Source organism: Telluria aromaticivorans (genome assembly GCF_013003915.1).
GTDB classification, from domain to species: domain Bacteria; phylum Pseudomonadota; class Gammaproteobacteria; order Burkholderiales; family Burkholderiaceae_D; genus Telluria; species Telluria aromaticivorans.
On record NZ_JABAIV010000009.1, the window covers coordinates 1 to 57,671 of the forward strand.

Genomic DNA, 57,671 nt, shown 5'->3' on the forward strand with positions numbered 1-57,671 from the left:
CATCACGCAGGGCACCACGGCAGCGAAGAAAGCATCCGCTCAAAAGCGAGTGTGACTTTTGGAAAACGGACATTTTAACTTTGCTAAAAGCGGACATTTCTACTTTGCTGTTACAGGGTGGGCGGGTCCCCCGCCCACGCGGTGATCGTTCGGGCCTGATGAGCCGCACGGGCAGCAGCACCGTGATTTAAACGCGTGGGCAGGAAACCTGCCCACCCTACGATTGACCAGCGACTCTTGCGTGGCCGGCATCAGGCCGGCTCAGGCCGGCACGAACACCTTGCGCATCTTCTCCGCCACCTTGGCCTCGATGGCCGAGGCGAACGCTCCCATGAAGAAACCCAGGCGGATCCGCATGGCGGCGCGCCCGCCGTCCAGGGTCAGGGCGCCTTCCACCCCGCTGCGCTCGAAGCGCAGTACGTCACCTTCCCACTTGCACTCCAGGCCATATTCCGTGGAGATGCGCTGCGCCACCTGCTGGGCCGCCGCGCGCGCCTGTTCCGGGCTCAGGCTGTGTTCCTGCACGATGCTAATTTCCGACATGCTGGGCTTTCCTTCTTGATCCATTGCGAGACAGTCCGTCATGATGCCAGTTCGAGGCGAACTCGGCCAGTCCGCCACACCGAACCCATCCGTTCCAGATCAATTGATAGTGGTCAATGTCGGCATTACTCAGCGCGCGAACATGCTCAAGCCGCCCGACATTTCGCAAGGAGCCCGTCATGGAACCAGGTGCCCTCTTGCCGGACGCGTTGGCCACGCCCGAACGTGACCAGCCGCCGGCCCGCTACATTCCCACGCCCAGCGCCCCCTACCAGCGCCAGCACCGCGCCGCCAGGCTGCTCGAACAGCCGGCGGCGCCCGAATCCACGCCGGGCGCCACGCCTGAAGCCGGCTACGAAGACGAGGTATCGGCCGAAGCACCGCCCCTGCCCCATGCCTTCGGTGCGCGCGTGCTGATGTGGAAGCAGGACCCGTCGGTCGGCGAGATCGGGACCCGCCGCGCCTACCTGCCCGGCCCGGTCCTGGCCGGCCCGCGCGACGCCCGCATCGCGCCCGGGGCCCCGGGCATCGACGCGGTCGAACCGAACACCTTCGGCGACTTCGTCACCCAGCCCGACACGCCGCAGTTCGACGCGGTGCACACCTTCGCGGTGGTGCGCCAGACCCTGACCATGTACCAGCGCGCCCTGCTCGGCGCCGGCCTCGAGATGCCACTGCCGTGGCAGTGGAACACCAGCATGGACACGCGCCCGCTGACGGTCTTTCCCTACGGCCTGCCCAACGTGATGAATGCCTTCTACAGCCGCAGCCAGGCATGCCTGAAGTTCGGCGATTTCATTCCCAATGGCGTCACTGGCGAGGAGGCACGCGTGTATTCCTGCCGTTCGTTCGACATCGTCGCCCACGAGACCGCGCATGCGGTGCTCGACGGCCTCAAGCCGCAGTGGCTGCTGGCCGACGCCCCGCCCCAGACCGGCGGCCTGCACGAAGCCTTCGGCGACCTGACCGCGATCTTCCTGGCCCTGTCGCAGCTCGACCAGTGCGAGGCCGTGATCGCCCAGACCAAGGCCCACCTGCACGACAAGACCTACCTGGCCGATATTGCCGAGCAGTTCGGGCTGGCGCTGGGCGGCGCCACCGGCCTGCGCAATGCCGACAACGACCTGACCCTTGGCCAGGCCGGCACCCAGGTGCATGCCATCTCGCAGGTCTTCACCGGCGCCATGTACGACGTGCTGGCCGACATGTTCGCCCACGAGCGCAACCCGACCCTGGACGACTGCGCCGCGGTGCTGCACCGGGTGGCCGCCTACCTGCGCGGCCTGCTGCTGCGCGCCCTGATCGCGGCGCCCGACCGCGCCGCCACCTATGTGGACGTGGTCAACGAAATGCTGCGCATCGTCGCCGAGGACGGCAAGCCGGACATCTACGCCGCCTTCATCCGCAACCAGTTCGCGCGCCGCGACGTGGTGGAGCAGCCGGCCCAAGGATCGGCGGCGGACATCGGCGGCGAGAAGCTGGCGCCCAAGGTCTGCGATGCGCCAGGTGCGCGGCAGGACCGGCGCGCCTGCTGCGGCACCATGAACCTGCCCGAATACCACAAGGTCGACAAGATGCTGGACGGCGAAGCCCGGGCGCTGGCGCGCTGGTGCGCGGCCAATGGCCGCATGGGCGAGTGCCCCGTCCCGACTACCGCAGTCGTGCCGGTGGCGGCGGTGGCGGAGCAGCCATGAAGATCAGCGCGCGCTCCTGCGGCGGCTTTGCCGGACTGGCCGCGGCCTACGACCTCGACACCGCCGCTCACCCCGCCGGCAACGAGCTGGAAGACCTGCTGCACCAGCTCGACTTCTTCAGCGCCGCCCCGGTCTGCCCGGTCGGCGCCGACATGCCGCGCTGGGAGATCACGGTCGAGGACGGGCCGCGCTGCCATACGGTGTTCGTGCGCGAGGACGGCAGCGGCGGCGACTGGCAGGCCCTGCTGGACCGCCTGCGCAGCACCGCCTGAGGCAGATTCAGCCTTCCCGCGCCCTGCGGGGCGCCCTACGGGACGCCCTGCTGTGCGCCGCCATTGCCAACATTTGCTTATATATATTGTGTATAAGGCTAATTTGTAGGAAAGCGTGAATTGCCCTAAAATACAGTGCTTTGCCATGTCCGGCCGGCCACCAGCGCTCGGCAGCGCGACGCCTTACTAATAAAATAGGACTGTTATGACCCACGTTGTCACCGAATCGTGCATCCGCTGTCGTTATACCGATTGCGTCGATGTATGCCCGGTAGATTGTTTCCGGGAAGGCCCGAATTTCCTCACGATCGACCCTGACGAGTGCATCGACTGCGCCGTCTGCGTCGCCGAGTGCCCGGTGAATGCCATCTACGCGGAAGAAGACGTGCCGTCGGACCAGCAGCAATTCATCAAGATCAACGCCGACCTGTCGCGCTTCTGGCCGTCGATCACCAAGACCAAGCCGGCCCTGCCCGACGCGGAAGAGTGGAAAGACGTCAAGGAAAAGCTGGACCAGCTGGCCCGCTGACGCATGAAGCCGGCCCCCGGGGCCGGCGGCCCGCCCGGGCCTGCTCTCCAGCCCGCTCCCAGCGCAGGTTCGGCAATCGTGGCACACTATCGGCCACCGTCACACCCATACCCAAAAAACCACAGGATTTAAGCGCATGACTATCAGTGCCTCCCACGAAGCGGGCAGCATCGCTCCCAACAGCTCGTTCGCCGGCGCCATCGACGCCGACGCCGTCATCATCGGCGCGGGTCCGGTCGGCCTGTTCCAGGTCTTCGAACTCGGCCTCCTTGAAATCAAGGCCCACGTCATCGATTCGCTGCCGGCCGTCGGCGGCCAGTGCGTGGAACTGTACCCGGACAAGCCGATCTACGACATCCCGGCCGTGCCGGTATGCACCGGCCAGGAACTGACCGACAACCTGCTCAAGCAGATCGAGCCGTTCGAGCCGACCTTCCACCTGAACCAGGAAGTCACGACCGTGCAGCGCCGCGAAGACGGCCGCTTCAACGTCGAGACCTCGGCGGGCACCCAGTTCATCACCAAGACCATCTTCATCGCCGCCGGCGTCGGTTCGTTCCAGGCGCGCACGATGAAGGTCGACGGCATCGAGAAATTCGAAGGCAGCCAGCTGCACTACCGCGTCAAGGATCCATCGATCTTCGAAGGCAAGAACCTGGTCATCTGCGGCGGCGGCGACTCCGCGCTGGACTGGGCGCTGAACTTCGTCGGCAAGGCCGAATCGGTCGTGCTGCTGCACCGCCGCGAGGACTTCCGCGCGGCCCCGGCCTCGGTGGCCAAGATGAAGGCCCTATGCGACGAATACGAGATGCAGCTGATCACCGGCCAGGTCGTCGGCTTCGATGAAACCGACGGCAAGCTGAGCGAAGTGAAGGTCACCGGCGCCGACGGCGTCACCCGCCGCGTGCCGCTGGACATGCTGATGGTCTTCTTCGGCCTGTCGCCGAAGCTCGGCCCGATCGCCGAATGGGGCCTGGACATCGAGCGCAAGCAGCTCAAGGTCGTGGATACCGAAAAGTTCGAGACCAACGTGCCGGGCATTTTCGCCGTGGGCGACATCAATACCTACCCGGGCAAGAAGAAGCTGATCCTGTCGGGCTTCCACGAAGCCGCGCTGGCCGCCTTCGGCGCCGCGCCCTACATCTTCCCGGACAAGAAGATCCACATGCAGTACACGACGACCTCGCCGAAGCTGCACAAGATCCTCGGCGTCGAAAGCCCGGTCTTCGACTGATCAAGGCTTTATGCGTAAAACATGCCGCCCGGTGCAAGCCTGGCGGCATTTTTTATTTTGTCTTATCTGGTTGGCAGCTAGTGGCACATACTGCATCGTTCCGTAACCCTGGAGCGACGAAGAAGTGCTCGACATCCACGCATTTCCGGTTATGTGGGGAGCCTCACCGAACACCCGTGCACAAATATGCTACAAGGGAGTTGTGAGCGCAGGGAAGTGAAAACGACTGTTTCCACAAGTAAATCACTATCCCCTATAATCAACCGCAGTCACGCGCAACCGATTGCGACGCGCTTAGCCTACCGAAGGAAAACTTTATGCTTTACCAACTACACGAGATGCAGCGCTCTTTCCTCACCCCACTGATGCAGTGGGCGGATGCGTCCTCGAAAATGTTCTCGAACCCGGTGTCGCCGTTTGCGCACACCCCGTTCTCGCAACGTATCGCCGCCGGCTACGAGCTGATGTACCGCCTCGGCAAGGATTACGAGAAGCCAGCTTTCGGCATCAAGACCGTGCCGGTCAATGGCACCGACGTCGGCATCATCGAGCACACCGTGGTGGAAAAGCCGTTCTGCAGGCTCGTCCATTTCAAGAAAGACCTGGGCGACGGGGCATTTGCCGCACTCAAGCAGCCGACCGTGCTGCTGGTCGCGCCCCTGTCGGGCCACCACGCTACCCTGCTGCGCGACACCGTCCGCGCCCTGTTGTCCGAGCACGACGTGTTCATCACCGACTGGACCGATGCCCGCATGGTGCCGCTGTCGGATGGACCGTTCCACCTCGACGACTACATCTTCTACGTGCAGGACTTCATCCGCCACCTCGGCCCGGACCTGCACGTGATCTCGGTCTGCCAGCCGACCGTGCCGGTGCTGGCCGCGATCTCGCTGATGGCAACCAATAAAGACCCGAAGCTGCCGAAGACCATGACCATGATGGGCGGCCCGATCGACCCGAGCAAGTCGCCGACCGCGGTCAACGACCTGGCCGTCGAAAAGCCGTTCTCGTGGTTCGAGAACACCGTGATCTACTCGGTGCCGGGCAACTACCCAGGCTTTGGCCGCAAGGTGTATCCGGGCTTCCTGCAGCATGCCGGCTTCATCGCGATGAACCCGGGCCGCCACGCCCAGAGCCACCGCGAGTTCTACTCGCACCTGCTGCAGGGCGACGACGATTCGGCCGAGGCGCACCGCCAGTTTTACGACGAATACAACGCCGTGCTCGACATGCCGGCCGAGTACTACCTCGACACCATCAAGACCGTGTTCCAGGAACACCGCCTGCCGAAGGGCACCTGGGAAGTCGGCGGCCAGCTGGTGCGTCCGCAAGACATCACCACGGTGGCCCTGTTCACCGTCGAGGGCGAGCTGGACGACATCTCGGGCGCCGGCCAGACCCGCGCCGCGCACGACCTGTGCACCGGCATCCCGCCGGAGATGCACCTCGACTTCGAGGCGCCGAAGTGCGGCCACTACGGCATCTTCTCGGGCCGCCGCTGGCGCGAGATCATCTGCCCGAAGATTGGCGAGTTCATTCGGGCGCATGCCTGATCCAACATCGGGGCGCGAGCTCTGGATGTAAAAAATGCCGAAGCTTTGCTTCGGCATTGTTGTTTGGGGCGGCGGATTCTGGTGTACGTAGGGTGGGCGGCTTCGCCGCCCGCGCGTTCAACTCACGGACGCACTGCGGCGACGCATGTCATGATTGGACGCGTGGGCAGGAGACCTGCCCACCCTACGAATTGTCGGCAGCTATCACTTCCCGATCAGCACCTCGGTCACGACCCCAGTCGCAATCGACACCAGCGCATAATCGCTCCCCGCCTGCACCCACTGGTGCCCGCGCGGTGGTTCAGTCAGGCGATGGGTCTTCCAGTTCTCCACCACATAATGATGCGTGCGGTACCGCGCCGGCAACTGCTCACCGCGCTTGAGCTGGCCGCTGGTTTCCACGCTGCGGTAGCGTCCTGTCTTGCCGGCCTGCTTGACCTGCTGTGCCCGTGCTTCCTGTTCGCCACGCTGTTGTACCTGGGCCGCGGCGCCACCGGCCAGCACCGCGGCGACCAGGGCCGGTACGATCAATTTGTTCATGTGACCTCCTGAATGGCGTCGATGGCCCCAGTACATCACGCACGCGCCGCACAGTCTGTTCGCTCATGCACGCAGATTGCGTGCGCCCCGTCGTCCTGCCCTTAACTTCGCACCGCCTCCGGTTTTGGCGGATAATGTCGGCTTTCCCCGCACCCGCGCGCCGTGACCAAGACCCTCGCCGACCAGATCGAAGACCTGCTGCCGCAGACGCAATGCACGAAATGCGGCTATCCCGCATGCCGTCCGTACGCCGAGGCGATCGCAAGCGGCGAAGCGGACATCAACCAGTGCCCACCCGGCGGCATCGAGGGCGTGCGCCGCCTCTCCAGCGTGACGGGCCGCCCGGTGATCCCGATCAATCCGGCCAACGGCATCGAACGTCCGCGCCCGGTCGCCTTCATCGACGAATCGCTCTGCATCGGCTGCACCCTGTGCATCCAGGCTTGCCCGGTCGACGCCATCCTGGGCGCGGCCAAGCAGATGCATACCATCCTGCCGAGCCTGTGCACCGGCTGCGACCTGTGCGTCGCGCCCTGCCCGGTCGACTGCATCTCGATGCTGCCGGTCACGAACACGACCGGCTGGGATGCCTGGTCGCAGGAAGCGGCCGATGCGGCGCGGGCCCGCCACGACTTCCGCAGCGAACGCCTGCAGCGCGAGAAAGCGGAAAACGATGCGCGGCTGGCCGCCAAGGCACTGGAGAAGATGCGCGCGGTGACGGCGGAAGCCACCAACACGCCGGAAGAATTGGCGGAAAAAGAACGCAAGCGCGCCATCATCGCCGCCGCGATCGAACGCGCGCGCCAGAAGGCGGCGGGCAATCCGCCCGACCAGAAGTAAGCCCACGCTCACCATGAACGCTGCCAAACGTCTTGAGATCTTCACGCGCTTCCGCGCCGCCAACCCGAAGCCGACCACCGAGCTCGAATTCACCACGCCTTTCGAGCTCCTGATCGCGGTGCTGCTGTCGGCGCAATCGACCGATGTCGGCGTCAACAAGGCCACGCGCCGGCTCTACCCGGTGGCGAACACACCGCAGGCCATCCTCGACCTGGGGCTGGAAGAACTCAAGTCCTATATCGCGACCATCGGCCTGTACAACACCAAGGCGAAGAACGTCATCGCCACCTGCCAGATCCTGGTCGACCAGTACCGCGGCGAAGTGCCGCCCGTGCGCGAAGCGCTGGAGTCGCTCCCGGGCGTCGGCCGCAAGACCGCCAACGTGGTGCTGAACACGGCGTTCGGGGAGCCGACCATGGCGGTCGACACCCACATCTTCCGGGTCTCGAACCGCACGGGTATCGCGCCGGGCAAGAACGTCGACATCGTCGAGCAGAAGCTGCTCAAGTTCGTGCCCAAGGATTTTCTGCATGACGCCCACCACTGGCTGATCCTGCACGGCCGCTACACCTGCGTGGCACGCAAACCCAAGTGCTGGAACTGCCTGATCGTGGACCTGTGCGAATTCCGCGCCAAGACGCCGGCGCCTGCCGGCGTGCTCGATCCTGCAGCGGAGCAGGCCGTGCTGGCCGCGGAACCGGCCCAGTAAAACGCTCAGGACATCCGCTTTTCGCCAGTCGCGAACGAGGCGCGCACGATGTGCCCGTCGACCACTTCGTACACGCACAGCATCTCCACCGTCCCCAGCCCTTCCGGGAAGTTGCGGGTCACGATTTCGAGGTCGGTCACGAAGTTGCCAATTACCGAGCGCGTGAGCAGGCGCGCGTGCAGGTCGGGCTCGCCGAAGCGCTCCTGGTAGCGCGGGCGGATGGCATCAATGCCTTGCGCGAGCAGGCCGCCATGCAGCGCGAACTGCTGCGCATCCGGCGCATAGGTGCGCATCAGCGCGTCGAGGTCCTTGGCGTTGTAGGCGTCGAGCTGCGCCTGGACGACAGCGAGGGGAGAAGTCGGGTTCATGGGTTTCACGGATAGATAAAAAACGCGCCAGGGTCGGCGCGTCTTCCATCTTATCGTAGGGTGGCCGGCTCCGCCGGCCGCGCGTTCAATTCACTGTCGCGGACCGCGAGCGCCTGCCGAGCTGCGAACGCATGTTGACCGCGTGGGCAGAATCTGCCCACGCTACGCGATCAGGCGTGGACGCGACGCGGGCGCGATCTTGCGAGCCTCGCGCGCGTCTTCCAGCTTGAACACCGACACGACCTGGTTCAGCGCCAGGGTCTGCTCGCGCAGCGACTCCGCCGCCGCGGCGGCTTCTTCCACCAGCGCCGCGTTCTGCTGGGTGGCGGTGTCCATCTCGCTCACCGCCATGTTGACCTGGGCGATACCCGCGCCCTGCTCCGCACTGGCGGTGCTGATCTCGCCGATGATGTCCATCACGCGGCGCACGCTGGTAACGATCTCTCCCATCGTCGCGCCGGTCTCGCCGACCAGGCGGTTGCCGGCATCGACACGGGCCACCGAATCGTTGATCAGGCCCTTGATTTCCCTGGCCGCGGTTGCCGAGCGCTGCGCCAGGTTGCGCACTTCGCCCGCCACCACCGCGAAGCCGCGACCCTGCTCGCCGGCACGCGCCGCTTCGACTGCGGCGTTCAGCGCCAGGATATTCGTCTGGAAAGCGATACCGTCGATGACGCTGATGATGTCGACGATCTTGCGCGACGATTCACTGATCGAGGCCATGGTGCCGACCACCTGCTCGACCATGTGGCCGCCCCTGGCCGCCACGTCGCAGGCCGAGATGGCCAGCTGGTTCGCCTGCAGGGCATTTGCGGCATTCTGCTGGACGGTCGCGGTGATCTCTTCCATCGACGACGCGGTTTCTTCGATGGCGCCCGCCTGGTGTTCGGTACGGGTCGACAGGTCCAGGTTGCCGCGTGCGATTTCATCCGATGCCACTGCGATGGTTTCAGCGCCGCCGCGTACCTGCGCCACGATGTTCTGCAGGCTGCCGGTCATGTCCTTGAGCGCCTGCAGCAGCTGGCCGGTTTCGTCGTCCGTACGAACCTCGATGACCGTGCGCAAGTCACCGGAAGCCACGCTCTGCGCCGCCTCGACGGCTTCGCCGAGCGGACGCGTGATCGAACGCGACACCAGCACACCTGCGACGACGGCCGCGATTGCGCCCAGCAGCATCAACATGTAACTGAGCAGCGTGGCGCGCTTGCCGACCGCCTCGGCCGCCACGACGGTCTCTGCGGTCTGCTTCGCCATGGCTTCATGGGCCTTCACCAGCAGCTCGGCCGGCGCGCGATCCATGCCCTTGACGGCCTTGTCGCCGGCGCCGGCATCGAATTCGGCAGCCGTGAAGTCGGCGAAACCGCGACGATAGCCTTCGCCCATCTTCTGGTGCGCCTGCCCGAACCTGGCCAGCAGCTCGCGCACCTCGCCCGCCGGCATGGCCGCAGCCAGGTCCTTGACGTCCTTGGCCAGCTCGCCTTCGTTTTTCTGGAAGGCGCTCCAGTACTTGGTACGCTGCTCCTCGTCCTTGCCGCGCAACAGGGTGTTCTTCCATTCCTGCGTCTGCAGCCGGAAGTGCGACAGCAGGCCTTCGACCCGCTGGGCGTGGGTGGACTGGACCACTGCAGCGTTGTAGGTATCGACAGCGTGGTTCATTTGGCTCATGCCGAAGAAGCCGGCAGAGGCGACCACCAGGGTAACGGCGGCAAATCCGAGAGGTAGTTTACGGCTGAGTTTCATGACTGGTCTCATAAATCGGGCAAGGAACGCATGGCGGAATGCTCCACACTATGCGAGGCGCATGACCAGTCTACGAGATTTGTGTCTTTACGGCAAAATTTATGCACATGAGAAAGTTTCTGACACATTCTTTGTCGCTCTGCAGCAACGCGCTCACCACGTTGGTGCACAAACTCTTAGAGAAGCACCATATTGTCCCGGTGAACCAGCTCCGGCCCCTCGACATAACCGAGGATGCGTTCGATCTCGGCCGACGAATGGCGCATGATGCGTCGCACTTCGCTGCTGGCGTAGTTGGTCAGGCCGCGTGCCAGCGGCTGGCCCGCTTCGTCGATGCAGGTGATCACCTGCCCGCGCCCGAACTCGCCGCGCACGGCGATGACCCCGATCGGCAGCAGCGACTTGCCTTCACGCACCAGCTTCTGCGCGGCCCCGGCATCGATGACGACCTCGCCGGTGGTGTGAAGGTGGTCGATCATCCACTGGCGGCGCGCGGTCAGGCGGCCGGTCGGCGCGGTGAGCTGGGTGCCGATCGCCTCGCCGCCGGCCAGGCGGGTGAGCACGTCTTCTTCGCGGCCCCAGGCAATGATGGTGTGCGCGCCCGAACGTGCGGCGCGGCGCGCGGCCAGCACCTTGGTCAGCATGCCGCCGCGGCCCAGGCTGGAGCCGGCGCCGCCGGCCATCGCCTCGAGTACCGGGTCGCCGGCCTGGCCCTCGGCGATCAGGTGCGCCGCGGGATCCTTGCGCGGGTCGCTCGAGAACAGGCCGCGCTGGTCGGTCAGGATCACCAGCACGTCGGCTTCGATCAGGTTGGCCACCAGGGCGCCGAGGGTATCGTTGTCGCCGAACTTGATCTCGTCGGTGACGACGGTGTCGTTCTCGTTGATGATCGGGACCACGCCCAGGCGCAGCAGGGTGGTCAATGTCGAGCGCGCGTTCAGGTAGCGTTCGCGGTCGGCCAGGTCGGCATGGGTCAGCAGCACTTGCGCCGTCTTGACGCCGTGACTGCGGAAACTGTGCTCGTAAATCTGTGCCAGTCCCATCTGGCCGACGGCGGCGCAGGCTTGCAGTTCGTGGATATCGGTCGGGCGCCTGGCGAAGCCGAGGCGCAGCATGCCTTCGGCGATGGCGCCCGAGGACACCAGCACGACTTCCTTGCCGAGGCCGCGCAGCGCGGCGATCTGGGAAGCCCAGCGGGCAATGGCGTTGTGGTCCAGGCCCCTCCCCTCGTCCGTGACGAGCGAGGAACCGACCTTGACGATGATGCGGGAGGCTTGCTGGAGGGCGGAGTGGGGAAATTGGGTCATGGCGACAGGATTTTTCCTCGCGGCCTCAAGGCCAGCAGGGAAAGTCCCGCCAACAACTCGACCGCGCAGACTGCTAATAATACCCCCTTCGGCAGCCCGATCGCGAATGCCGCGACAAGACGCCCGGCCGGCTGGGCCAGGAGGAACAATGCGGTGAGGTCGCCAAGGATGGGCTGGTCGCCCCGCCTGGCTGCCAAAAGTGCCAGCATCGCGGTAGCGAGCCGGACTCCGACGTAGATGGCGTAGAACTGGCTGTAGCCGTTCACGCCAACGAGAAACACGCCCATCGCCGACGCAATGCGGTCGGGATCGAGCAATGCCGCCAATGCCGCCAGCGAACTGGCGGTGGCGACGAGTTGCAGCAGCTGGCTGCGTAGCCAGCCGCGGCTGATGCTGCGGCTGGCTTGCTTGCCAGGTGGTGCGACGGCCAACTTAGTCTTCAAGGATCTTGAAGCGTGGGTCTTCCGGATCGATCGACGAGATGCCGCGCGCTTCCTCGGTCATCGAAGTTTCTTCGGCGCGCTGCGCGCTGTGGCGCTTCTCTTCCAGGTGCAGGTAGATCGCGTTGATCAGTTCCTGGCAGCCTTCGCGGTTCAGGGCCGAGATCTCGAAAATCGGGCCCTTCCAGGCCATGCGCTTGACGAAATCCTTGACGCGCTTCTTGCGCTCGGCCTCGTCCAGCACGTCGAGCTTGTTCAGCACGATCCAGCGCGGCTTGTTCAGCAGCTCTTCGTCGTACTTTTCGAGTTCCTTGACCAGCGCCTTGGCTTCCTTGACCGGATCGACATTCGCCTCGAACGAGGACAGGTCGACGATGTGCAGCAGCAGGCCGGTACGGGCCAGGTGGCGCAGGAACTGGTGGCCCAGGCCCAGGCCTTCGGACGCACCTTCGATCAGGCCCGGGATGTCGGCGATCACGAAGCTGCGCTCGTGCGACACGCGCACCACGCCCAGGTTCGGGTGCAGGGTCGTGAACGGGTAGTCGGCAATCTTCGGCTTAGCGTTCGACACGGCCGTGATGAAGGTCGACTTGCCGGCGTTCGGCATGCCCAGCAGGCCGACGTCGGCCAGCACTTTCAGTTCCAGGCGCAGGGTGCGGCGCTCGCCGTCCTTGCCCTCGGTCTTCTGGCGCGGCGCGCGGTTGGTCGAGGTCTTGAAATGGATGTTGCCCCAGCCGCCCTCGCCGCCCTTGGCCAGCAGTTCGCTCTGGCCGTGTTCGGTCAGGTCGGCGACGATCTCGCCGTTGACATCGTCGATGATCAGGGTGCCTACCGGCATGCGCAGGTAAACGTCTTCCGCGCCCTTGCCGTAGCAATCCGAACCACGGCCTGGTTCGCCGTCCTTGCCGTGGTGGGTCTTCGAATAGCGGAAGTCCACCAGGGTGTTGATGTTACGGTCGGCCACCACGTAGATCGAGCCGCCCTTACCGCCGTCACCGCCGTCCGGGCCGCCGAACGGGCGGAACTTCTCGCGCAGGAACGAGGCGCACCCGTTGCCGCCGTCGCCGGCGATGACTTCAATTCTTGCTTCGTCGATAAACTTCATGATGGTAACCGCTTAAAAACTAAAAAGGCCCTACCTTGGGCAGAGCCTTTCGATGGAAGGCTTGCGCCTTACAAAGAGCGCCGCTTGCGCGGCGCATGCATGCGTAATTTACGCTGCGACTGCTTCGCTAGCAACGACGGTCACGAACTGCTTCGAGCCCACGCCTTGCTTGACGAACTTGACATGACCATCGACCAGCGCGAACAGGGTGTGATCCTTGCCGGTGCCGACGTTGGTGCCAGCGCGCACTGGGGTGCCGCGCTGACGGATGATGATGCCGCCGGCGTTGATCGCCTGGCCGCCGTAGACTTTCACGCCGAGGCGCTTGCTTTCTGAGTCACGGCCGTTGCGGGTAGTACCGCCGCCTTTTTTGTGTGCCATTTACTTACTCCTTGATGACTGAACTGATGGACCGGTCGGCGATTAGCCGTTGATCGAAACCACTTGGATTTCGGTGTAGTTCTGGCGGTGGCCCTGACGCTTTTGGTAGTGCTTACGACGACGCATCTTGAAGATACGCACTTTGTCGTGGCGACCTTGGGAAATCACCTTCACCAGAACCGTTGCACCTTCGACCAGCGGAGCCCCAAACTTGAGGCTGTCGCCCGCGCCAATGGCGAGGACCTGATCGATCGTGAGTTCGGAACCAATGTCAGCCGGTATCTGTTCTATTTTAAGTTTTTCGCCAGCGACAACTTTATACTGCTTGCCACCGGTTTTTATGACCGCGTACATGATTAGAAACCTCATCAAATGTTAAAAGAATCCCACCGGCGTCAGAGACGCTGAGCTGTTCGGAGGCCGGGGAACAGAGGATTATACATAACTCGCTGCAGCGCGTCAAAACGGGGCCACTATTTCGGACGAGCCGGCTTGGGGGCGTAGCGTAGGGGCAACGCTACGTCCGCGGCACGCCCCTGGCGACCCACTAGTCATCAGTGGGGGCAGCCTTCCCTTGCATGTCGTATAATCACCACTTAACCAAATACTCACTGTTTATTGCAGGTTCGCCTTGTCAGCCGCTACCCAACACGCCCAGAACACCATCGCCCAATCGATCGCCACCGACATGGATGCCGTCAATGCGGTGATCCGACAGCGCCTGCACTCGGAAGTGAGCCTGGTGAACCAGATCGCCGAGTACATCATTAGTGCCGGCGGCAAGCGCATCCGGCCGGTGCTGGTGCTGCTGCTGGCAAACGCCTACGGCTACCGCGGCACCGCCCACCACGAGCTGGCGGCGGTCGTCGAGTTCATCCATACCGCCACCCTGCTGCACGACGACGTGGTCGACGAATCGTCGATGCGGCGCGGCCGCCAGACCGCCAACGCCCTGTTCGGCAATGCCGCCTCGGTGCTGGTCGGCGACTTCCTGTACTCGCGTTCGTTCCAGATGATGGTCGCCCTGGACGACATGCGCATCATGCGCATCCTGTCCGACGCCACCAACGTGATCGCCGAAGGCGAAGTGCTGCAGCTGCTGAACATGCACGACCCGGACGTGACGCACGAGAGCTACCTCAAGGTGATCCGCTCCAAGACCGCCAAGCTGTTCGAAGCCGCGGCCGAGCTGGGCGCCCTGATCGCCGGCGCCGACGACGCGCAAATCGAAGCGGCCGGTGAATATGGCCGCTCGCTGGGCACCGCCTTCCAGCTGATCGACGACGTGCTCGACTACGCCGGCGACGCCGCCGAGATCGGCAAGAACCTGGGCGACGACCTGCGCGAAGGCAAACCTACCCTGCCGCTGATCTGGCTGATGGACCACGGCACCCCCGAGCAGCGCGAGCTGGTGCGCAACTGCATCGAGCACGGCGACGAAGCCCAGTTCGAAGCGGTGCTCGCGGCAGTCACGTCGAGCGGCGCGCTGGACTACACCCGCCAGCAGGCGGAACAGGCCGGCAAGCGCGCGGCCGAAGCGATCTCTGGTTTGCCGGACAGTGTGTACAAGTCCAGCCTGTTGCAGCTCTGCAGCTTCGCTGTTGACAGGAACCACTGAGCAAAATTATATTAATACTTCCCGAGGCAGAGCTGTTTCAGGCGCCTCGAACCAGTCGGGGTGTAGCTTAGCCCGGTAGAGCGCTACGTTCGGGACGTAGAGGCCGGAGGTTCGAATCCTCTCACCCCGACCAAATTTCCCCCTTTCCAGCAAATCAACACGCACTGTGCCGATCCTGGCAGTCTTACGTCTGCATGCGCGTATCAGCCAAGATCAAAAGCTACCGAATCGAAGCCAGTCCGTCCTGACAAGTCAGATGCTTCGAGAATGGCCGGACAATCAAGCCGAGCAAAAAGAATACGGACAAACAGGAAGCGATCGAGTACCCGAAAGCGACCTATAACCGAATACTGCACGCGCAAGCAACCGGCCGGGCACTCACGCAGACACACGCTTCGACTACTGCGCAAACAAGATGCTCGACGTGCAAACGTCACGCGTGGAGCGTGGAGCGTGGAGAGCTTTCCAAGATAGCGCACGACTACGACATCCAGTTACTGTACGTACTCACCTCACTTGCCGATACCGCGCACACCAAGCCCCTGGCCGCGAACTTGAGCGTGCGCGGCATGTGGACCGACGATCCCACCAGGACAAAAGATCCCATCGCCTACTAGCGAAAGGCAGGTGCCGAGTGGGAGCGTCTGCATCATCCGAGCAAGCGCGGAGGCGTCCGGCCGGCTGATCATCACCCGCAACCCGGATGACTTCGGCGGAGATGGTCCAAACCTACGCATGCCATACGAAATCGTTGACCGAGTTACCGTTAACGTCAAACCTCCGCCGATCAAGAAGTCGCTTGAGCGCCGCCCCCACTACCGCGCCCCGCCCCGCCCCCAAGCTCATGCACCCGTGTCCTTGGCACCGGATATCCCGGTAGCCGCAGTGGAAGATGGCCCCCGACAACTGCCGTCGCGCCGCATGCGTCCCCCGTCGGATGACGGCCGCCAGCGCATTCGGATCCTGTCCAGCCGGCCGTTACGCCCCGGTAACGATTTCTTCTCCTTGGAACCATAGTGGTTGGCGACTTGCCATCGTCCTGCGCATTGCGCAAGTAGGGATCGCTCAGACCCACAAGACGCAGTTGCCCTGCTGGTAAGCGGAGCAAGGCCATTCAACGCCTTGATTCATTACACCGGGTATCAAGTCATTTGCTCGATACCACATTTATCTCCCTCGAAGGAACAACTACAGTGGATTCATGCCGCCGGGATCAACTGACCAAGGCGTCCAACCTAAGCTCATCGATTGGAACTACAAATGAACACAAACTCGACCAAGACTGTCATCGTTACCGGCGCATCCAGCGGCATCGGGTTCGCCATCGCCCAGGCCTACCTGGAGCGCGGCTACAACGTGGTTGGCAATGCGCGCACCCTGGACCGCCTTGAAGCGGCCGCAGCCAAACTGGGCAACCCGGCCAACTTCCTGCTGGTGCCTGGCGACATCTCCCGCGCCTCGACCGCCGTCGAGCTGTTCACCCGCGCCATCGCGACCTTCGGCAAGGTCGACATCCTGATCAACAACGCTGGCATCTTCATCCCGAAGGCAGTCGCCGACTACACTGAAGCTGATCTCGACTCCATTGTCAACACCAACCTGAAGGGCTTCTTCTTCCCTTCGCAGCAGGCGGCCAAGCACATGAGCGCGAACAAGAGCGGCCACATCGTGACCATCACCGCCGCTGTTGCCATGCAGCCCAACGTCAAGGTGTCAGCGCTGCTGCCGGTGCTGATCAAAGGCGGCCTGAACAGCGCGACGCGTGGCCTGGCCATCGAACTCGCGGCGTCGAACGTGAAAGTCAACGCCGTCGCCCCCGGCATCATCGATACGCCGATGCACGGCCAGGATGAGGCCACGCAGAGTTTCCTGAAACAGCTGGCACCGAACGGCGCCATCGGCGAAACGCAAGACGTGGTCAACGCCGTGCTGTATCTGACCGATTCGACCTTCACCAGCGGCACGGTGATGGCAATTGATGGCGGCGCAACCGCAGGCACCTGGTAATACCACACCTCCACCTCCAAAAGGAACTGTCATGCCATACGTAAATATTCGCATTACCAAAGAAGGCGCTACTCCTGAACAGAAACTCGAACTGATCAAGGGTTCGACTGAATTGCTGCAGCGCGTGCTGAACAAGAATCCGGCCACCACCTTCGTCATCATCGACGAAGTCGAAACCGACAGCTGGGGCCTGGCCGGCGAAAACATCACCACCCTCCGCGCGCGCGAGGCGGCCGAGAAAGCCAAGGAGCAAAAATGAAACTGGTCTTCGTTGGCGATCCGATGTGCTCGTGGTGCTACGGCTTCGGCAAGGAGCTGAGCATCCTGACCGAGCGGCATCCGGAACTGCAACTGGAGATCCTGGTTGGCGGCGTGCGGGCTGGCGCCACCGACCTGCTCGACGAAGCGGGCAAGCAGTTCCGCCTCGGCCACTGGGCACGGGTCGAGGCCAGCAGCGGTCTGCCGTTTAACCGCGAGGCGCTGATGGGCCGCACGAACTTCGTGTACGACACCGAGCCGGTCTGCCGCGCCGTCGTCACGGCCCGGCGCCTGGCGCCCGAGGCGGACCAGTTGAAGGTGTTCCGCGCTTTGCAGCACGCTTTCTACGTCGACGGTCTCGACACCACCAGCGGCGCAGTGCTGGCCGAGGTGGCAGCGGAGGCGTTGTCGAAGGACGGTCATCCGGTGTCGCAGGCAGCCTTCTTCGCCGAGTACCAGCAGGTGGCCACGGTGGCGGCAACGCGCACCGAGTTCGCCCAGGTGCGCGCCATCGGCATCAGCAGCTTCCCTGCACTGTTGCTGGAAGCGGACGGCCGGCTGTTTGAAATCAGCCCCGGCTACGCACATGCCGATCAGCTCGAGCGGCAGTTGGCGGCAGTACTGCAGCACCAGGTCGTGAAGATCTGATCACCGCGCGCCTGTTCGGCGAGGGCCTGCGCCGGCTGACGCAGCGCCTCGGCTAATCGCCACCACCACCTCAATGGAAAGCATATATGAAAAAACTGACCAGCTTGCATCGCATGGCAGGCCTCGTCGTCGCCGTCGCGCTGGCTTACGGCGCCAATGCCGCAGCCCAACCCACGTCCGCCGCACCGGCGGACAAAGCGGCGACCAGAGCAGTACATAGCACCGCCATCGGCGCTCAGGCGGCCGACGCCAGGATCCGCCTGACGCGCGTCAGTCCGGCCTACTGGCGCGTGACCTTCGCCAGTCCGCCGCTGAACATCGTCGGCCCGGCCGAAGTGCGCGCACTGGTGAAGATTGTTGAAGCGATCGAAGCCAGCAAGGAAGTGAAGGTGGTGGTGTTCGATAGCGCGCTGCCGGAAAGTTTTATCGCTCACTACGACCTGTTGAAGCCCTTGAAGGATTCGACCGACATGGAGCCCGGCCCGACCGGCATGCATCCGGTGCCGGACATGATGGTCCGCATCGCCCGCCTGCCCGTGGTCACGATCTCCTCGATCCGCGGCCGTGCCACTGGCATCGGCAGCGAGCTGATTCTGGCGACCGACATGCGCTTCGCCAGCCGCGAGAAGGCGATCCTGTCGCAGTGGGAAGTAGGCGCCGGCCTGGTCGCGGGCGGCGGACCGATGGCGCGCCTGCCACGGCTGGTCGGACGCGGACGCGCAATGGAAATCCTGATCGCCTCCGACGACATCGACGGCGACATCGCCGAACGTTACGGCTATGTGAACCGTGCCTTGCCGGATGCCGAACTGGATGGCTTTGTCGACGCGATGGCGCGCCGCATTGCCTCATTCGAGCGCAGCGCCATCGTCGAAACGAAGAAGTTGGTCAACGTGGCCAGCCTGCCGCCGGACGCGGAAATGCAGCCGGGCTGGGACGCCTTCATCGCTTCGGTCAATCGGCCGGAAACGCAGCTGCGATTGAAGGCGCTGGTCGACAAGGGCTTGCAGCAGCCCGGCGAAGCCGAGAAAAACCTCGGTCGCGCGACAGCGAACTACAAGCCTTAATATTCGCGGGAGGGTAGCCACGCCCTCCTTCTGAAAGGACATTGTATGGACCAGCGAGACAGCATCGAAGCCCTTATCGAGGCCTACTTCCGGGGGGTCTACAACGGCGACACCGCTATCCTGGACGCACTGTTCGACCCGCACGCGCAGGTGTACGGCGAAATCGATGGTCAGGCCTACCACAAAACCGTCGCCTCTTATCTGGAAGGTGTGGCAGCGCGCAAGAGCCCGAAGGAGCTGGGCGACCCGTACCGCATGCAGCTGCTCGCGGTCGACACGCTGGGCAGCATTGCCAACGTCAAGCTGCGTTCGCCAATGCTGGGCTTCAACTACCACCTGTACCTCACGCTACGCCGGATCGACGGCAAATGGAGCATCGTCAACAAGACTTTCGTCAACCTGCCGCCTTCCTGAAGCGGCGCCGCCGCCCGTGCACGGCCGGTATAACGCTCGCGACATGGGCATCCCCTGGTCGGATGCCCGATTAACTCGCCAAGCACAGGTTCCCATGACAGCCAAACCTCCAGTCAATCTTAGAGCCAGAACGCGCGTGCCGCCGGTCTGGCTTTTCGTTTCCAGCTGCCGTGCTTTTTCGTTGTGGCAATCAAAAAATTGCAATAGTATCCAGAGCACTTCGTGTTCGTTTTCTCTTGCCAGGATTTGATACCCATGCAGCTTCGTCCCCTCCCCCTCTTGCTGGCCGCCGTGTTCGCGTCCGCCACGGTCTCGTCCGCACATGCCGCGACCCCGAAAGCCGCCACAGCGCCAAGCGCCGTCCTGAAAGTCGACTTCCAGAAATTCACCCTGCCCAACGGTATGGACGTGATCTTCCACATCGACCGTTCCGACCCGGTGGTCGCCGTAAACCTGACCGCGCACGTGGGCTCGGCTAGAGAGAAGGCCGGCCGCACCGGCTTCGCCCACCTGTTCGAGCACCTGCTGTTCCTGGAATCGGAAAACCTGGGCAAAGGCGGCCTCGACAAGATGAGTGCGCGCATCGGCGGCTCGGGCGCCAACGGGTCGACCTCGCAGGACCGCACCAACTACCTGCAGACGGTTCCCAAGGATGCGCTCGAGAAGATGATCTGGGCCGAAGCGGACAAGCTGGGCTGGTTCATCAACACGGTCACCGATCCGGTGCTGGCGAAGGAAAAGCAGGTCGTCAAGAACGAGAAACGCCAGGGCGTCGACAACGCGCCTTACGGCCATACCCGCTATGTCATCAACAAGGCCCTCTACCCGGCCGACCATCCATACAACTGGCAGGTCATCGGTTCGCTGGAAGACCTGCAGAACGCCCAGCTCGACGACGTCAAGGAATTCTTCCGCCTCTGGTACGTGCCGAACAACGTGACCCTGGTGCTGGCGGGAGACTTCGATCCGGTGCAGGCGCGCAAATGGGTCGAGAAGTATTTTTCCGAGATCAAGCGCGGCGAAGCGATCAAGCCGATGGCCAAGCGTCCCGGCGCGGTGGCGCAGACCGTGAAGCTGGCCCACGAAGACAATTTCGCGAAACTGCCCGAGCTGAACATGGCCTGGCCGACCGTCGAGGATCTGCACCCGGATTCTTACGCACTCGAAGTGCTGGCCGAGTACCTGTCCCAGACCAAGCGCGCGCCCTTCTATAAAGTGCTGGTGGAAGACAGCAAGCTGGCGCCGAACGTCCAGATCGGCAACCAGACGTCGGAACTGGCGGGGCAGTTCATGCTGCGCATTCGTGCCTTCGAGGGCAAGCCCCTCGATCAGGTAGCCACCGCAGTCGACCAGGCCTTCGCCAAGTTCGAACAGGAAGGCATTCCCGAAAAAGACCTGAACCGGATCAAGGCCGGCATCGAAACCCGTTTCTATAGCTCGGTATCGAGCGTGCTGGGCAAATCGGCGCTGCTGGCCGAGTACAACTATTTGACCGGCAATCCAGGCTATGTGGCCGAAGGCATCAAGAAAACGCTGGCGGTCTCCCGTGCCGATGTACGCCGCGTCTACGACACCTATATCAAGGGCAAGCCGTTCGTTGCGACCAGCTTCGTCCCGAAAGGCAAACTGGCGCTGGCCCTGAGCGGATCAAGCAAGGCCGAAGTCGTCGAAGAGAAAGTCGTGCAAGGGGCGGAGAACGCGGTCGATGCAAGTGCGAATGCCGAGTATGCCAAGACCGCGTCAAGCTTAGATCGCAGCAAGGAGCCGGCTTACGGGCCGACGCCCGCCCTCAAGGTGCCGCAAGTCTGGGACACCAAGCTTTCCAATGGCATGCGCGTGGTCGGCATCGAGAACCGCGAAGTGCCACTGGTGCAGTTCGATATCGCGATCGACGGCGGGCTGCTGCTCGACCGGCTCGACAAGGTGGGCGTGGCCAACCTGATGGCGCGCATGATGACGCAAGGTACCGCCCGCAAGACCCCGCAGGAACTGGAGGAAGCGATCCAGCAACTGGGTGCGGCGATCAATGTATCGGCACGTGCTGAAGATGTGCGCATCAGCGTGACGACCCTGGCGCGCAATTACCCCGCGACCCTGGCCCTGGTCGAAGAACTCCTGCTGGAGCCACGATGGGACGAGAAGGAATTCGCGCTGATCAAGCAAAGCGTGCTGAGCCAGATTCGCCAGCAGGAAGCCGATCCGAACGCACTGGCCAGCAGCAATTTCAACAAGCTGGTCTATGCAAAGGACGACCAGCGTTCGCGCAACATCCTTGGCACCGCCGAGACGGTGAATGCGATCACCATCGACGACCTGAAGGCGTACTACCGCGCCAACCTGTCGCCGTCGGTCGCCCGCATGCAAGTGGTCGGCGCTTTGCCGAAAGCCGTCATGACGCGTTCGCTGGCCGGGCTCGACAGCAAGTGGAAGCCCAAGGCCGTCACGCTGCCGGCGGCCTCGAAGGCGGCAGACCTGGCGCCCGCCAAGGTCTATTTCGTCGACGTGCCGGATGCGAAACAATCGGTGCTGCAGGTCGGCTACCGTGCGCTGGCTGCGACCGACCAGGACTTCTATCCGGCTGCGGTGGCCAACTACATCCTGGGCGGCGGCGGCTTTGCTTCCCGCCTGACCCAGCAACTCCGTGAAGGTAAAGGCTATACCTACGGGATCAATTCGAACTTCTCCGGCAGCAAGAGCGCCGGACCCTTCACCATTGCCAGCGGCGTGCGCAGCAATGTCACGCTCGAGTCCACCCAGCTGGTGAAACAGATCCTGCAGGACTACCCTGCGACTTATTCGGCCGCCGACCTGGAAACCACCCGTAACTTCCTCGTCAAGAGCAATGCGCGCGCTTTCGAGACGGCCGCGGCCAAGCTGGGCATGCTGGACAACATCAGCAAGTACGGCTGGCGCGCCGACTACGTCAAGGACCGCGAACGCATCGTCAAGGCGATGACCTTGCCGCAGGTGCAGGCGCTGTCGAAGAACTACCTCGATCCGTCGAAAATGGTCTGGCTCGTGGTGGGCGATGCCAAGACCCAGCTGCCGCGCATGAAGGAGCTGGGCTTCGGCGAGCCGGTCCTGATCACCAAGTAAGCGTGCCGGGCATGGGGAAGGATTCCGCTAAGATGACGGGAGCAGAATCCTTCCCGCCCGCTCCGGGCTATCCGCTTTTGAGAGGACACCCATGACCGAACAACTCCAGATCCAGGCCCCGGACGGCAGTTTCGCCTGCCATGTCGCCCGTCCTTCCACGCCAGGCCCGCATCCCGTCGTCATCGTATTGCAGGAAATCTTCGGCGTGAACGCCGGCATCCGCAGCATCGCCACCGATTACGCGTCCAAAGGCTATATCGCCGTCTGCCCCGACCTGTTCTGGCGCATCGAACCCGGCGTCTTCCTGTCGGAAGCCCGTGAGGGGGACTGGGAGAAGGCTTTTGCGCTGTATAAGGCCTATGAAGTGAACAAGGGCGTCGACGACATTGCCCTGACGATCAAGGAGGCGCGCGGCCTGCAGGATGCCAACGGCAAGGTCGGCGTGACCGGCTATTGCCTCGGCGGGCTGATGACCTTCCTGAGCGCGGCGCGCACCGACGGCGACGCCTTTGCCGCCTACTATGGCGGCGGCACCGACCAGCACGTGGGCGAGGCCGCGAACATCAAGGCTCCCCTGCTCTACCACCTGGCTGAAGAGGACGAGTTCATCAGCAAGGATGCACAGGCAAAGATTCGCGCGGCACTCGCGGGCAAGGCCGAGCTGCACAGCTATCCCGGCTGCAACCACGCCTTCGCACGTCCCGGCGGCAATCACTACGACGCCGCTGCCGCGACCCTCGCCGCCAGCCGCACCGAAGCTTTCTTCGCGCGCACGCTGCGCTGACCCTCCGGCCGCGACTGGCGCAAGCCGGAAGGGCCGGACTGCCTGCCCGGAAACCGAACCATCACTGCCTCTGATCCACGACAGGCCGGCGCCCGCCGGCCAGGTCTACCGTAGGGCTTGCTACCTACCGCCGCGCCCGCAACGGGCCGGCGCCGTAGCTTCCGACAGGGAAAGGAGTTTGCCATGGCAAGGTTCGGAGTCGAAGCGATCCGCTACTTCAGTCATGCGCGCGCCGCGGGCGTGAGCACGGCTGGAGACCTCACTTACACCTTCAACCGAAGTAACGGGTTCGACGCAAAACTGCGCGGGGCCGGCCACACCCGCGCGTTCTATTGGGCCAATACCGACTGCTGGGAAACCGACATCCGCGATACCGACCAGGGTGGCGACGACCGCAGCTGGGTCGACGACGTCGACCTGTTCTGGCTCGAGACCCACGGCGGCAACGAAGAAGATGGACGCGCGCGCATGCTGTACGACATCGCGCACAGCGACTGGCGCACCTATTCCAATCGCTGGCAGCTGGGCGAGGACTGGAACAGCGAATGGGTCATGGCCTATTCGTGCGAAACCGTCAACCGCAACCGAGTCACCGGCCTGTGGAACATCTTCGCACGCATGCACATCTATTGCGGCGCCTGGGAAACCATGTGGGACGGGATCACCACCGACGAGTGCGGCGAGGACGTGGCCGACAACCTGCTTGATGGCGACACCGTCCACTCGGCCTGGCACAAGGGCGTGTCCGACTGGTGGGTCGACAACCACCCGATCACGGTCTGCGTGGGCGATGCGGCCACCTGGAACAACGGGAACATCCGCTGGGAGCGCTCCTACCTGAACCGCGACCACCTGTGGGGACACGGCAATGTAGACGCCGACCTGGCGCCGGCCCAGCAGGCCTGCATCCTGTGGTACTGGACGGAGGGCTGAATCATGAACCAACAATCCATCAACGAACAAGCCCTGGTCGACAGCCTGGCAGCCTCATGCACCGGCCAGCCGGCCCGCGCCGACGTACTGGTGCTGCAGTCCTTCACCCAGGACGACGTGCGGGCACGTGCGACGCGCTTCATCTCGCTGCTGCGCGAAGCGGACGGCTGCTCGCGCGACCACGCCAGCTTTACCACGCGCGACGACCGCACGCTGGTCCAGCTCACCGGCGGCGCACGCGCCGTCATCTACCACGCGTCCGGCGCACTGCAGTTCAGCGCAGGCGTCGCGCCGCTCGAAGCCCCCTTCGCTCGCGTCGAAGAACGCGAGGTGCTACTGCGCCTGGTCAACGACACAGCGCAAGGGCTCAAGCTGGCCGAGTGGACAGGCGATAAGGGTAGCCTCGCCTTCGAGCGCTTGTGGCTATCCAAGGCGCAGGGCGCCGACCGCGAGCGCAGTTCGGAGCCGGTGCTGCTGCGCGCCACCGGGGCCTGGCGGCACGCGATCAACGGCGTCCCGGTGCTGGGCGCGGCCTCGGTGGCGATCACACTGGCAGGCGACAATGTGCTCGACGCGCTGTCGGTACGCATCCGTCCCGGCATCGCCGAGACCCTCGACAGCGCCATCATCACGCCGCCGGAAGCGGGCGCGCAGCAGATCGCGCGCAATCTCGCCAGCGTGCTGGGTAATGCCAAAGAGCGGCTGCCTTCCGATGCGGTCCGGGTGCGGTCGATGCAGTTCGGTTACCTCGACCTCGGCAAGCGCAAGGCACAGCGCGTGCTGGCGCCGGTCTACGTCGCCCAGGTCGAAGTGCGGCACAAGCTCGAGACCCAGGGCTATGTGTTCGCCGTGCCGGCCACGGAACGCGCCTACCAGGAGCTGCCGCTGTTCGGCACCGACCAGGTAGCGGCGCGCTCACGCGCCAGCATCGGCGGGCACTGCAAGGAGGTGCTGCGCTAGCAGCTGCCGGATCTCCGGCAGGCAGGAACCGCAGTTACCGCCTGCGCGGGTGCAGGCGGTAACTGCCTGGGCGTCTTTCAGTCCTCCCTCGACGATCGCCTTGCAGATCGTGTTGCGGCCCACGCCGAAGCAGGCGCACACGGTGGGGCCGGGATCCAGCCCCTGCGCCGGCGCCTGCCCGGCGAGCAGGGTAGCGCGGTCTTTCGGCGACAATTCCTCGTGGGCGAACAAATCGCCCAGCCAGGCCCTCGACGGCAAGTCGGGACGGCGCGAGATGAAGACGCAGGCCTGCAAGCGGCCGTCAACCAGCAGCGCACAGCGCAGCAGGCCGCCGGTGTGGTCCTCGTATTCGATCCAGTCGGCGTCCTCGTTCGCACCGAGCAGGCGACGCGCCCACCCGGGTGAGACCGGCTCGCGCCCGCCCAGCTCATAGCGCACGAAGCCTGCACCGCGCACCCGGGTCCAGTTGGCCACGCTCGCCAGGTCGAGATCGTCCCGGCTCAGCGCGAAACCATGCCAGGCCACGCTGAACGGCTCGATACGCACCGGCGTGTGCTTGAACTCAGGCTCGCCGGACACCGGATCGACTTCCGGGTTGACCACGGCGCCCACGCGGGCGTCGGATGCGGTCTGCCCATTCCAGTGGATCGGGATAAAAGCCGCGCCGCGCGCGATTCCGCCGCTGTGCGTCACGCGCGCCACCATGGCGCCCCATTGGCTCTTGATGCGGGCAAGCTCCCCCGCGCGCACGCCGCTTAGCAGCGCATCGTGGGGATGCAGGTCGACGAAGGGTTCAGGTGTATGCCCTGCCAGCCGGGGCGACTTGCCGGTGCGCGTCATGGTGTGCCACTGGTCGCGCAGGCGGCCGGTATTCAGCGCCAGCGGGAATGCGCGGCTCAATGCATGGACCGGCGCGCGCGGTGCGGTGGCGATGAAGCGCGCTTTCCCGTCGGCGTGGGCAAAGCGGCCGTCACCGAACAGGCGCGGCGTGCCTTCGCGATCGTGCTGCACCGGCCATTGGAGCGGCTCCAGCGCGTCATACGCCGCACGGTCCATGTTTGTCAGTGCATCGAGGCGGAAGGCACGCCCCAGCTCTTCGTCGCTGTTGCGCCAGACCGAGAGCCGTGCGTGTTCGTCGAAGATCTCGTGCACGCTGCCGTAGTCGAATCCCATAAATCCCATGCGCTGGGCCACTTGGCAGATGGCCTGCCAGTCGGCGCGCGCCTCGCCCGGAGCGGGCAGGAAGGCGCGCTGGCGCGAGATGCAGCGTTCGGAATTGGTGACGGTGCCATCCTTCTCGCCCCACCCCAGCGCCGGCAGCAACACGTGCCCGAAGGTGGCGGTGTCGGTCGTGCCCACCACGTCCGACACCACCACCAGCTCGCAGCGCTGCAAGGCGCGCTTGACCTGGTCGGCGTCAGGCAGGCTGACCACCGGATTGGTCGCCATGATCCACACCGCCTTGACGCTGCCCGCTTCGATGGCGCGGAACAGGTCGACGGCTTTCAGGCCCGCCTTGTCCGCGATGCGTGGCGCATTCCAGAAGCTGCGTACCGCGTCGCGGTGCGCCGGCTTGTCCAGGTCGAGATGGCTGGCCAGCGTATTGGCCAGGCCGCCTACTTCGCGCCCGCCCATGGCATTGGGCTGGCCGGTCAGCGAGAACGGTCCCATGCCCGGCTTGCCGATGCGGCCGGTGAGCAGGTGGCAGTTGATGATGCTGTTGACCTTATCGGTACCGCTGGATGACTGGTTCACGCCCTGCGAGAAGGCGGTAACGACCTTGCCGGTCGCCGCGAAGGCTTCGTAGAATTCCATCACCAGGCGCGGATCTACCCCGCAGGTGCGGGCCACGAAGTCGATGTCCGCGCAGCCGCCGGCCTCCAGCAGGGCTGCATCCAGGCCTGAAGTGTGGGCGGCGACGAAGGCATTGTCCTGCGCCCCGGTACGCGCCAGGTAGCTGAGCAGGCCGTTGAACAGCCAGACGTCGGTGCCGGCCTTGACCGGCAAGTGCAGGTCGACCAGGTCACAGGTCGCGGTGCGGCGCGGGTCGATGGCGACGATGCGCAAGGAGGGCCGCGCTTCCTTTTCCTTTAGCATGCGCTGGAACAGGGTCGGATGGCACCAGGCCGTATTCGAGCCGACCAGCACGATCATGTCGGCCAGCTCGAAGTCCTCGTAGCAGCCGGGCACCAGGTCTTCGCCGAAGGTGCGCTTGTGGCCGGCCACGGCGGACGACATGCACAGGCGCGAATTGGTGTCGATGTTGGCGCTGCCGACATAGCCCTTCATGAATTTGTTGGCGACGTAGTAGTCCTCGGTCAGCAACTGGCCCGACACGTACAGCGCCACCGCATCCGGGCCGTGCTCGGCGATGATGGAGGCGAAACGCGATGCGACCGTGTCGAGCGCTTCGTCCCAGCTCGCGCGGCGCAATGTGCCGCCTTCGCGGATGCCAGGGGCCAGCAGCCGCCCGTCCAGGCTGAGCGTCTCGCCCAGCGCCGAACCCTTGACGCACAGGCGGCCGCGGCTCGCCATGTGCTCCGGGTCGCCCTCGATCAGGGCGCCGTCCGGAGTCAACATGGCCTTGACGCCGCAGCCGACGCCGCAATACGGGCAGGTGGTGCGTACCGCGGACGCAATCGGAATCATCGGGCCGCTCATCAGGCAGCCTCGCACAGGGCGGGCCCGAACAGCAGGCGGTCGCGGATCGAGGAGATATCGGCCCGGGTCTGGATCAGGTCGAAATACCACGGGCCATCGGCCACGTCGCCGTACAGCACTGCGCCAGTGACGCGGTTCCCGGCCAAAACCAGGCGCTTGTACACGCCGGCATGGCGGTCGCGCAGCACCAGGTCTTCGCTGCCCGCCAATCCGACGATGTCGCCGACCGAGTACAGGTCGATCCCGGTGACCTTCAGCTTGGTCGCAGTGGCCTGCTGCACGTAGCGGCGGTGGCCCAACCCTGCCAAATGGGCCGCGCAGACGCGGGCCTGGTCCCAGATCGGCGCCACCAGGCCGAAGGTGGCCTTGCGGTGCTGGATGCATTCGCCGACCGCATACACGCGCGGGTCGTAGGTTTGCAGGGTGTCGTCGACCACGATCGCGCGCTCGCAGTGCAGGCCGGCCTCGCGCGCCAGCGCCACGTTGGGGCGCACGCCGGCGGCCATCACCACCAGGTCGGCCGGCACTTCGAGGCCATCGGTAAAGCGGACCGCGGTCACCCTGCCTTCGCCGAGGATCGCCTCGGTTTGCCTGCTCATCAGGATGCGCAGGCCGCGTTTTTCCAGCGCGCCCTTCAACAGCAGCGCGGCCGAGGGGTCGAGCTGCTGGTTCATCAGGCTGTCGGTGAGGTGCACCACCGTGACCTCCATGCCCTGGCGGAGCAGGCCATTGGCCGCCTCCAGCCCGAGCAGGCCGCCGCCGATCACCACCGCATGGCCGCCGCGTTTCGCCGCCGCCAGCATGAGGTCGACGTCATCCAGGTCGCGGAAGCCCACCACGCCGTCGAGTTTTGAGCCGGGCACCGGCACGATGAAGGGGCTGGAACCGGTCGCCAGCAGCAGCCGGTCGTAATTCACTTCCAGGCCGGAGCGCGCACCTACGGTGCGGCGCTGGCGGTCGATCGCGACGACCGGATCGCCGGTGTGCAGGGTGATGCCGTGTTCTTCGTACCAGCTGCGTGTATGCAGCACGATCTCGTCACGCGTCTTCTCGCCGGACAGCAAGGGCGAGAGCAGGATGCGGTTGTAGTTCACGCGCGGCTCGGCGCCGAAGACGGTGATGTCGTACATGCCGGGCTCCAGCTTGAGCAGCTCTTCGACGGTGCGCATGCCGGCCATGCCGTTGCCGACGACAACCAGCTTCTGTTTTATGGAGCGATCCATACCTTGCCTCCTTCCAGGCGCGCCGGATAGCTCGCCACCGAATGGTGGGGCGCTTCCAGGCACTCGCCGCTCTCCAGGTCGAAGTGCTGCTTGTAGATGGGCGAGGCCACGACGATGCGCTCCCCTAAACTGCCGACCAGCCCGCGCGACAGCACCGCCGCCTGCGCATTCGGGTCGAAGTTATCGATGGCGAACACGCGCGGCTGGTCCGAGCCGATACGGAACACGGCAACCTGGCGCCCATTCAGCAAGGCGCAGACGCCGGTATCCGGCACGATCTGGTCGATGGCGCAGACGGCGATCCAGTTTTCCAGCTTTAGGTCTTGGTGCATGGTGAGCTCCTTTTGAATGGTCAGGCTGCGGTGGCGATCGGGATCACGCGGTGGCGCTCGTCCGCTCTGGCCGGGCGGATCTGCCCGCGCTCCGGCACGAACACGACGTTGTCGTCCTTCGCCTCGCTGTTGACGAAGTGGCGGAAACGCTGGCGCACTTCCGGATTGGTGACGGCCTCTTTCCATTCGCAGGCATAGGTGTCGACCACGTGCTGCATCTGGGCTTCCAACTCAAGACCAATGCCCAGCTTGTCGTCGATCACGACCTGCTTCAGGTAATCCAGCCCGCCCTCCAGGTTCTCGCGCCAGACGCTGGTGCGCTGCAGGCGGCCGGCGGTGCGCACGTAGAACATCAGGAAGCGGTCGACCAGCTTGACCACGGTTTCGTCGTCGATGCCGGACGCGATCAGTTCCGCATGGCGCGGCTTCATGCCGCCATTCCCGCACACATATAAATTCCAGCCCTTTTCGGTGGCGATCAGGCCCACATCCTTGCCCTGGGCTTCGGCGCATTCGCGGGTGCAGCCCGAGACACCGAACTTGATCTTGTGCGGCGCCCGCAAACCCTTGTAGCGGTTTTCCAGCGCGATGGCGAAGGCCAGGCTGTCGCCCACGCCATAGCGGCACCAGGTCGAGCCGACGCAGGATTTCACCGTGCGCAGCGACTTGCCGTAGGCGTGGCCGGATTCGAAGCCGGCCGCGATCAGCTCTTCCCAGATGTTGGGCAGCTGTTCGACTCTGGCGCCGAACAGGTCGACGCGGGCACCGCCGGTGATCTTGGTGTACAGGCCGTATTTCTTGGCCACCTGCCCCACCGCGATCAGGCCGTCGGCCGTGACTTCGCCGCCCGGCATGCGTGGCACCACCGAATAGCTGCCGTCCTTCTGGATATTCCCCAGGAAGTAGTCGTTCGAATCCTGCAGGCTGGCGTGCTCGGGCCTCAAGACGAAGTCGTTCCAGGCCGAGGCGAGGATGTTCGCCGCCACCGGCTTGCAGATGTCGCAGCCCAGGCCCTTGCCGTGGCGGGCGATCAGTTCGCCGAAGCTCTTGATGCCTTCCACGCGCACGATGTGGTACAGCTCCTGGCGCGAACAGGCGAAGTGCTCGCACAGGTGGTCGTTGACGGCCACGCCGAGCCGGGTCAGCTCGGCGTTCATCACCTGGGTCATCAGGGGCACGCAGCCGCCGCAGGCGGTGCCGGCGGTGGTGCATTTTTTCAGCGCGCCGACCGAACTGGCTCCGCCGGCGACCGCTGCGCACAGCGCCCCTTTCGAGATGTCGTTGCAGGAGCAGATCTGGGCGCTGGCCGGCAGCGCGTCCACGCCGAGCACCGGGCGCACGGCGCCATCGCCCTGCGGCAGGATCAGGAATTCCGGCGCCTGGGGCAGCTCCAGCTTGTTGAGCATCATCTGCAGCAGCGTGCCGTAGCTCGATGCATCGCCGACCAGCACCGCGCCGGTCAGGTACTTGCCGCATGCGGACACGACGATTTTGCGGTATTCCTGCTTGCGCTCGTCCAGGAACTGGTAGCTGCGCGAACCGGCGGCCGTACCGTGCGCGTCGCCGATGCTGGCCACGTCCACGCCCATCAGTTTGAGCTTGGTGCTCATGTCGGCGCCCGTGAAACCGCCTTCGCCTTTCAGGATGTGCTTCGCGGCGGTGCGCGCCATGTCATAGCCCGGCGCCACCAGCCCGAACAACTGGCCGCCCCACAGCGCGCATTCGCCCACCGCATAGATATGCGGGTCGGAGGTCTGGCAGTTGTTGTCGATGACGATGCCGCCGCGCTGGCCCAGCGCCAGGCCGCTGCTCTTCGCCAGCTCGTCGCGCGGGCGGATACCGGCCGAGAACACGATCATGTCGGCCTCCAGGTGGCTGCCGTCGGCGAACTGCATGCGGTGGGTGGCTTCCTCGCCATCGACGATCGCCAGCGTGTTCTTCTGGGTGTGCACCTGCACGCCCAGTTCCTCGATCTTGTTGCGCAGTACGCGGGCGCCCGGCTCGTCCACCTGCACCGCCATCAGGCGCGGCGCGAATTCGACCACGTGGGTCTGCAGGCCGAGGTCGCGCAGCGCCTTGGCGCACTCCAGGCCCAGCAGGCCGCCGCCGATCACGACGCCGGTGCGCGAACGCGCGCCGCCTCCGCGGACGGCGCATTCCTGCATCTTTTCCAGGTCCTCGATGGTGCGGTAGACGAAGCAATCCTTGCGGTCGGCGCCCGGTACCGGCGGCACGAAGGGAAAGGAACCGGTGGCCAGCACCAGCTTGTCGTAGTCGAGCGGCTCGCCTTGGGCCAGCATCACGGTGCGCGATGCGGGGTCGATGGCAGTGACGCAGGTGCCCAGGCGCAGGCGCATATCCTTGCGGTCGAAGAAGCCCGGCGCCACCAGCGACAGGTCTTGCGCGCTTTTCCCTGCGAAGAATTCGGACAGGTGGACCCGGTCGTAGGCCGGACGCGGTTCCTCGCCAAGGATCGTGACGCGCAGGTCGGTATCCCCGCTGGCCGCCAGGGTTTCGACGAATTTATGGCCCACCATTCCGTGGCCGACGACGACGATATGCATTTCTTTACTCCTCAAGCTGCGGAGACTGCAGGCGAACCCTGCTCTGCAGTCATGGTGAAACGGGCGGCGATGGCGCACAGGCTGGCAACCAGCACCAGCATGCTCAGGATGCTCAGGGTCTGGGCGATATCGCCGGTACCTTTCATCAGGAAACCGGCCGCCACAGCGCCGACGTTGCCGCCCGCGCCGACGATGCCGGCCACGCCGCCGAGCGCCTTGGGCGCCACGAAGGGCACCAGCGCATAGGTGGCGCCGCAGGCCATGTGGGTGAACAGGCCGAAGCACAGCATGGCGATTACGGCAAACACCACGCCGTCGGCCTGCGCGAACCACAGCAGGCCCAGGCCTTCGCCAATCATCAGCACGAACAGCACGGTGACGCGGCTGTTCAGGTTACCCAGGCGTGCGCTGCGGTCCGACAGCCAGCCACCCAGGGCGCGGGCGAACAGCGCCAGCAGGCCGAAGCTGCCGGCCGCCAGGCCCGCCGCGCCCAGCGACAGGCCGAAGTGGTCGACGTAGTACACGGCGGCGATGTTATGGATGAAGATCTCGATGCCGAAGCAGGCGCCGTAGGTGACGAACAGCAGCCAGGCGCGGTGGTTGCGGCAGGCTTCGCGGAAGCTCGCCCATCCACCTTTTCCGCCTTCCTTGAGCAGGCCCTGCTTGCGCAATTCGTCGAAATTCCCATCCGGGCAATCCTGGGTATAGCGCCAGTAGAAGAAGGCCATCACGATCATCGCCACGCCCGGCACCACCAGCGCCACGCGCCAGCTCAGGGCCTGCGAGACGCCGAGCATCATGACCGCGGTGAGCAGCAGCGGCATCAGGGCCTGGGCCGCGCCACCGCCGCTGTTGCCCCAGCCGGCCGCCGTGGCGTTGGCGGTGCCGACCACCTTGGGGCTGAACATGACCGAGGTGTGGTACTGGGTGATGACGAAGCTCGCGCCCACCGCGCCGATCCCGAGGCGGAACAGCAGGAAGCTTTCGTAGCTCTGCGACAGCGCCACGCCCAGCACCGGGGTGGAACCCAGCAGCAGCAGGCCGGTATAGGCCTTGCGCGGGCCGTAGCGGTCGCACAGGGGGCCGATCAGGAGCCGCACGAAGATGGTGATGGCGACGGCCGCGATATTGATGTTGGCGACCTGCTCCATCGACAGCCCGAATTCGCCTTTGATCACCGGCATCAGCGGTGCGCAGGCGAACCAGGCAAAGAAGCAGATGAAAAAGGCGATCCAGGTCAGGTGGAAGGCGCGCATGGGCGCCGTGTCGAACGAGAAGAGCTTGATGCTGTCTGCTTTGCTGGCCATGTTTCTTCCTTGAGAAAGCAAAACGGCGTCCGCACTCCTGCTTCGAAAGCAGAAGTTGCGGACGCCGTTGTCCTGTTGGTGCCAGTCCTTCGTTAGCCTGGCGACGGGGTACAGAAATGCGTGAAGAGGATCGCCATTGATCCCGTAGCGGTATATACGCAAGAGGCGTGCCACGCGGCGTGCAGGGGAAGTGGCCCCACGCTTGCAGGGCGGCGCGCTACATTGCGGTGCAACATGCCCGCAAATGATGCAGGCATGAGATCAATTCGCGCACCGATTCAAGACGTGCGCTTAAACGATGCGGCATAGGCTGCCGGGTCGCTCCCATCCCACACGCGGCCGTCGAACAGCGACGAACGGCGCATCACGTCTTTTGGCAGCGCCACCCCGGCCAGCCCTGCGGCCTCGCGGTAGAGGTCGATCCGGTTGACTTCTGCCGCGACAGCGCGGTAGGCCGGATCGCTGCGCAGCAGGCCCCAGCGGCGCTGCTGGGTAAGGAACCACATGCCGTCGGACAGCCAGGGGAAGGTGGCCTCGCCGTCGGCGAAGAAGCGCAGGCCGTTGTGCCCGCGCCAGCCGCCATCCCTGGTCTCGTCGCCGCCATGGCGCCCCGCCAGGCAGAGCTGGAGCACGTCCTTCTCCGCATTGACGTAGCCGGGACTTGCCAGCACCTCGGCCGCCGCTTCGCGGTTGGTGCGCGAGGCATCCAGCCAGCGCGCCGTGTCCAGCAGCGCCGCGATCATGGCGCGGCAGGTATGCGGGTTCGCGGCCGCGAACCCGGCGCTGGTGCCCAGCACCTTGCCCGGATGGTCGGGCCAGATGGTCTCGCTCGACACGGCCAATGCGCCGACGCCTTCGCGCACCGCGCGCTGGCCCCATGGCTCTCCGGCGCAGAAGCCGTCGATATGACCCGCGCCCAGGCTGGCCGCCATCTGGCCTGGAGGCACGGTGACCAGCTTGCAGTCCTCGAACGGATCGATGCCTGCGGCAGCCAGCCAGTAATACAGGAACATCGCGTGGTTCCCGGTCGGGAAGGTGTGGCCGAAGGTCGGGCGCCGCCCCTGCGCGCGCAGCAGCCCTGCCAGGGCAACGCCCCCGGAGGCCTTGGCGGCCAGGGCGCGCGACAGCGTGATCCCCTGCCCGTTCTGGTTCAAGTTCATCAGCACCGCCATCTGGCGCGCCGGGGTGCCGACTCCCATCTGCAGGCCGTACAGCAGGCCACACAGGACGTGCGCCGCATCGAGTCCGCCCGCGCCAAGGCGGTCGCGCATGCCGGTCCAGGACAGCTCGCGGCTCAGTTCAAAGCGCAGGCCGTATTTTTCGTCGAAGCCCAGCACCGAGGCCATGATGAGCGGTGCGCAGTCGGCCAGCGGCATGAAGCCGATCCTGACTGTCGATTGTTCCGGTTTATCCGAGCCCGCGATCCATGCGCCGCCGCCATTCATGCCTGCCATAGTGTTCCCTTGTGCGCTGCGGGCATCAGCCCAGCAGGTCTTCGACGTCGATCAGCCGCTGCGCGATCTCCGCCAGCTTCATGTTCTTGTTCATGGCCATGCTGCGCAGGCGCTGGTAGGCCTGTTCCTCGCTCAGCCCATAGCGCGTCATCACCAGGCCCTTGGCGCGGTCGACCACCTTCCGCTCGGCCAGCTTCTTGCGCGTGTCCAGCAGTTCGCCGAGCAGTTTTTGCTCGCGCCGGAAGCGCGCCAGCGCGACGTCGAGCACCGATTTCACACGCCCGGCATGCAGGCCCGCCACGATATAGGCCGACACCCCCGCATCGAGTGCGGCGTTCATGCTGGCCGGTGCGTCGTCTTCGGTGAACAGCACGATCGGGCGGCGCTCGTCGCGGGTGGCGATGACAATGTGCTCGAGGATGTCGCGCGCATCGGATTCGCTGTCGACGATGATCATGTCCGGCTGGAGCTGGGCGATCCGCTCGGGCAGGAAGACGTCTGCCGGCAGCGAGGCGACCAGGTCATAACCCGATTCGAGCAGGCCGATGCGCAGCGCGGCGCTGCGGCGCGCCAGTTCGGCGAGGGCACTGTCTTGCTCACAGCCGCTCTCCCCGCCAGGTGCCGTGGCAGGCGCAGTGACCGGATTGACGACAACGATGCGCAGATGGGAGGGCGTACTGCCAGGCGATTTCATAACAGCATTGCATGCAAGATTCGCACCACCCTATCCAGGAAGGCGCACCTGCCGCCCCGTTCATTCATCGTAGCAACAATGAGACATTCGCCGCGTCAATATCTTCAGCTTGGCGCGCGCGGCAATTATTCATATTTCGTATCACTGGAATCACGAACCAAAAGTTTTCTTATGGCTAGAAGCTCCCTATACTGCAACGCAACATCCGGAGAAATCGTCGTCCCAACAGGAGAATCACCATGGCAGCAAGCACCCGCGTCATCCGCCGTCACTTCGCCACCGCCCTCTCGGCCGTGCGCAGCTTCTCGATCGAACTCTACGCTGCCCATGGCGGCTGGGCGCCGGTCGTCCGCGGCTGAGCATGAAGGCCCTCGACACGCTCGCTGTCGTCCTGGCCGCGCTCGTCATCGTGGGCCGCGTGCTCATGTTCCTGCCGCGCTTGCCGAAGGAGCTGCGCAAGGTGGTCTAAGACCTTGCAGCGCGACGCGCTTTACCCTTGAAGCATTGCGCCGCAGCAGCCGTATGGATATGTATGGGCAGGCCGTACATACAGTAACCGTCCTCGCCATTCCTGGCGGACGGCCTTCCCGTATCCCTTTCCCGCATCGCAGGTGACTGCGCTAGAATGCAATTCGCATTTTCTAGCAAGAAAGCTATTCCCTTTCACCCGGTCCCCTATCTACGATGCGTACACCTGCACTTACACTTTTCGCGGCACTGCTCGCGCTGCCGGCGGCGGCCTCCACGCCGATCACCCTCGACCAGGCCATGGCCCACCCCGACTGGATCGGCACCCCGGCGGAAACCGCCTGGTGGAGCTGGGACAGCAAGCAGGTGTTCTACAAGCAGAAGCGCACCGGTTCGCCGGTGCGCGATACCTGGCAGGTAGCCCAGGGCGGCAAGCCGAAACTGGTGCTCGATACCGAATTGTCGAAGCTCGACGGCGCCGATGTCGTCTACAACCGCGACGGCACCCGCGCCCTGATGCTGCGTAACGGCGATTTGTTCGAGCGCGACCTGAAGAACGGCGCGCTGGTGCAGATCACCCGCGGCGCCAGCAAGCTCGAAGCGCCGCAGTATTCGAGCGACGAGCGCAGCGTGCATTACCGCATCGGCACCGACTGGTACGCTTTCGATCGCGCCAGCCGGGTGGTCGGCCCGGTCGCGCTGCCGCGCGCCGCCAAGGACCCGGCGGTGAGCGAAGACGACCCGCTGCGCGACCAGCAGCTGCGCCTGATCACCACCCTGAAGCGCCAGAAGGACGAGCGCGACGCCCTGCGCGAGCGCATGAACGAGCAGCGCCGCCTCGATCCATCGCTGCCGCCGGCGCCGGTGTACTTCGGCGACAAGGTCACGATCGAAGGCAGCGTGCTGTCGCCCGACGGCCGCTGGCTGATCGTGGTCACCGCACCGAAGAACGGCGACAAGGGCCGGGTCGGCAAGATGCCGCGCTACGTGACCGAGTCGGGCTACGAGGAATTCGACGACCAGCGCACCCGCGTGGGACGCAACATGCCGGCGCCGCATGCACTCAAGCTGGTCGACCTGCGCACCAACAAGGTGCAGGACCTGTCCCTCGACGTGCTGCCGGGGATTACGACCGACCCGCTGGCCGAGCTGCGCGCCGCCGCCAAGAAAGACCCGCTCAAGGGCAACCGCCCGGTGCGCGTGATCGACGGCGCCGACGCCATCGAATGGAGCGCCAACGGTGCCAACGTCGCCGTCATGCTGCGCTCGGTCGACAACAAGGACCGCTGGATCGCCACCGTCGACCTGGCAGGCGCCAAGCTCAAGCCCCTGCACCGCTTGAGCGAGCAGGCCTGGGTCAACTACGACAACAATGAATTCGGCTGGCTGCCGGACAACCGCACGCTGTGGTACCTGTCCGAGCAAACCGGCTATTCGCACCTGTACACCCAGGACGCGAACGGCGCTGCTCCTCGCGCCCTCACCTCGGGCAAGTGGGAAGCGTCGGAAGTGCGCTGGTCGCATGACGGCAGCGTCGCTTACCTCATGTGCAACCGCGCCACCCCGGGCGACTACGAAGTCTGCGCCGTGAATGCCAAGGACGGCGCGATCCGCGAAGTCACAAACCTCGACGGCGTCGAACGCTTCCGCCTGTCGCCGGACGAGCGCAAGCTGCTGGTGCACTACTCCGCCAGCTATACGCCGGTGCAGCTGGCCCAGGTAGCGGTAAGCGGCGGCGCGGCGACGAAGCTCACCGACACCCGCAGCCTTGAATTCAAGGCGCGCCAGTGGATCGAGCCGGAATACGTCGCGGTGCCGTCGAGCGATGGCGGCGACCCGGTCTGGGCCAAGCTGTACCGTCCGGCCCAGCTGGACCCGAACAAGAAATACCCGGTCGTGATGTTCGTGCACGGCGCCGGCTACCTGCAGAACGTCAGCAAGCGCTACCCGAACTACTTCCGCGAGCAGATGTTCCACAACCTGCTGGTCCAGAAGGGCTATGTGGTGCTCGACATGGACTACCGCGCCTCGAAGGGCTACGGCAGCAAGTGGCGCACCGCGATCTACCGCCAGATGGGCCATCCGGAACTGGTCGACTACATCGACGGCGTCAACTACATGGTCGCCAAGCACCAGGGCGATGCGAAAAACGTCGGCATTTACGGCGGCAGCTATGGCGGCTTCATGGCCTTCATGGGCCTGATGCGCGCCCCGGAGACTTTCAAGGCCGGCGCGGCCCTGCGTCCGGTGACCGACTGGGTGACCTATAACCACGAGTACACCGCCAACATCCTGAACACGCCGGACATCGACCCGCAGGCCTACAAGATCTCGTCGCCGATCGAATACGCCGACAAGCTGCAGGGCCACCTGCTGATCGCGCACGGCATGGTCGACGACAACGTGTTCTACCAGGACTCGGTACGCATGGCCCAGCGCCTGATCGAACTGAAGAAGGACAACTGGGAACTGGCGAGCTATCCGCTGGAGCGCCACGCCTACGTGCAGCCGGAAGCCTGGTACGACCAGTACCGCCGCATCTACCAGCTGTTCGAGCGCACGCTCAAGCAATAAGCAAGCAGTCTCCAAAGGCGCCTCCGGGCGCCTTATTTCATACGGCGCCGCGTTCGTGGCGCCTTCTCCGCTGCGACGCCGGCGCGCTGCCGCAGGTCAAGGCGGTAAGATGAGGGCGCGCTTGCGCCTCCGTTCAACGACTGCAGGATCCGATGCCGACCATGCCATTCATCCGTTACGCCCTGGGCCTGCTGCTCACGGCATCGATTGCCAACGCCGCTGCCCAAGAGCTCCCGGCCACGGGGGCCGTCTCCGTTGTCGATCCGGCCTATGTCGGGCTGCCGCAGGGCGGCGGCCTGGATGGGGAGCGCGTGGCCGAGCTTCGCTACGGGAAGGCGAAGGCCGCGGAAGCGCCCATGCCGCAGGAAGCCAGTCCGCCCACCCGCGTTCCGAACGCGCTGGCAACGATCATGGTCGAAGCTACCGGCGCGAGCAAGGATGCGCGACTGCCCCTCAGCTTCGGCCAGGTATTTGCGCCTGCGGCGCTCAAGCGCGGGGAACAGTTGCAGGCAGTGCTGGCCGACGGCAGCACGCTGCCGCTGCAGGCCGACATCAAGGCGCGCCATCCGGATGGTTCGGTACGCCACGCGGTCCTGTCGGCCGTCGTGCCGTCGCCGCAGCCGGGCAAGCCGCTCGCACTGGGGCTGGCCAAGGCGTCCCGCCCGGACCTGGCCAAGACCGGCAAAGGGCATGACGCCAGCCTCGATGCCCTCCTGCGCAGCGGTACCGACGCCCGGGTGGAGCTGACCCTCGATGGCAAGACCTATACGGCAGCCCTCGACCGGCTGCTGGCCACCGCCGCACCCACGCTGTGGCTCGATGGCCCCGTGACGCGCGAATGGCAGGTAGCAGGGCCTCTGGCAGGCCCCGGCGGCCAGCCCCATCCGCACCTGGCGGCACGCTTCGCGGTCCGCTGGTATCCGGCGCTGGCGAAGGCGCGCATCGACATGACGATCGAGAACAACTGGGCGTACGCGCCCGCGCCGCAGAACTTCACTTATGACGTGCGGGTGAGCGTGGGCGGCAGCGAGGTGTACGCGAAAAAGGCCCTGACCCACTATCACCATGCGCGCTGGCGAAAGCTGTTCTGGACGGGCGACGCGCCCAAGATCCACCTGCGGCACGATACGCGCCAGCTGATCGCATCGCTGGCCGTGCCCAACTACGACCAGTCGGTAAAGGTCGATGAACGGACGCTGTCGCGCATGCATGCGCAGTGGACCGGACCGCAGAGCGAACCCATGGGCGTCGGGCTGGCACTTGCGGCCATGCCGACTACCGGAGGCCGGCCCGATATCGGCCTGCTGCCCGGATGGGCCGCCATGTACCTGCTCGGCATGGACCGCCGCGCCGGCGAAATGACCTTGGGGACCGCCTCGCTGGCGGGAAGCTGGTCGATGCATTACCGCGACGTGCGCACCGGCCTGCCCGTTAGCCTGCTCGACTTCCCCTACATGACCATCGTCGGCAATCCGGGCGATACGCGCAATCCCGCTACCGGCAAGAGCGAACTATTCCCGGCCTGCGCCGCGCCCGGTGCCTGCAAGAGCCCCTACCAGCACGACATTCCCCACCAGCCTGCGTTCTCTTACCTGCCTTACCTGCTCACCGGCGACCACTACCACCTGGAAGAGCTCCAGTTCTGGGCGATGTACGACGTGATGGCGTCGAATCCCGGCTACCGCGACAACCGCAAGGGCCTGCTCCGGCCGGAGCAGGTGCGGGGCCAGGCCTGGGCTCTGCGCACGCTGGGCCAGGCCGCCTACATCACGCCCGACGGCCATCCGCTCAAGCGCGACTTCCTGCAAATACTGGATGCCAACCTTGACTGGTACAACGCGACCTATACGCACAACCCGCAGGCCAATGCGCTGGGCATCATCGTCAACGGCTATGCGCTCGGCTACGCAGATGGGCGCGGCATGGCGCCATGGCAGGACGATTTCTTTACCTCCGCAGTCGGCCACCTGGCCGAACTCGGTTTCGCCAAGGCGCGCGAGCTGCTGGTGTGGAAAGCGAAGTACCCGGTGTCGCGCATGACCGGCAAGGGCATGTGCTGGATCAGCGGGGCCATGTACAGCATGAACGTGCGCGACAATGCATCGGCGCCCTTCTACGCGGCCATCGGCGAGGCTTACCAGGCGAGCATCCCGCCGGAACTCCGGGCACTCCCCTGCGCGGGTTCGGAAATGGCGGCGGCGCTCAAGCTGCGCACTGGCGAGATGACGGGCTATTCGTCCGGCGACAGCGGCTATCCGTCGAACATGCAGCCGGCCCTCGCTTACGCAGCCGACGCACTCGGCGAGGATGGGAAAAAAGCCTGGCGCCAGTTCATTGCGCGCAGCGTGAAGCCCGACTACGGCCTGGGGCCGCAGTTCGCGATCGTGCCGCGCTGACGCCTATTTGTCGGCAAGGAAGTCCAGCAGCGTGAGCGCCACCACCTTGGTGGCCTTGCGCAGGTCTTCCAGTTGCAAGTGTTCGTCGGCCTTCTTCGCATTCGATTCCGGCACCGTGCGCGGCCCGGCGCCATAGAGCACCGCGGGGATGCCGCGCTCGCCGTACAGGCGGGCATCCGCATACAGCGGCGTGCCCTGGGCCGGGATGTCTTCGCCGAGGATGGCGCGGCCGTGGCGCTGCAGGCTCGCCACCAGCTTGTCCGAGCCCGGCAATGGCCGCAGTGCATGCGACAGCAGCAGGCGCCGGATTTCGAGCCGGATGCCCGGCATGCCGGCCACCGCGTCCTCGACCAGCTTGCGTACCTGCGCCTCTACGGCCACCGGGTCTTCTTCGGGAATCATGCGGCGGTCCATCTTCATGACCACCTTGCCCGGCACCACATTGGTATTGGTGCCGCCATCGATGCGGCCCACCAGCATCGTGGGCGAATCGATGCCGGGAACCTGTGACTTGATCTTCTTGAGATCCGGCAGCTGGCCATAGATCGCGTTCAGGATGCGGGTGGCGGCCTGCAGCGCATCCACCGCGGTCTCCGGCATGGCGCCGTGGCCGGCCTTGCCTTGCACCGTGATCTCGAGCTGCAGGCAGGCGTTGTGGGCGGTGACGATGTTGTAGCTGAAGCCCGCCGCGATCACGTAATCGGGCCTGGTCAAGCCCTGCTCCAGCAGCCAGCCGGGGCCCAGCAGGCCGCCGAATTCCTCGTCATAAGTGAAGTGCAGTTCGAGCGCGCCCTTGAGGCTCAAGCCGAGCGCTTCCAGCGCGCGCACGGCGAACACATAGGTGGCGAAGTCGCCTTTCGAGACGGCCGTTGCGCGGCCGTAGACGGCGCCGTCATGGATCTCGGCGCCGTAGGGTGGTTTGCTCCAGCCTTCGCCCGGCGGCACCACGTCACCGTGCGCGTTCAGCGCCAGCGTCGGGCCGCCCGCGCCATACGGGCGGCGCACGACCAGGTTGGTGATGCTCTCCATGCCGTAGTCGCGCACCGCTTGTTCAGGCACGGCGTGCTTCTCGGCCGTCCAGCCATACTGCGTGAGCATGCCTGCCACCGCCTCCGCATGGGGCGCGTTATCCCCCGGCGGGGTATCGGTGGGGATGCGCACAACCTGCTGGAGAAAGCCGACTTCTTCGTCGAAGTGCTCGTCGATCCAGGCCAGCAGCCGTTCCTGTACTTGTTTGTCCATGTGTTTTTTCCCGGCTTATTTTCCAGTTTTCGCGCCGGCTTCGAACCAGGCGCCGACCTGCGCCCGCTCGGCATCGGTCATGTTGGTGAGATTCGCCAGCGGCATGGCCTTCAGCTGCACCGTCTGCTGGTAGATGCGCAGCGCGTTCTGGCTCACCAGTTCGGGCGTATGCAGCATGACGCCGGCCGGCGCCGTGGCAAAGCCCGCCTGGGTCGGCTGCTGCGCGTGGCAGGAGACGCAGCGCTGGTCCATGATGGTGCGAACCTGGGCGAAGCGCGCCGCCTCGTCCAGCCCTGCCGCGGCCCTGGCCTGCACGGGCGCCTTCGGCGCGATCGCCACCGCCAGCCCCAGGAGCAGGGCCACGCCGGCCGCCGGATACTTCCACTCGACCCGGCCCTTGTGGCGCAGGTTGAAGAAGTGGCGGATCAGCACCCCGGCCGCCATGATCACGCCCAGCACTGCCCACGCGTACTCGTGGCGGTAGGTCATCGCATAGTGGTTGCTGATCATGATGAACAGCACCGGCAGCGTGAAGTAGTTGTTATGCACGCTGCGCTGCTTGGCCTTGATGCCGTGGATCGGGTCGGGCTTTTCGCCAGCCATCATCGCATTCACCATCTTGCGCTGGCCCGGGATGATCAGCATCGCCACGTTCGCCACCATCATGGTGCCGATCATGGCGCCCACATGCAGGTAGGCGGCGCGGCCGCTGAGGAGAATGCCCAGCACATAGCTGCTGGCCACCAGGAAGGCAAAGATCACGAGGCCGAAGGCCAGGTCGTGCTTGCCCAGCGGTGAGCGGCACAGCAGGTCATAAACCACCCAGCCAACCACCAGGCTCCCCAAACCGATGCCCACCGCCTGCCAGCTGCCCAGGTCTGCCACGCTGCGGTCGACCATCATCGCCTGCGCATTCAGGTAGTAGACGATGACCAGCAGCGCGAAGCCGGAGGTCCAGGTGGAATAGGCTTCCCACTTGAACCAGTGGAGCTCCTTCGGCAGTTCGCTTGGCGCCACCAGGTATTTTTGCGGGTTGTAGAAACCACCGCCATGCACCGCCCACAGCTCGCCGGCCACGCCTTTTTTTGCGAGCTCGGAGCCGGGCGCAGGCGGTCGAATGGTGTTGTCGAGCCAGACGAAATAGAAGGACGCGCCGATCCAGGCGATGCCCGTGATGATGTGCAGCCAGCGCACAAGCATGTTGAACCATTCGAGCATATAGGGCCCGAGATATCCGAATACATCCATGGGGGCTTCCTGGTTGGCGGTATCCCTCGACAATACGGGATTTCCATTTCTGCAACATGAAACTTAGCGTATATTCGACATACCCAGATTGATATACCCGAACCCGTCTATCCAGTTGAGAGCACCTCGATGTCCAGCCTGCCCCAGCACCTCGACCTGCACCTGATCCGCATCCTCTACCTGCTGCTGGTCGAAAAGAACGTCTCGCGCGTGGCCCTCAAGCTGAACCAGCCGCAGCCCTCGATCTCGGCCTCGCTGCGCAAGCTGCGCGAACTCACCGGCGACCCGCTCCTGGTGCGCGGCGCGCGCGGCATGGTGCCGACCCAGCATGGCGAAAGCCTGCTCAAGCCGGCCAAACGCATCCTCGACGAAACCGAGAGCCTGTTCGTGCGCAAGTCGCCCTTCGTGCCGGAAGAAGCCACGCGCACCTTCCACATCGCCGCGCCCGATTATCTCGACACCCAGTTCCTGCCGAACGTGGTGGCAGCACTGCGCCGCGGCTCGCCCAACAGCAAGGTGGTGTTCCACAGCCTGGGACCGGGCGTGGATTACCTGCGCATGCTGTCCGACGGCGACATGGACCTGGTGATCGCCAACTGGGACGAGCCGCCCGCCCACCTGCACATCTCGAAGCTGTTCGAAGACCCGATCATCTGCACCATGCGCGCCGACAGCCCCTATGCGCGCCGCACCGCCGTCGACGCCATGACGGTAGAAGATTACCTCAGCCTGCCGCACGTGGCGCCTTCGCAGATGCTGCCGGGCTACCACGGCGTGATCGACGCCCACCTCGACCGTTTGGGGCTGCAGCGCGCGGTGGCGGTCGAATCGCCCTATTTCGGCGTGATCCCCTACATGCTGACCCAGAGTGACCTGGTGCTGACCACCGGCCGCCAGTTCATCCGCTTCTACGAACGCATCCTGCCGCTCAAGAGCTTTACGGTGCCCATTAAATTCCCGCCGATGCGCTTCTACCAGTTGTGGCACCAGCGCGTGCACCAGTCGACCGAGCACAAGTGGCTGCGCGACCAGGTGAGCGCCGCGGCCCGCGCCCTGGTCACGAAGTAAGCGCAATACCGCTTATGGGACGGCGCGTATAAGCTGGAGGGGTTGCAGGATTTATCATCCCGGGATTGAATGAGGCTCACCATGACCACCTTGCAAGACCTGAACAGCTGCGACCGCGCCGCCTTCGTCGCGACCCTGCGCGGCATCTACGAACACTCGCCCTGGATCGCCGAGGGCGCGGCCGTGCTGCGTCCATTCGACAGCCCGGTCGCCCTGAAGCAGGGCTTGCAGGCGGTGGTGACGCTGGCTTCGAAGGACCAGCAACTGGCCCTGCTGCGCGCCCACCCAGAGCTGGCCGGCAAGGCGGCGATCGCCGGCGAGCTGACGGCGGAATCGACCGGGGAACAGGCCGCCTCGGGCCTGAACCGCTGCAGCGCGGAAGAATACGCAACCCTGCACGAGCTGAACGCCGCCTACAAGGACAAATTCGGCTTCCCCTTCATCCTTGCGGTGAAGGGACCGCTAGGTGCAGGCTTGACCCGCAGCGCCATCATCGAGACCTTTGCGCGCCGCCTGAAGAACCAGCCCGCGGACGAACTGGCAGAATGCCTGCGCCAGGTGCACCGCATCGCCGAGATCCGCCTGAACGAACTGTTGAAAGTGCAGCACATGTTCGGCCCGCAAGTCATGGAATGGGCCGAGCAGCTCGGCGCCATCAGTGACAGCGTCGACCATCTCACCTGCGCCTACATGACGCCGGCGCACCAGCGCACCGCCGCGCAACTGCGCGACTGGATGATCGAGTCCGGCATGGATGTCCATATCGACGCCGTCGGCAATGTCGTCGGGCGCTACGCAGCGGCGCAGCCCGATGCGAAGACCCTCATCACCGGCTCGCACTACGACACCGTGCGCAACGGCGGCAAGTACGACGGGCGGCTCGGCATCCTGCTGCCGATCACGCTGGTAGCCCACCTGAAAGAACGCGGCGAACGCCTGCCCTTCCACCTGGAGGTGATCGGCTTTGCAGAAGAAGAAGGCGTACGTTTTCGCAGCACCTTCCTCGGCAGCAGCGCCATCACCGGACGCTTCAACCCGATCCTGCTCGAGCAGCAGGACGCAGAAGGCGTCACCATGCGCGAGGCGCTGGTCTCGGCCGGCCACGATCCCGCAGCCATCGCCGGCATTGCGCGCGACCCGGCAATGCTGCTCGGCTTCGTCGAAGTCCATATCGAACAGGGACCGGTGCTGCTCGAGCGCGGCCTGCCGGTGGGCGTGGTGACGGCGATTGCGGGCAGCTCGCGCTACCTGGTCGAACTGGGCGGCGTGGCCAGCCATGCCGGCACCACCCCGATGGGCATGCGGCGCGATGCCGCCGCCGCCGCCGCGGAGATCGTGTTGCTGGTGGAGGCGCGCTGCAGCGGGCGCGGTTCGCTGGTCGGCACGGTCGGCCAGTTAGAGGTGCCTTCCGGTTCGGTCAACGTGATTCCCGGCCAGTGCCGGCTGTCGCTCGACATCCGCGCAGCCGACGACGCGGTCCGCCTGGAAGCGGTGGACGATATTTTGGCCGGCATCAGCGCCATCTGCGCGCGCCGCGGCATCGACGAAAAGCTGTGGAAGCTGGTCGAAGCCGACGCCGCGCCCTGCGCGCCGCGCCTGATGGACCGGCTGGGCAAGGCCATCGAAGACAGCGGCCTGCCGCGCTACGACCTGCTGTCGGGCGCCGGCCACGACGCCATGGAGATGGCATCGATTACCGAGGTGGCGATGCTATTCACCCGCTGCGGCAACGGCGGCATCAGCCACAACCCGCTCGAGACGATGACGGCAGACGATGCCGAGATCGCGGGCCAGGTGCTACTCATATTTCTCCGTGGTCTCGACGTTGCGGCGGCTTGAGGAGACCACCGGGTCTGCCGGTTGGACGATCAGTGGTTTCTTGGGCGTGATCCGCAATAATCCCAGGATTGCGAGCGCAAACAAGGCACTGAGCACGGCCGTCGCCTCGCGCCCCATGCCGGCTGCGATGCCGATGGCAGCGGTCAGCCATACGCTGGCAGCCGTGGTCACGCCCTTGATATCGTTCTGGTTCGAGTGTTTGAGGATGGCCCCGGCTCCGATGAAGCCGATGCCTGCTGTGACGCCTTGCAAGACCCGCGACAGGTCACTGATACCCATGCCAGCCTGCAGTGGGATCAGCACGAACAAGGCCGAACCGAGCGAGACCAGCATGTGCGTGCGCAAGCCTGCCGACGCACCCACGGTCTCACGCTCGTAGCCGAGCATCCCGCCCAGCACCACCGCCACCATCAGGCGCAGGACGACACGGGTAATGGACTCCACATCCCCCAGGTCCGAAAATTCCTGCAATATTGTTTGCCAACTCCGTTCCAGCCACACCGTGTCATCCTCCCTGAGTAATGACACGATCATGACATTTTTACTGCAGCGGCGTCGCCACATTCGGCTGGGGCCGCCAAAGCCCCTGTCAGTCCACGATCCGGGCGCGCTCCAGCATCGCATGCAGCAGCACGTTGCAGCCTGCTTCCAGGTGGGCCGGCTGCGCGTCTTCGATTTCGTTGTGGCTGATGCCGTCCTTGCAGGGCACGAAGATCATGCCGGAGGGCGCGACGCGCGCGGCATAGATCGCGTCGTGGCCGGCGCCCGAGACCACGTCCATCGTCGAATAGCCGAGTTTTTCGGTCACGGCGCGCACGGCGCCCACGCAATCGGGGTGGAAGGGGCAAGGAGGATAATAGGACACGCGCTCGAGATCGATCGGCAGGCCGCTTTGTTCGCGCGTTTTCGCCACGAAGGCCAGCATCTCCTCGTGCATGGTGCCCAGCAGCTCGTCGTTCACGTTGCGCAGGTCGATGCTGAACTTGACCCTGCCCGGGATCACGTTGCGGCTGTTCGGGAACACTTCCACCATGCCCACCGTGCCACGGCCGTAAGGCTGGTAGCGGTTCGCAATCTGCACGACTTCCTGCATGATGACGGTGGCCACCTGCAGCGCATCGCGGCGCAGGCCCATCGGCGTCGGCCCGGCGTGCGCCTCCATGCCACTGACGGTGCAGTCGTACCACGACAGGCCCATCACCGCCGGCACCACGCCGATCACCTTGTCGGCGTCTTCCAGCACCGGGCCCTGCTCGATATGGGTCTCGAAATAGGCGCCGATCGGGTGCCGGCCGGGCACTTCGTCACCGAGATAGCCGATACGTTCCAGTTCCTCGCGCACGCTCTTGCCTTCAGTATCGACCGCCGCATAGGCGGTCTCCAGGCTGAAGGCGCCGCAGAACACGCCCGAGCCCATCATCACGGGCACGAAGCGCGAGCCTTCCTCGTTGGTCCAGAACGCGACCTCGATCGGCGCCTCGGTCTGGATATTCATGTCATTCAGGGTGCGCACCACTTCCAGCCCGGCCAGCACGCCGTAGTTGCCGTCGAACTTGCCGCCGGTGGGCTGGGTGTCGACGTGGCTGCCGGTAACGATCGGCGGCAGCGCCGGGTTGCGCCCTTCGCGCCGCATGAAGACGTTACCGATCTGGTCGACCGTGATCGACAGGCCGGCGTCAACCGCCCATTTCACCACCAGGTCGCGGCCCTGGCGATCGAGGTCGGTCAGGGCCAGGCGCTTGACGCCGCCCTTCTCTGTGGCGCCGATCGCGGCCAGGTCCATGAGGGACTTCCACAGGCGGTCGCCATTGATACGCAGTTCGTTCATTGCGATTTCCTCGTGATGGATCAGGTCAGGCGACGGTGGCGGTAAAGGCTGGGCGTTCGATGTGGCGACCCGCGCCAGGTTCGGCGCGCAGCTCGCCGCGCTCGAACACGAGCTTGCCGGCGGCGATGGTATGGGTCGGGATGCCGCGCACGGTGCGTCCCTCGAACACGTTGAAGCCGCCTTTCGAATGCTGGGTCGCAGCGGAAATGGTGCGGGTGCCTTCCGGGTCCCAGACCACGATGTCGGCATCCGCACCAACCTGGATCACGCCCTTGCGCGGGTAGATATTGAAGATCTGGGCCGCATTGGTGGACGTCACTTTCACGAACTCGGACGGGGTGAGGAGACCGGTATTGACACCCGCATCCCAGACCACCGCCATGCGCTCTTCCACGCCGCCGCAGCCGTTCGGGATCCGCGTAAAGTCGTCCTTGCCGGCCGCTTTCTGCTCGGCGCAGAAGGTGCAGTGGTCGGTCGCGGTGGTGTGCAGGTTCCCGCCGCGCAGGCCCTGCCACAGGGCCTGCTGGTGGTGGCTGCTGCGGAACGGCGGACTCATGACGTGGGCGCGTGCGAATTCCGGGTCAGGGTGGCGGTAGACGCTGTCGTCGATGACGAGGTGGCCGGCCAGGGCTTCGCCGTAGACGCGCTGCCCCTTGGCGCGCGCGCGCGTGATGGCCTCAAGCGACTCGGCGCAGGACACGTGCACGATATACACCGGGGTGCCGAGGACGTTGGCAATCGCGATGGCCCGGTTGGCGGCTTCGGCCTCGACTTCCGGCGGGCGCGAGAGCGGATGCGCCTCTACTCCGCGGATACCCTTGGCAAGCAGCTCCTGCTGCAACTGATAAACGAGCTCGCCGTTTTCAGCATGGACCGTCGGGATGGCGCCCAGTTCGAGCGAGCGGCGGAAGCTCTTCACCAGGGTTTCGTCGTCGGCCATGATCGCGTTCTTGTAGGCCATGAAGTGCTTGAAGCTGTTCACGCCGTGATCGCGCACCAGCACGCCCATCTCCTCGTGCACCGACTGGTCCCACCACGTTACCGCCACGTGGAAGGTGTAGTCGCCGGCCGATTTTTCGGCCCAGCCGCGCCAGGTATTGAAGGCCTCCAGCAGGGACTGCTGCGGGTTCGGGATCACGAAGTCCATGATGGTGGTCGTGCCGCCCGCCAGCCCGGCCGCGGTGCCGGTGAAGAAATCGTCGGCGGTGACGGTGCCCATGAAGGGCAACTGCATGTGGGTGTGGGTGTCGATCCCGCCCGGCATGACGTACTGGCCGCCCGCATCGACGATGGTGGCGCCGGCGGGAGCGTCGAGGTTCTCGCCGACCGCCATTATCTTGTCGCCTTCGCACAGCACGTCGGCGCGGAAGGCGCGGTCGGCGTTTATCACGGTACCGCCACGGATCAGGGTCATCATCGAATCGTTCTCCTTGGTTCAGGAATGTCGCGGGGCGAGCGCCGCGACACGGTGGCCTCGCATCATGGCGCCATAGACGACCGCCGCGATGGCGACGCCGACGAACCATGCGTAGGTGTAGATGGTCTTGAAGGCCTCGCCCACATCCGGGAAGGATGCCGGGAAGGCTGCGTTCAGGAAGCCCGGGATATTCGGCAATACGCCCAGCACGAAGGCCACGATGGCGGCCATGTTCCAACCGTTACCGTACGAGTAGATGCCGTCGTCGCGGTACATCTGGGCGACATCGAGCTCGGTCTTGCGCACCAGGTAGTAATCGACGATCAGGATGCCGGCAATCGGCCCGAGCAGCGCCGAATAGCCGACCAGCCAGGTGAAGATGTAGTTCTGGGTCGACGCCAATATTTTCCAGGGCATCATCACCAGCGCCAGGCCGGCGGTGATGTAGCCGCCCAGCCGGTAGCTGATGGCGCGCGGCGCCAGCGCAGAGAAATCGTAGGCCGGGCCGACCAGGTTGGCCGCCAGGTTGACGCTGACCGTATCGACCAGCAGCACGATCAGGGCCACCAGCACGGCAATGCCTTCCATGCGGCTGGCCAGGTCGACCGGGTCCCACAACGCCTTGCCGTACAAGACCACGGTGGCCGAGGTAACGATCACCGCCAGCGCGGCGAGTAAGCCCATCGGCACCGGCAGGCCTACCGACTGGCCGATGACCTGGTCGCGCTGGGTTTTCGCGAAGCGCGTGAAGTCGGGAATGTTCAGGGCCAGCGTGGCCCAGAAACCGATCATTGCCGTGAGCGAAGGCCAGAATACCTGCCAGAACTGGCCCTCTTTCGCGCCGCCCGGCACAAAGGCCGATGGGCGGTCGAGCAAGGGACCGAAGCCGCCGGCGCGCTCGTACACCCACCACAGCAGCACGAAGCAGATCGCGATCTTCAGCGGAGCAGTATAGGTTTCGAGTTTGCGGATCGATTCGATCCCGTGCACGATGAAATAGAGCTGGATCGCCCAGAAGCCCAGGAAGCACAGCAGCTGCGCGATGTTGATGCCGAGTCCCGCAATCGGGTCGCCGCCGATCGGCGCGCCGTTCATCACGCCCAGCAGCGTGTAGATCATGCTGCCGCCGAACCAGGTCTGGATGCCGTACCAGCCGCAGGCGACGATGGCGCGCATCAGCGCCGGCAGCTTGGCGCCGCTGGTGCCGAAGGAGCTGCGCGCCAGCACAGCGTAGGGAATGCCGTATTTGGTGCCGGCGTGGCCGATCAGGAGCATCGGCACCAGCACGATCGCATTGGCCAGGAAGACCGTCCACACCGCCTGCCAGCCCGACATGCCCGATTCGATCAAGCTGGCCGACAGTGTGTAGGCAGGAATGCACATCACCATGCCGACCCACAGCGCCGCGAAGTGGTACCAGCGCCAGGTGCGCTGCGCCGCGGTGGTCGGGGCCAGGTCTTCGTTCCAGAGATCTGAACTTACGTTGTGGTGCATGTTGAACCCTTTTCGTCGGTTGCGAAGGATGCAGCCGAGTGTAGCGCAATCGGTTTGTCGTAGGGTGGGCGGCTTCGCCGCCCGCGCGTTCAACGAACGGGGTAAACCACGGAGCGGGCCAGCAGCCGTGATTTGAACGCGCGGGCGGGAAGACCCGCCCACCCTACAGAATCAGGCTGTAACCGGCTCTGCCCGTGGATTGCGTGGATCCTGCGTCCAGTTCATATACGGCTTCCCGCTGGGCTGCGGCACCATGGTGATGCAGGCCTCCACCGGGCAGGTAATCTCGCACAGGTTGCAGCCCACGCACTCGTCCTTGATCACCTCGTAGCGCCGGATGCCTGCTTCGTCCACCGACCGCCCGACCGCCTGGTGCGAGGTATCCTCGCAGGCCACGTAGCACTTGCCGCACTTGATGCACTTGTCCTGGTCGATCTGGGCGATCACGTGGTAATTCATGTCCAGGTATTTCCAGTCGGTCGTGTTCTGCACGGCCCGGCCCGAGAAGGCGGCGATGTTGGCATAGCCCTGCGCGTCCATCCAGCGCGACAGGCCGTCCTTCATCTCTTCGACGATGCGAAAGCCATGCAGCATGGCGGCCGTGCACACCTGCACCGAGCCGGCGCCGAGCGCGATGAACTCGGCCGCGTCGCGCCAGTTGCCGATGCCGCCGATGCCGGAGATCGGCAGGCCGCGCGTTTGCGGATCGCGCGCGATCTCGGCCACCATGTTCAGCGCGATCGGCTTCACAGCAGATCCGCAATAGCCGCCGTGGGTACTGGCATTGCCCACCACCGGGAAGGCCACCATGCGGTCGAGATCAAGGTGGGTGATCGAATTGATCGTATTAATCAGGGACACCGCATCGGCTCCGCCTGCCAGCGCCGCCCGCGCCGGGGCGCGCACGTCGGTGATGTTCGGCGTGAGCTTGACGATGACCGGCAGGCGCGTGTGCTTCTTGCACCAGCTGGTGACCATCTGCACGTATTCCGGCACCTGCCCCACCGCCGCACCCATGCCGCGTTCGGGCATGCCGTGCGGGCAGCCGAAATTCAGTTCGATGCCGTCGGCGCCGGTGGCTTCCACCAGCGGCAGGATCGCGGCCCATAGCGCTTCCTCGCAGGGCAGCATCAGCGACACGATCATGGCGCGGTCCGGCCAGTCCTTTTTCACCTGCGTGATTTCGCGCAGGTTGATCTCGAGGCTGCGGTCGGTGATCAGTTCGATGTTGTTGAAGCCGATGACTTCCCGGTTCTTGCCGTAATGGGCCGAGTAGCGCGACGAGACGTTGACCGCCGGCGGGTCTTCGCCCAGCGTCTTCCACACCACGCCGCCCCACCCCGCCTCGAAGGCGCGCACCACGTTGTAGGCCTTGTCGGTCGGGGGCGCGGAGGCCAGCCAGAACGGGTTCGGGCTCTTGATGCCGCAGAAATCGATGCTCAGGTCGGCCATGCTGCCTCCGTCTTCGATTGGATGTCTTCGTGGATGCTGAGTGCGGCCAGTTTTCCGTGCTGGACTGCCTGCACCGTCAGGTCCTGCCCCGGTGCGACGCAGTCGCCGCCGGCGTAGATGCCGGGCAGCGCAGTGCGGAAGCGGTTGTCGATCCAGATGCGATCGCCCTCTCGCGACAGTTCACCGGCCAGCGGCTCGTTGAAACCGGCATCGTCCATGCCCTGGCCGATCGCCTTGAACACGGCATCGGCCGCGATCTCGAGGAAGCCGCCGGTGCGCACCAGCCGCCCTTCTTCCATGCGGGTCTGCTCGAAGCGCATGCCGGTCACGCGGCCCGCATCGTCCAGCAGCACCTCGAGCGGCGAGGCCCAGGTGCGGATGCGTACGTAGTTGGCCTTGGCGATCTCGATCTCGTGGCCGGTCGCGCTCATCGACTCCAGACCGCGGCGGTAGACCAGGGTGACGTCTTCGGCGCCGAGGCGCTTGACCTGCACCGCCATGTCGATGGCGGTGTTGCCGGCGCCGATGACGATCACGCGGCGCGGCACCGGCATGGTCGACAGGTCGGTCGCCTGGCGCAGCGCGGCGATGTAGTCGACCGCAGCCATCAGGCCAAGCGCGTTTTCCCCCGTCAGGCCGAGCGAACGGCTGGCCGCCAGTCCGATGCCCAGGAAGACCGCGTCATAGCGCGTATGCAGCTCGGCCAGGCTCAGGTTCTCGCCCAGCTTGCGGCCGTATTCGATGTGGATGCCGCCGATCGACAACAGGAAGTCGACTTCCTGCTGGGCGAAATCGCCCGGCAGCTTGTACTTGGCGATGCCGTATTCGTTCAGGCCACCCGCCTTCGAGCGCCCCTCGTAGACCACCACGTCATTGCCCAGCATGGCCAGGCGGTGCGCGCAGGACAGGCCGGCCGGGCCGGCGCCGACCACGGCGATCACCTTGCCGGTGGACGGCGCGCGCTCGAATGGATGGCCGGCGAAGTTCGCATGGTCGATGGCATAGCGCTGCAGCAGGCCGATGCGCACCGGCTCGCGCTCGGCCGGGTTGTTGCGCACGCAAGAGTCTTCGCATAGGATCTCGGTCGGGCAGACGCGCGCGCAGCTGCCGCCGAAAATGTTCGCCTTCAGGATGCCGTAGGCGGCGCCGTCGATGTTCTGGTCGTGGATGTTCTTGATGAAGCTGGCGACGTCGATGCCGGTCGGGCAGGCATTCATGCAGGGGGCGTCATAGCAGTACAGGCAGCGCGCCGCCTCGACTGCCGCCTGGCGCGCGGTCAGCGGCGGCGCCAGGTCGGTGAACTGCGACGCGAGCTCGCCGTTCGACCCGCTTGCTGTCGGCAGGTGCTGGAGTGATTCGATCATGTGCATCCCTATGCGTATTATGTTAATCGACCTGTCTACTTCATCTGCGGGAAGGAGAACTCCGGCCCGCTGCTGGCCGTGTTGGGCCAGCGCTCCATCACCGCCTTGTGGCGCGTATAGAAACGCACGCCTTCGGGACCGTAGGCGTGGTGGTCGCCGAACAGGCTGCGCTTCCAGCCGCCGAAGCTGTTGAAGGCCATCGGCACCGGCAGCGGCACGTTCACGCCGACCATGCCGACTTCGATCTGGCGCACGAACTCGCGCGCCACGCCGCCGTCGCGCGTGAAGATGGCGACGCCGTTGCCGTATTCGTTGGCGTTGATGAGTTCCACCGCACTGCCCACGTCCGGCAGGCGCACCACGCACAGCACCGGTCCGAAGATCTCTTCCTGGTAGATCGTCATGTTGGAGGTGACGTGGTCGAACAGGGTGCCGCCCACGAAGAAGCCCTTCTCGCAGCCCTCGACGCTGCAGCCACGGCCATCGACCACCAGCGTGGCGCCCTGCTCCACGCCCTGGCCGATCAGGCGTTCGATGCGTTCCTTGGCCGCGGCGGTGACCACCGGCCCCATTTCGGCTCCTTCACTCATGCCGTCGCCGACCTTGAGCCGCGCGGTGCGCTCGGCCAGCCCGGCCACCAGCTTGTCGCCGGCGTCGCCGATGGCCACGGCCACCGAGATCGCCATGCAGCGCTCGCCGGCCGAGCCGTAGGCCGCGCCGATCAGGGCGTCGACCGCCATCTCCATGTCGGCATCCGGCATCACGACCATGTGGTTCTTGGCGCCGCCGAGGGCCTGTACCCGCTTGCCCTTGGCCGAGCCGCGCGAATAGATGTATTCGGCGATCGGCGTCGAACCGACAAAGCTGATCGCCTGGATGTCGCGGTGGTCCAGCAGCGCGTCGACCGCCACCTTGTCGCCCTGGATCACGTTGAAGACGCCGTCCGGCAGGCCGGCCTCCTTGAGCAGGCGCGCATGCAGCAGCGAAGGCGACGGATCGCGTTCGGACGGCTTGAGCACGAAGGTATTCCCGCACGCGATCGCAACCGGGAACATCCACATCGGCACCATCACCGGGAAGTTGAAGGGGGTGATCCCAGCCACCACGCCGAGCGGCTGGCGCATCGACCAGGCGTCGATGCCGCGCGCGATCTGGTCGGAGAATTCACCTTTGAGCATCTGCGGGATGCCGACCGCGAACTCCACGATCTCGATGCCGCGTGCGACTTCGCCTTGCGCATCGGCGAAGGTCTTGCCATGCTCGCGGGTGACCATCGCCGCGAATTCGTCGGTGTGCTGCTGGCATAGCTGCAGGTATTTGAACAGGACGCGGGCGCGCGCCAGCGGCGGGGTCGCGGCCCAGGCCGGGAAGGCCTTGGACGCTGCCGCCACTGCCGCATCGACGTCGCGCGGCTCGGCCAGCGCCACCCGGGCGCAGGGTTCGCCCTTCGCCGGATTGAACACGTCGGCTTGGCGCGTGCCTTCGGGGTGGGCCTGCTGGCCGTTGATGAAATGTGAAATCAGGGTCATTGGATCAGTCCAGGTTCTTGAGTACGTTGGCCAGCTTGCCGAACAGTTCGTCGATGTGCTGCTTGTTGAGGACCAGCGGCGGCGACAGCGCGATGATGTCGCCCGTCACGCGGATCAGGACACCGTCCGCGAAGGCCTGCTTGAAGGCGCTGTAGGCGCGCGCGCCCGGCTTGCCGGCGATCGGTTCGAGTTCGATGCCGGCCACCAGGCCGATCGAGCGGATATCAATCACGTGCGGCAGGCCGCGCAGCGAATGCAGGGCGTCTTCAAAGTAAGGCTGCAGCTCTTTCGCGTTCTCGGTAACTCCCTGCTCGCGGAAGACCTCGAGCGTCGCGATCGCGGCCGCGCAGGCCAGCGGGTGGCCCGAATAGGTATAGCCGTGGAACAGCTCGATGCCGGCCGGCGCATCCATGAAGGCATCGTGGATGAAGCGCTTGGTGAACACGGCGCCCATCGGGACCACGCCATTGGTCAGGCCTTTCGCCGTGGTCATCATGTCCGGCTCGACGCCGAAATAATCGCTCGCAAACGGCGTGGCCAGGCGGCCGAAACCAGTGATCACTTCGTCGAAGATCAAGAGGATGCCGTGCTTGTCGCAGATCTCGCGCAGGCGCTTCAGGTAACCCTTGGGCGGCACCAGCACGCCGGTGGAGCCCGACACCGGCTCGATGATGACGGCGGCGATGGTCGAGGCGTCGTGCAGGGTCACCAAGCGTTCCAGCTCGTCGGCCAGCTCGACGCCGAAGTCCGGTTCTCCGCGCGAGAAGGCGTTTTTCAGCAGGTTGTGGGTGTGCGGCAGGTGGTCCACGCCCGGCAGCAGCGGGCCGAAGCTCTTGCGGTTGTTGCCGATGCCGCCCACCGACAGGCCCCCGAAGCCGACGCCGTGGTAGCCGCGCTCGCGGCCGATCAGGCGGGTGCGCCCGCCCTCGCCGCGCGCGCGGTGGTAGGCCAGCGCCATCTTCAGCGCGGTGTCCACTGCTTCAGAGCCGGAGTTGGTATAGAAGACGTGGCCGAACTTGTGGCCGGTGTAATCCATCAGCTGCTCGGCCAGGTCGAACGCAGCCGGATGGCCCATCTGGAAGGTGGGCGCGAAGTCGAGCTGGCCGACCATTTCGCTGACGGCTGCCGTGATGCGCGGCTGGGCGTGGCCGCAGGGAACGCACCAAAGGCCGGCGGTGCCGTCCAGGATGCTGTTGCCGTCCACGTCCTTGTAATACATGCCTTCGGCCGAGACCAGCAGGCGCGGATTGGCCTTGAAGTCGCGGTTATTGGTAAAGGGCATCCAAAACGACGACATCGACTTGGGCCTGGATTCGTTCATGCGACTCTCCCCGCCATATTGGCGAAAAATTTTTACCAGTTGGCAAAATATTGATCAATAATAGTCAGCAAGGCAACACCGGCACAGATACACCAACGGCAAAACCGACCAACCGTACTGGTAGCTTAACCTGTACAGTTGAACACCCGTGGAACGGAGCGGCGGCGATGGAAGAAGCTGTTTTGACAGAAGGTTTTCCTTGCGGAGCGTCCGATAGCGCGCCGGGGCCGGCATCCGGTGCAGCCTGGCCGCTGCTCGCCATCGACAGGAGCAAGCGCGGCAGCCTGGTCGACCAGATCGTCGGGGCCATCTCGACGATGGTAAACGAGCGTCAGTTGGGTGCCGGTACGAAAATGCCCTCTGTTAGACAATTCGCAAAGATCAATAGCGTCAGCACATACACCGTGGTCGACGCCTACGAGCGGCTGCACCAGCTCGGCCTGCTGTCCTCGCGCCGCGGCTCCGGGTTTTTCGTCACCCGCAGCCTGCCGCAGGCGCCCTGCACGCCCGCCGGACCGCAGCCCGGCCTGCATTCCGAGATCGACGCCCTCGCCCCCGATTTGTATTCCGGCCAGGGCGAAGCCCTGCCCGTCGGCGCCGGCTGGCTGCCGCCCGACTGGTATGGCGAAAACACCATCCTCGACGCGGTACGCCACGCCATAAAGATCCCGGCCGGCCGCCTGCGCGGCTACGGCCATCCGCTCGGCTTCCCCTCGCTGCGCCAGCACCTGGCCTCGACCCTGTCCGATGAGCTGTTCCACGTCGAGCCCGACCAGGTGCTGATGACCCACGGCGCCACCCACGCTTTCGATCTCGTGCTGCGCACGCTGACGCGCCCCGGCGACGTCGTGCTGGTGGAAGACCCGGGCTACAGCAATTTGCTGTCGCTGGTGCGCCACCACGGCTGCATCCCGGTCGGCATCCCGCGCACGGAAGCAGGACTGGACATGGAGGAGCTGGCGCGCCAGGCGCATGCGCTCCAGCCCAAGCTCATGTTCGTCAACACGGTGCTGCAGAATCCCCTCGGCACCTCGCTGTCGCAGGCGCAGGCACACCGCCTGCTCGCGCTGGCCGAGCAGTTCGACTTCTGGCTGGTCGAAGACGACATCTACCGCGAGCTGGCCGCGCCCGGTGAAGCCTCGCTGGCGGCGATGGA

48 protein-coding genes and 1 tRNA gene (1 of these 49 running past the window's edge) are annotated in these 57,671 nt (G+C 65.1%); 23 read left to right on the top strand and 26 right to left on the bottom strand.

Translation table 11 applies throughout. The annotated features are described in order from the left end of the window. Positions 1-261: 261 nt before the first annotated feature. Positions 262-543, bottom strand: a complete 282-nt coding sequence (locus HGB41_RS20015; protein WP_171087771.1) for a polyhydroxyalkanoic acid system family protein — start codon at positions 541-543, stop codon at positions 262-264. Between the two features lie 179 nt (positions 544-722). Between HGB41_RS20015 and HGB41_RS20020 the strand changes: the two genes are divergently transcribed. The 5 genes from HGB41_RS20020 to HGB41_RS20040 all read left to right on the top strand — a co-directional run bounded on the left by HGB41_RS20020 (position 723) and on the right by HGB41_RS20040 (position 5,825). Next, positions 723-2,237, top strand: coding sequence for a gluzincin family metallopeptidase (locus HGB41_RS20020; RefSeq protein ID WP_229423135.1), 1,515 nt, complete (start codon positions 723-725; stop codon positions 2,235-2,237). Beyond that, on the top strand, positions 2,234-2,509 hold the full coding sequence (locus HGB41_RS20025; RefSeq protein ID WP_171087775.1) for a protealysin inhibitor emfourin: 276 nt from the start codon (positions 2,234-2,236) through the stop codon (positions 2,507-2,509). Before HGB41_RS20020 ends, HGB41_RS20025 begins: the two co-directional genes overlap by 4 nt. A gap of 205 nt (positions 2,510-2,714) precedes the next feature. After that, positions 2,715-3,038, top strand: a complete 324-nt coding sequence (gene fdxA, locus HGB41_RS20030; RefSeq protein WP_171087777.1) for a ferredoxin FdxA — start codon at positions 2,715-2,717, stop codon at positions 3,036-3,038. Positions 3,039-3,174: 136 nt separating this feature from the next. After that, positions 3,175-4,272, top strand: coding sequence for an NAD(P)/FAD-dependent oxidoreductase (locus HGB41_RS20035; protein WP_212761040.1), 1,098 nt, complete (start codon positions 3,175-3,177; stop codon positions 4,270-4,272). A gap of 317 nt (positions 4,273-4,589) precedes the next feature. Beyond that, complete coding sequence (locus HGB41_RS20040; protein ID WP_171087779.1) at positions 4,590-5,825, top strand: polyhydroxyalkanoate depolymerase; 1,236 nt, start codon at positions 4,590-4,592, stop codon at positions 5,823-5,825. Between the two features lie 204 nt (positions 5,826-6,029). Here the strand turns inward: HGB41_RS20040 and HGB41_RS20045 are convergent, their stop codons facing one another. After that, on the bottom strand, positions 6,030-6,365 hold the full coding sequence (locus tag HGB41_RS20045) for an RcnB family protein (RefSeq protein WP_171087781.1): 336 nt from the start codon (positions 6,363-6,365) through the stop codon (positions 6,030-6,032). 162 nt (positions 6,366-6,527) lie between these two features. Between HGB41_RS20045 and rsxB the strand changes: the two genes are divergently transcribed. Both rsxB and nth read left to right on the top strand, forming a co-directional pair. Then, positions 6,528-7,205: an electron transport complex subunit RsxB gene (rsxB, locus tag HGB41_RS20050; protein ID WP_171087783.1), complete on the top strand. Its 678-nt coding sequence runs from the start codon at positions 6,528-6,530 to the stop codon at positions 7,203-7,205. A gap of 13 nt (positions 7,206-7,218) precedes the next feature. After that, on the top strand, positions 7,219-7,914 hold the full coding sequence (nth, locus tag HGB41_RS20055; protein WP_171087785.1) for an endonuclease III: 696 nt from the start codon (positions 7,219-7,221) through the stop codon (positions 7,912-7,914). Positions 7,915-7,919: 5 nt separating this feature from the next. Here the strand turns inward: nth and HGB41_RS20060 are convergent, their stop codons facing one another. From HGB41_RS20060 to rplU, 7 genes are all read right to left on the bottom strand, one after another. After that, positions 7,920-8,282, bottom strand: a complete 363-nt coding sequence (locus HGB41_RS20060) for a nuclear transport factor 2 family protein (RefSeq protein WP_171087787.1) — start codon at positions 8,280-8,282, stop codon at positions 7,920-7,922. 162 nt (positions 8,283-8,444) lie between these two features. Beyond that, positions 8,445-10,022, bottom strand: a complete 1,578-nt coding sequence (locus tag HGB41_RS20065) for a methyl-accepting chemotaxis protein (RefSeq protein WP_171087789.1) — start codon at positions 10,020-10,022, stop codon at positions 8,445-8,447. 176 nt (positions 10,023-10,198) lie between these two features. Further along, the gene (gene proB / locus HGB41_RS20070) at positions 10,199-11,329 is read right to left on the bottom strand and encodes a glutamate 5-kinase (protein WP_171087791.1); all 1,131 of its coding nucleotides are present in this window, start codon (positions 11,327-11,329) and stop codon (positions 10,199-10,201) included. Further along, positions 11,326-11,760, bottom strand: coding sequence for a hypothetical protein (locus HGB41_RS20075; protein WP_229423136.1), 435 nt, complete (start codon positions 11,758-11,760; stop codon positions 11,326-11,328). The genes proB and HGB41_RS20075 overlap by 4 nt, the downstream gene beginning before the upstream one ends. Before the next feature lies 1 nt (position 11,761). Then, a complete protein-coding gene (cgtA, locus tag HGB41_RS20080; protein WP_171087794.1) occupies positions 11,762-12,874 on the bottom strand; it encodes an Obg family GTPase CgtA in 1,113 nt (370 codons plus the stop codon). Between the two features lie 108 nt (positions 12,875-12,982). Continuing rightward, on the bottom strand, positions 12,983-13,255 hold the full coding sequence (gene rpmA, locus HGB41_RS20085; protein WP_171087797.1) for a 50S ribosomal protein L27: 273 nt from the start codon (positions 13,253-13,255) through the stop codon (positions 12,983-12,985). 42 nt (positions 13,256-13,297) lie between these two features. Beyond that, positions 13,298-13,609: a 50S ribosomal protein L21 gene (rplU, locus tag HGB41_RS20090; RefSeq protein ID WP_171087799.1), complete on the bottom strand. Its 312-nt coding sequence runs from the start codon at positions 13,607-13,609 to the stop codon at positions 13,298-13,300. A 277-nt stretch (positions 13,610-13,886) separates the two neighbouring features. Here rplU and ispB point away from each other — a divergent pair, with 277 nt between their 5' ends. The 11 genes from ispB (at position 13,887) to HGB41_RS20145 (ending at position 25,040) form a co-directional block, all read left to right on the top strand. Continuing rightward, the gene (ispB, locus tag HGB41_RS20095; protein ID WP_171087801.1) at positions 13,887-14,873 is read left to right on the top strand and encodes an octaprenyl diphosphate synthase; all 987 of its coding nucleotides are present in this window, start codon (positions 13,887-13,889) and stop codon (positions 14,871-14,873) included. 56 nt (positions 14,874-14,929) lie between these two features. Beyond that, a tRNA-Pro gene (locus tag HGB41_RS20100) sits at positions 14,930-15,006 on the top strand. Positions 15,007-16,133: 1,127 nt separating this feature from the next. After that, positions 16,134-16,880: an SDR family NAD(P)-dependent oxidoreductase gene (locus HGB41_RS20105; protein ID WP_171087803.1), complete on the top strand. Its 747-nt coding sequence runs from the start codon at positions 16,134-16,136 to the stop codon at positions 16,878-16,880. A gap of 31 nt (positions 16,881-16,911) precedes the next feature. Beyond that, positions 16,912-17,139 (top strand): 2-hydroxymuconate tautomerase family protein, encoded by a 228-nt coding sequence (locus HGB41_RS20110; RefSeq protein ID WP_171087805.1) that lies wholly within the window; start codon positions 16,912-16,914, stop codon positions 17,137-17,139. Further along, complete coding sequence (locus HGB41_RS20115) at positions 17,136-17,786, top strand: DsbA family protein (RefSeq protein ID WP_171087807.1); 651 nt, start codon at positions 17,136-17,138, stop codon at positions 17,784-17,786. The genes HGB41_RS20110 and HGB41_RS20115 overlap by 4 nt, the downstream gene beginning before the upstream one ends. 86 nt (positions 17,787-17,872) lie before the next feature. Next, positions 17,873-18,853: an enoyl-CoA hydratase/isomerase family protein gene (locus HGB41_RS20120; protein ID WP_229423137.1), complete on the top strand. Its 981-nt coding sequence runs from the start codon at positions 17,873-17,875 to the stop codon at positions 18,851-18,853. A 45-nt stretch (positions 18,854-18,898) separates the two neighbouring features. Next, positions 18,899-19,267, top strand: coding sequence for a nuclear transport factor 2 family protein (locus HGB41_RS20125; protein ID WP_171087809.1), 369 nt, complete (start codon positions 18,899-18,901; stop codon positions 19,265-19,267). Positions 19,268-19,522: 255 nt separating this feature from the next. Further along, positions 19,523-22,363, top strand: a complete 2,841-nt coding sequence (locus tag HGB41_RS20130; protein ID WP_171087811.1) for a M16 family metallopeptidase — start codon at positions 19,523-19,525, stop codon at positions 22,361-22,363. A 91-nt stretch (positions 22,364-22,454) separates the two neighbouring features. Next, a complete protein-coding gene (locus tag HGB41_RS20135; protein WP_171087813.1) occupies positions 22,455-23,147 on the top strand; it encodes a dienelactone hydrolase family protein in 693 nt (230 codons plus the stop codon). A 183-nt stretch (positions 23,148-23,330) separates the two neighbouring features. Further along, positions 23,331-24,080 (top strand): DUF6345 domain-containing protein, encoded by a 750-nt coding sequence (locus HGB41_RS20140; protein ID WP_171087815.1) that lies wholly within the window; start codon positions 23,331-23,333, stop codon positions 24,078-24,080. A 3-nt stretch (positions 24,081-24,083) separates the two neighbouring features. Continuing rightward, on the top strand, positions 24,084-25,040 hold the full coding sequence (locus HGB41_RS20145) for a hypothetical protein (protein ID WP_171087817.1): 957 nt from the start codon (positions 24,084-24,086) through the stop codon (positions 25,038-25,040). Here the strand turns inward: HGB41_RS20145 and HGB41_RS20150 are convergent. From HGB41_RS20150 to HGB41_RS20180, 7 genes are all read right to left on the bottom strand, one after another. Then, the gene (locus HGB41_RS20150; protein ID WP_371868560.1) at positions 24,996-27,689 is read right to left on the bottom strand and encodes a molybdopterin-dependent oxidoreductase; all 2,694 of its coding nucleotides are present in this window, start codon (positions 27,687-27,689) and stop codon (positions 24,996-24,998) included. The two genes, HGB41_RS20145 and HGB41_RS20150, sit on opposite strands and share 45 nt — an antisense overlap. A gap of 11 nt (positions 27,690-27,700) precedes the next feature. Further along, entirely contained in the window at positions 27,701-28,924 is a 1,224-nt protein-coding gene (locus tag HGB41_RS20155; RefSeq protein ID WP_171087821.1) for an NAD(P)/FAD-dependent oxidoreductase, read from the bottom strand. Beyond that, positions 28,909-29,256, bottom strand: a complete 348-nt coding sequence (nirD, locus tag HGB41_RS20160; protein WP_171087822.1) for a nitrite reductase small subunit NirD — start codon at positions 29,254-29,256, stop codon at positions 28,909-28,911. Before nirD ends, HGB41_RS20155 begins: the two co-directional genes overlap by 16 nt. A gap of 20 nt (positions 29,257-29,276) precedes the next feature. After that, a complete protein-coding gene (nirB, locus tag HGB41_RS20165; RefSeq protein WP_171087824.1) occupies positions 29,277-31,820 on the bottom strand; it encodes a nitrite reductase large subunit NirB in 2,544 nt (847 codons plus the stop codon). A gap of 11 nt (positions 31,821-31,831) precedes the next feature. Beyond that, the gene (locus tag HGB41_RS20170) at positions 31,832-33,127 is read right to left on the bottom strand and encodes an MFS transporter (RefSeq protein WP_171087826.1); all 1,296 of its coding nucleotides are present in this window, start codon (positions 33,125-33,127) and stop codon (positions 31,832-31,834) included. Between the two features lie 278 nt (positions 33,128-33,405). Continuing rightward, positions 33,406-34,581 (bottom strand): CmpA/NrtA family ABC transporter substrate-binding protein, encoded by a 1,176-nt coding sequence (locus HGB41_RS20175; protein ID WP_229423138.1) that lies wholly within the window; start codon positions 34,579-34,581, stop codon positions 33,406-33,408. A gap of 25 nt (positions 34,582-34,606) precedes the next feature. Next, positions 34,607-35,275, bottom strand: coding sequence for an ANTAR domain-containing response regulator (locus HGB41_RS20180; protein ID WP_171087828.1), 669 nt, complete (start codon positions 35,273-35,275; stop codon positions 34,607-34,609). A 684-nt stretch (positions 35,276-35,959) separates the two neighbouring features. Between HGB41_RS20180 and HGB41_RS20185 the strand changes: the two genes are divergently transcribed. Both HGB41_RS20185 and HGB41_RS20190 read left to right on the top strand, forming a co-directional pair. Further along, the gene (locus HGB41_RS20185; RefSeq protein ID WP_171087830.1) at positions 35,960-38,317 is read left to right on the top strand and encodes a S9 family peptidase; all 2,358 of its coding nucleotides are present in this window, start codon (positions 35,960-35,962) and stop codon (positions 38,315-38,317) included. A gap of 161 nt (positions 38,318-38,478) precedes the next feature. Then, positions 38,479-40,713, top strand: coding sequence for a hypothetical protein (locus tag HGB41_RS20190; RefSeq protein WP_229423139.1), 2,235 nt, complete (start codon positions 38,479-38,481; stop codon positions 40,711-40,713). A gap of 3 nt (positions 40,714-40,716) precedes the next feature. Here the strand turns inward: HGB41_RS20190 and HGB41_RS20195 are convergent, their stop codons facing one another. Further along, positions 40,717-41,955, bottom strand: a complete 1,239-nt coding sequence (locus tag HGB41_RS20195) for a M20/M25/M40 family metallo-hydrolase (protein ID WP_171087832.1) — start codon at positions 41,953-41,955, stop codon at positions 40,717-40,719. 15 nt (positions 41,956-41,970) lie between these two features. Further along, complete coding sequence (locus HGB41_RS20200; protein ID WP_171087833.1) at positions 41,971-43,203, bottom strand: urate hydroxylase PuuD; 1,233 nt, start codon at positions 43,201-43,203, stop codon at positions 41,971-41,973. Positions 43,204-43,332: 129 nt separating this feature from the next. Here HGB41_RS20200 and HGB41_RS20205 point away from each other — a divergent pair, with 129 nt between their 5' ends. Together HGB41_RS20205 and HGB41_RS20210 are read left to right on the top strand one after the other, a co-directional pair. Further along, positions 43,333-44,271 carry a LysR substrate-binding domain-containing protein gene (locus HGB41_RS20205; RefSeq protein ID WP_171087836.1) on the top strand — a complete coding sequence of 313 codons (939 nt, stop codon included), beginning with the start codon at positions 43,333-43,335 and terminating at the stop codon, positions 44,269-44,271. Positions 44,272-44,352: 81 nt separating this feature from the next. Next, on the top strand, positions 44,353-46,110 hold the full coding sequence (locus HGB41_RS20210) for an allantoate amidohydrolase (protein WP_171087838.1): 1,758 nt from the start codon (positions 44,353-44,355) through the stop codon (positions 46,108-46,110). Here HGB41_RS20210 and HGB41_RS20215 read toward each other — a convergent pair. The 8 genes from HGB41_RS20215 to aptA form a co-directional block, all read right to left on the bottom strand. Then, on the bottom strand, positions 46,069-46,644 hold the full coding sequence (locus tag HGB41_RS20215; RefSeq protein WP_171087840.1) for an MgtC/SapB family protein: 576 nt from the start codon (positions 46,642-46,644) through the stop codon (positions 46,069-46,071). The two genes, HGB41_RS20210 and HGB41_RS20215, sit on opposite strands and share 42 nt — an antisense overlap. 55 nt (positions 46,645-46,699) lie before the next feature. After that, positions 46,700-47,938, bottom strand: a complete 1,239-nt coding sequence (locus tag HGB41_RS20220) for a Zn-dependent hydrolase (RefSeq protein WP_171087841.1) — start codon at positions 47,936-47,938, stop codon at positions 46,700-46,702. A gap of 25 nt (positions 47,939-47,963) precedes the next feature. After that, positions 47,964-49,355, bottom strand: a complete 1,392-nt coding sequence (hydA, locus tag HGB41_RS20225) for a dihydropyrimidinase (protein ID WP_171087843.1) — start codon at positions 49,353-49,355, stop codon at positions 47,964-47,966. Between the two features lie 18 nt (positions 49,356-49,373). Next, entirely contained in the window at positions 49,374-50,849 is a 1,476-nt protein-coding gene (locus HGB41_RS20230) for an NCS1 family nucleobase:cation symporter-1 (protein WP_171087845.1), read from the bottom strand. Between the two features lie 171 nt (positions 50,850-51,020). After that, positions 51,021-52,301 carry an NAD-dependent dihydropyrimidine dehydrogenase subunit PreA gene (gene preA / locus HGB41_RS20235; RefSeq protein ID WP_171087847.1) on the bottom strand — a complete coding sequence of 427 codons (1,281 nt, stop codon included), beginning with the start codon at positions 52,299-52,301 and terminating at the stop codon, positions 51,021-51,023. Further along, the gene (locus HGB41_RS20240; protein WP_171087850.1) at positions 52,289-53,665 is read right to left on the bottom strand and encodes an NAD(P)-dependent oxidoreductase; all 1,377 of its coding nucleotides are present in this window, start codon (positions 53,663-53,665) and stop codon (positions 52,289-52,291) included. The genes preA and HGB41_RS20240 overlap by 13 nt, the downstream gene beginning before the upstream one ends. Before the next feature lie 35 nt (positions 53,666-53,700). Continuing rightward, positions 53,701-55,194 carry a CoA-acylating methylmalonate-semialdehyde dehydrogenase gene (locus HGB41_RS20245; RefSeq protein ID WP_171087853.1) on the bottom strand — a complete coding sequence of 498 codons (1,494 nt, stop codon included), beginning with the start codon at positions 55,192-55,194 and terminating at the stop codon, positions 53,701-53,703. Positions 55,195-55,198: 4 nt separating this feature from the next. Continuing rightward, the gene (gene aptA, locus HGB41_RS20250) at positions 55,199-56,515 is read right to left on the bottom strand and encodes an omega-aminotransferase AptA (protein ID WP_171087855.1); all 1,317 of its coding nucleotides are present in this window, start codon (positions 56,513-56,515) and stop codon (positions 55,199-55,201) included. A gap of 167 nt (positions 56,516-56,682) precedes the next feature. On the opposite strand from aptA, the gene HGB41_RS20255 reads away from it, so the two are divergent. Beyond that, positions 56,683-57,671 carry the 5' portion of an aminotransferase-like domain-containing protein gene (locus HGB41_RS20255; RefSeq protein WP_171087857.1) on the top strand. The gene runs 499 nt beyond the window's last position, so only the first 989 of its 1,488 coding nucleotides appear in the window; its start codon is at positions 56,683-56,685; its stop codon lies beyond the right edge, outside the window.

Bases quoted from the DNA above. Each gene is read 5' to 3' on its own strand.
- HGB41_RS20015 (WP_171087771.1), bottom strand. From the start codon at position 543: ATGTCGGAAATTAGCATCGTGCAGGAACACAGCCTGAGCCCGGAACAG.
- HGB41_RS20020 (WP_229423135.1), top strand. From the start codon at position 723: ATGGAACCAGGTGCCCTCTTGCCGGACGCGTTGGCCACGCCCGAACGT.
- HGB41_RS20025 (WP_171087775.1), top strand. From the start codon at position 2,234: ATGAAGATCAGCGCGCGCTCCTGCGGCGGCTTTGCCGGACTGGCCGCG.
- fdxA (WP_171087777.1), top strand. From the start codon at position 2,715: ATGACCCACGTTGTCACCGAATCGTGCATCCGCTGTCGTTATACCGAT.
- HGB41_RS20035 (WP_212761040.1), top strand. From the start codon at position 3,175: ATGACTATCAGTGCCTCCCACGAAGCGGGCAGCATCGCTCCCAACAGC.
- HGB41_RS20040 (WP_171087779.1), top strand. From the start codon at position 4,590: ATGCTTTACCAACTACACGAGATGCAGCGCTCTTTCCTCACCCCACTG.
- HGB41_RS20045 (WP_171087781.1), bottom strand. From the start codon at position 6,365: ATGAACAAATTGATCGTACCGGCCCTGGTCGCCGCGGTGCTGGCCGGT.
- nth (WP_171087785.1), top strand. From the start codon at position 7,219: ATGAACGCTGCCAAACGTCTTGAGATCTTCACGCGCTTCCGCGCCGCC.
- HGB41_RS20060 (WP_171087787.1), bottom strand. From the start codon at position 8,282: ATGAACCCGACTTCTCCCCTCGCTGTCGTCCAGGCGCAGCTCGACGCC.
- HGB41_RS20065 (WP_171087789.1), bottom strand. From the start codon at position 10,022: ATGAAACTCAGCCGTAAACTACCTCTCGGATTTGCCGCCGTTACCCTG.
- proB (WP_171087791.1), bottom strand. From the start codon at position 11,329: ATGACCCAATTTCCCCACTCCGCCCTCCAGCAAGCCTCCCGCATCATC.
- cgtA (WP_171087794.1), bottom strand. From the start codon at position 12,874: ATGAAGTTTATCGACGAAGCAAGAATTGAAGTCATCGCCGGCGACGGC.
- rpmA (WP_171087797.1), bottom strand. From the start codon at position 13,255: ATGGCACACAAAAAAGGCGGCGGTACTACCCGCAACGGCCGTGACTCA.
- rplU (WP_171087799.1), bottom strand. From the start codon at position 13,609: ATGTACGCGGTCATAAAAACCGGTGGCAAGCAGTATAAAGTTGTCGCT.
- HGB41_RS20105 (WP_171087803.1), top strand. From the start codon at position 16,134: ATGAACACAAACTCGACCAAGACTGTCATCGTTACCGGCGCATCCAGC.
- HGB41_RS20110 (WP_171087805.1), top strand. From the start codon at position 16,912: ATGCCATACGTAAATATTCGCATTACCAAAGAAGGCGCTACTCCTGAA.
- HGB41_RS20115 (WP_171087807.1), top strand. From the start codon at position 17,136: ATGAAACTGGTCTTCGTTGGCGATCCGATGTGCTCGTGGTGCTACGGC.
- HGB41_RS20120 (WP_229423137.1), top strand. From the start codon at position 17,873: ATGAAAAAACTGACCAGCTTGCATCGCATGGCAGGCCTCGTCGTCGCC.
- HGB41_RS20125 (WP_171087809.1), top strand. From the start codon at position 18,899: ATGGACCAGCGAGACAGCATCGAAGCCCTTATCGAGGCCTACTTCCGG.
- HGB41_RS20130 (WP_171087811.1), top strand. From the start codon at position 19,523: ATGCAGCTTCGTCCCCTCCCCCTCTTGCTGGCCGCCGTGTTCGCGTCC.
- HGB41_RS20135 (WP_171087813.1), top strand. From the start codon at position 22,455: ATGACCGAACAACTCCAGATCCAGGCCCCGGACGGCAGTTTCGCCTGC.
- HGB41_RS20140 (WP_171087815.1), top strand. From the start codon at position 23,331: ATGGCAAGGTTCGGAGTCGAAGCGATCCGCTACTTCAGTCATGCGCGC.
- HGB41_RS20145 (WP_171087817.1), top strand. From the start codon at position 24,084: ATGAACCAACAATCCATCAACGAACAAGCCCTGGTCGACAGCCTGGCA.
- HGB41_RS20150 (WP_371868560.1), bottom strand. From the start codon at position 27,689: ATGATTCCGATTGCGTCCGCGGTACGCACCACCTGCCCGTATTGCGGC.
- HGB41_RS20155 (WP_171087821.1), bottom strand. From the start codon at position 28,924: ATGGATCGCTCCATAAAACAGAAGCTGGTTGTCGTCGGCAACGGCATG.
- nirD (WP_171087822.1), bottom strand. From the start codon at position 29,256: ATGCACCAAGACCTAAAGCTGGAAAACTGGATCGCCGTCTGCGCCATC.
- nirB (WP_171087824.1), bottom strand. From the start codon at position 31,820: ATGCATATCGTCGTCGTCGGCCACGGAATGGTGGGCCATAAATTCGTC.
- HGB41_RS20170 (WP_171087826.1), bottom strand. From the start codon at position 33,127: ATGGCCAGCAAAGCAGACAGCATCAAGCTCTTCTCGTTCGACACGGCG.
- HGB41_RS20175 (WP_229423138.1), bottom strand. From the start codon at position 34,581: ATGGCAGGCATGAATGGCGGCGGCGCATGGATCGCGGGCTCGGATAAA.
- HGB41_RS20180 (WP_171087828.1), bottom strand. From the start codon at position 35,275: ATGAAATCGCCTGGCAGTACGCCCTCCCATCTGCGCATCGTTGTCGTC.
- HGB41_RS20185 (WP_171087830.1), top strand. From the start codon at position 35,960: ATGCGTACACCTGCACTTACACTTTTCGCGGCACTGCTCGCGCTGCCG.
- HGB41_RS20190 (WP_229423139.1), top strand. From the start codon at position 38,479: ATGCCATTCATCCGTTACGCCCTGGGCCTGCTGCTCACGGCATCGATT.
- HGB41_RS20195 (WP_171087832.1), bottom strand. From the start codon at position 41,955: ATGGACAAACAAGTACAGGAACGGCTGCTGGCCTGGATCGACGAGCAC.
- HGB41_RS20200 (WP_171087833.1), bottom strand. From the start codon at position 43,203: ATGGATGTATTCGGATATCTCGGGCCCTATATGCTCGAATGGTTCAAC.
- HGB41_RS20205 (WP_171087836.1), top strand. From the start codon at position 43,333: ATGTCCAGCCTGCCCCAGCACCTCGACCTGCACCTGATCCGCATCCTC.
- HGB41_RS20210 (WP_171087838.1), top strand. From the start codon at position 44,353: ATGACCACCTTGCAAGACCTGAACAGCTGCGACCGCGCCGCCTTCGTC.
- HGB41_RS20215 (WP_171087840.1), bottom strand. From the start codon at position 46,644: ATGATCGTGTCATTACTCAGGGAGGATGACACGGTGTGGCTGGAACGG.
- HGB41_RS20220 (WP_171087841.1), bottom strand. From the start codon at position 47,938: ATGAACGAACTGCGTATCAATGGCGACCGCCTGTGGAAGTCCCTCATG.
- hydA (WP_171087843.1), bottom strand. From the start codon at position 49,355: ATGATGACCCTGATCCGTGGCGGTACCGTGATAAACGCCGACCGCGCC.
- HGB41_RS20230 (WP_171087845.1), bottom strand. From the start codon at position 50,849: ATGCACCACAACGTAAGTTCAGATCTCTGGAACGAAGACCTGGCCCCG.
- preA (WP_171087847.1), bottom strand. From the start codon at position 52,301: ATGGCCGACCTGAGCATCGATTTCTGCGGCATCAAGAGCCCGAACCCG.
- HGB41_RS20240 (WP_171087850.1), bottom strand. From the start codon at position 53,665: ATGATCGAATCACTCCAGCACCTGCCGACAGCAAGCGGGTCGAACGGC.
- HGB41_RS20245 (WP_171087853.1), bottom strand. From the start codon at position 55,194: ATGACCCTGATTTCACATTTCATCAACGGCCAGCAGGCCCACCCCGAA.
- aptA (WP_171087855.1), bottom strand. From the start codon at position 56,515: ATGAACGAATCCAGGCCCAAGTCGATGTCGTCGTTTTGGATGCCCTTT.